Source organism: Enterobacter sp. ENT03, from assembly GCF_019218745.1.
Lineage (GTDB): Bacteria > Pseudomonadota > Gammaproteobacteria > Enterobacterales > Enterobacteriaceae > Enterobacter_D.
Genome location: NZ_JAHUXA010000026.1, coordinates 1 through 42,115 on the forward strand (window position 1 = coordinate 1; position 42,115 = coordinate 42,115).

At 56.7% G+C, this 42,115-nt stretch carries 33 protein-coding genes; 8 read left to right on the plus strand and 25 right to left on the minus strand.

Going from position 1 to position 42,115, the window contains the following annotated elements:
* Nucleotides 1–245: 245 nt before the first annotated feature.
* Genes hemG through pepQ form a run of 4 tightly spaced genes read right to left on the minus strand, consistent with a single transcriptional unit; the run spans nt 246 to nt 4,245 of the window.
* Nucleotides 246–797 carry a menaquinone-dependent protoporphyrinogen IX dehydrogenase gene (gene hemG / locus KW828_RS20245; protein WP_218338050.1) on the minus strand — a complete coding sequence of 184 codons (552 nt, stop codon included), beginning with the start codon at nt 795–797 and terminating at the stop codon, nt 246–248.
* A gap of 11 nt (nt 798–808) precedes the next feature.
* The gene (gene trkH / locus KW828_RS20250) at nt 809–2,260 is read right to left on the minus strand and encodes a Trk system potassium transporter TrkH (protein ID WP_218338051.1); all 1,452 of its coding nucleotides are present in this window, start codon (nt 2,258–2,260) and stop codon (nt 809–811) included.
* Nucleotides 2,261–2,299: 39 nt separating this feature from the next.
* Nucleotides 2,300–2,914, minus strand: coding sequence for an IMPACT family protein (locus KW828_RS20255; protein ID WP_218338052.1), 615 nt, complete (start codon nt 2,912–2,914; stop codon nt 2,300–2,302).
* On the minus strand, nt 2,914–4,245 hold the full coding sequence (gene pepQ / locus KW828_RS20260; RefSeq protein ID WP_218338053.1) for a Xaa-Pro dipeptidase: 1,332 nt from the start codon (nt 4,243–4,245) through the stop codon (nt 2,914–2,916). Before pepQ ends, KW828_RS20255 begins: the two co-directional genes overlap by 1 nt.
* Nucleotides 4,246–4,434: 189 nt before the next feature.
* Here pepQ and fadB point away from each other — a divergent pair, with 189 nt between their 5' ends.
* A complete protein-coding gene (gene fadB, locus KW828_RS20265) occupies nt 4,435–6,624 on the plus strand; it encodes a fatty acid oxidation complex subunit alpha FadB (protein ID WP_218338054.1) in 2,190 nt (729 codons plus the stop codon).
* Between the two features lie 9 nt (nt 6,625–6,633).
* Nucleotides 6,634–7,797 carry an acetyl-CoA C-acyltransferase FadA gene (fadA, locus tag KW828_RS20270; RefSeq protein ID WP_218338055.1) on the plus strand — a complete coding sequence of 388 codons (1,164 nt, stop codon included), beginning with the start codon at nt 6,634–6,636 and terminating at the stop codon, nt 7,795–7,797.
* Nucleotides 7,798–7,962: 165 nt separating this feature from the next.
* Here the strand turns inward: fadA and fre are convergent, their stop codons facing one another.
* Together fre and ubiD are read right to left on the minus strand one after the other, a co-directional pair.
* Nucleotides 7,963–8,664 carry an NAD(P)H-flavin reductase gene (gene fre, locus KW828_RS20275; RefSeq protein ID WP_218338056.1) on the minus strand — a complete coding sequence of 234 codons (702 nt, stop codon included), beginning with the start codon at nt 8,662–8,664 and terminating at the stop codon, nt 7,963–7,965.
* Nucleotides 8,661–10,160 carry a 4-hydroxy-3-polyprenylbenzoate decarboxylase gene (ubiD, locus tag KW828_RS20280; protein WP_218338057.1) on the minus strand — a complete coding sequence of 500 codons (1,500 nt, stop codon included), beginning with the start codon at nt 10,158–10,160 and terminating at the stop codon, nt 8,661–8,663. Before ubiD ends, fre begins: the two co-directional genes overlap by 4 nt.
* 181 nt (nt 10,161–10,341) lie before the next feature.
* Between ubiD and rfaH the strand changes: the two genes are divergently transcribed.
* Nucleotides 10,342–10,839, plus strand: a complete 498-nt coding sequence (gene rfaH, locus KW828_RS20285) for a transcription/translation regulatory transformer protein RfaH (protein ID WP_218338078.1) — start codon at nt 10,342–10,344, stop codon at nt 10,837–10,839.
* On the opposite strand, the gene tatD is transcribed toward rfaH, so the two are convergent.
* The 9 genes from tatD to udp all read right to left on the minus strand — a co-directional run bounded on the left by tatD (nt 10,836) and on the right by udp (nt 18,767).
* Nucleotides 10,836–11,618 carry a 3'-5' ssDNA/RNA exonuclease TatD gene (tatD, locus tag KW828_RS20290; RefSeq protein ID WP_218338058.1) on the minus strand — a complete coding sequence of 261 codons (783 nt, stop codon included), beginning with the start codon at nt 11,616–11,618 and terminating at the stop codon, nt 10,836–10,838. The genes rfaH and tatD overlap by 4 nt on opposite strands.
* 42 nt (nt 11,619–11,660) lie before the next feature.
* The gene (tatC, locus tag KW828_RS20295) at nt 11,661–12,434 is read right to left on the minus strand and encodes a Sec-independent protein translocase subunit TatC (protein ID WP_088222322.1); all 774 of its coding nucleotides are present in this window, start codon (nt 12,432–12,434) and stop codon (nt 11,661–11,663) included.
* Between the two features lie 2 nt (nt 12,435–12,436).
* Nucleotides 12,437–12,979 (minus strand): Sec-independent protein translocase protein TatB, encoded by a 543-nt coding sequence (gene tatB, locus KW828_RS20300; RefSeq protein ID WP_218338059.1) that lies wholly within the window; start codon nt 12,977–12,979, stop codon nt 12,437–12,439.
* A gap of 3 nt (nt 12,980–12,982) precedes the next feature.
* Entirely contained in the window at nt 12,983–13,234 is a 252-nt protein-coding gene (tatA, locus tag KW828_RS20305; protein WP_218338060.1) for a Sec-independent protein translocase subunit TatA, read from the minus strand.
* A gap of 70 nt (nt 13,235–13,304) precedes the next feature.
* On the minus strand, nt 13,305–14,951 hold the full coding sequence (gene ubiB, locus KW828_RS20310; protein WP_218338061.1) for a ubiquinone biosynthesis regulatory protein kinase UbiB: 1,647 nt from the start codon (nt 14,949–14,951) through the stop codon (nt 13,305–13,307).
* Entirely contained in the window at nt 14,948–15,553 is a 606-nt protein-coding gene (locus KW828_RS20315) for an SCP2 domain-containing protein (RefSeq protein WP_218338062.1), read from the minus strand. The genes ubiB and KW828_RS20315 overlap by 4 nt, the downstream gene beginning before the upstream one ends.
* A 13-nt stretch (nt 15,554–15,566) precedes the next feature.
* The gene (gene ubiE, locus KW828_RS20320) at nt 15,567–16,334 is read right to left on the minus strand and encodes a bifunctional demethylmenaquinone methyltransferase/2-methoxy-6-polyprenyl-1,4-benzoquinol methylase UbiE (RefSeq protein ID WP_218338063.1); all 768 of its coding nucleotides are present in this window, start codon (nt 16,332–16,334) and stop codon (nt 15,567–15,569) included.
* Nucleotides 16,335–16,400: 66 nt separating this feature from the next.
* Nucleotides 16,401–17,861, minus strand: coding sequence for a DNA recombination protein RmuC (gene rmuC, locus KW828_RS20325; RefSeq protein WP_218338064.1), 1,461 nt, complete (start codon nt 17,859–17,861; stop codon nt 16,401–16,403).
* Nucleotides 17,862–18,005: 144 nt separating this feature from the next.
* The gene (gene udp / locus KW828_RS20330) at nt 18,006–18,767 is read right to left on the minus strand and encodes a uridine phosphorylase (protein ID WP_072571495.1); all 762 of its coding nucleotides are present in this window, start codon (nt 18,765–18,767) and stop codon (nt 18,006–18,008) included.
* A 268-nt stretch (nt 18,768–19,035) separates the two neighbouring features.
* Here udp and KW828_RS20335 point away from each other — a divergent pair, with 268 nt between their 5' ends.
* Nucleotides 19,036–19,848: a dienelactone hydrolase family protein gene (locus tag KW828_RS20335; protein ID WP_218338065.1), complete on the plus strand. Its 813-nt coding sequence runs from the start codon at nt 19,036–19,038 to the stop codon at nt 19,846–19,848.
* A 36-nt stretch (nt 19,849–19,884) separates the two neighbouring features.
* Here KW828_RS20335 and KW828_RS20340 read toward each other — a convergent pair whose 3' ends face one another.
* Complete coding sequence (locus tag KW828_RS20340; protein WP_218338066.1) at nt 19,885–21,945, minus strand: AsmA family protein; 2,061 nt, start codon at nt 21,943–21,945, stop codon at nt 19,885–19,887.
* A 101-nt stretch (nt 21,946–22,046) separates the two neighbouring features.
* On the minus strand, nt 22,047–22,817 hold the full coding sequence (gene pdeH / locus KW828_RS20345; protein WP_218338067.1) for a cyclic-guanylate-specific phosphodiesterase: 771 nt from the start codon (nt 22,815–22,817) through the stop codon (nt 22,047–22,049).
* Nucleotides 22,818–23,053: 236 nt separating this feature from the next.
* Here pdeH and KW828_RS20350 point away from each other — a divergent pair, with 236 nt between their 5' ends.
* Complete coding sequence (locus KW828_RS20350) at nt 23,054–23,983, plus strand: sugar kinase (protein ID WP_218338068.1); 930 nt, start codon at nt 23,054–23,056, stop codon at nt 23,981–23,983.
* A gap of 68 nt (nt 23,984–24,051) precedes the next feature.
* Here the strand turns inward: KW828_RS20350 and KW828_RS20355 are convergent, their stop codons facing one another.
* The 8 genes from KW828_RS20355 to bcsR form a co-directional block, all read right to left on the minus strand.
* Entirely contained in the window at nt 24,052–25,545 is a 1,494-nt protein-coding gene (locus tag KW828_RS20355; RefSeq protein ID WP_218338069.1) for a pitrilysin family protein, read from the minus strand.
* A gap of 185 nt (nt 25,546–25,730) precedes the next feature.
* Entirely contained in the window at nt 25,731–27,017 is a 1,287-nt protein-coding gene (locus KW828_RS20360; protein ID WP_218338070.1) for a dicarboxylate/amino acid:cation symporter, read from the minus strand.
* Between the two features lie 157 nt (nt 27,018–27,174).
* Nucleotides 27,175–28,683 carry an EAL domain-containing protein gene (locus tag KW828_RS20365; RefSeq protein WP_218338071.1) on the minus strand — a complete coding sequence of 503 codons (1,509 nt, stop codon included), beginning with the start codon at nt 28,681–28,683 and terminating at the stop codon, nt 27,175–27,177.
* A 126-nt stretch (nt 28,684–28,809) separates the two neighbouring features.
* Complete coding sequence (gene bcsC, locus KW828_RS20370; protein ID WP_218338072.1) at nt 28,810–32,334, minus strand: cellulose synthase complex outer membrane protein BcsC; 3,525 nt, start codon at nt 32,332–32,334, stop codon at nt 28,810–28,812.
* A 21-nt stretch (nt 32,335–32,355) separates the two neighbouring features.
* A complete protein-coding gene (bcsB, locus tag KW828_RS20375) occupies nt 32,356–34,764 on the minus strand; it encodes a cellulose biosynthesis cyclic di-GMP-binding regulatory protein BcsB (RefSeq protein ID WP_218338073.1) in 2,409 nt (802 codons plus the stop codon).
* 25 nt (nt 34,765–34,789) lie between these two features.
* Nucleotides 34,790–37,393 (minus strand): UDP-forming cellulose synthase catalytic subunit, encoded by a 2,604-nt coding sequence (bcsA, locus tag KW828_RS20380; RefSeq protein ID WP_218338074.1) that lies wholly within the window; start codon nt 37,391–37,393, stop codon nt 34,790–34,792.
* Complete coding sequence (gene bcsQ, locus KW828_RS20385) at nt 37,390–38,157, minus strand: cellulose biosynthesis protein BcsQ (RefSeq protein WP_218338075.1); 768 nt, start codon at nt 38,155–38,157, stop codon at nt 37,390–37,392. Before bcsQ ends, bcsA begins: the two co-directional genes overlap by 4 nt.
* Nucleotides 38,158–38,167: 10 nt before the next feature.
* Nucleotides 38,168–38,356 carry a cellulose biosynthesis protein BcsR gene (gene bcsR / locus KW828_RS20390; protein WP_218338079.1) on the minus strand — a complete coding sequence of 63 codons (189 nt, stop codon included), beginning with the start codon at nt 38,354–38,356 and terminating at the stop codon, nt 38,168–38,170.
* A gap of 173 nt (nt 38,357–38,529) precedes the next feature.
* Here bcsR and bcsE point away from each other — a divergent pair, with 173 nt between their 5' ends.
* From bcsE to bcsG, 3 genes are read left to right on the plus strand one after another with little or no spacing between them, the layout of a single operon-like run.
* On the plus strand, nt 38,530–40,089 hold the full coding sequence (gene bcsE / locus KW828_RS20395; RefSeq protein ID WP_218338076.1) for a cellulose biosynthesis c-di-GMP-binding protein BcsE: 1,560 nt from the start codon (nt 38,530–38,532) through the stop codon (nt 40,087–40,089).
* Nucleotides 40,086–40,283 carry a cellulose biosynthesis protein BcsF gene (gene bcsF / locus KW828_RS20400; RefSeq protein WP_088222348.1) on the plus strand — a complete coding sequence of 66 codons (198 nt, stop codon included), beginning with the start codon at nt 40,086–40,088 and terminating at the stop codon, nt 40,281–40,283. Before bcsE ends, bcsF begins: the two co-directional genes overlap by 4 nt.
* Nucleotides 40,276–41,955: a cellulose biosynthesis protein BcsG gene (gene bcsG / locus KW828_RS20405; protein ID WP_218338077.1), complete on the plus strand. Its 1,680-nt coding sequence runs from the start codon at nt 40,276–40,278 to the stop codon at nt 41,953–41,955. Before bcsF ends, bcsG begins: the two co-directional genes overlap by 8 nt.
* The last annotated feature ends 160 nt before the right edge of the window (nt 41,956–42,115 follow it).

Genomic DNA, 42,115 nt, shown 5'->3' on the forward strand with positions numbered 1-42,115 from the left:
AATTGTTAAAGAGCAGTTGCGACGCGCTTTGGCGCTGTGTCGCGAGGTCCCGTATATTACGTTTTCCCCGTTCAGAGTCAAGCGATTATTTTGCTTTTCTCTGCCGGTCATTCCCGGAGGAAGACCTTCTGACCCGGTGGCCTGTAAGCCGTTGTTCCGTGTCAGTGGAGGCGCATTATAGGGAGTTATTCCGGGCTGACAAGTCTAAAATGCAAAAAACTTTTTAACCGCTTAATTTCCAGGCGTTACGCCTGATTTAACGGCGATTTGTGGGTTAACTGAGCAATTTCACGGGCAAAAGCGGCGACATTATCCCAGTCGGTATACACCACTTCTTTACAGGTATCCGTTTCGCCGCCGGTCATTTTCATAATCAGACGGATCATGACGCGATCAAGCCAGCCATAGCGTGGATAACGGAGTGCGCCAGCAAATACCGCACACTGGTCTGGCTGCCATGGCGAGTTAAGCAGGAACTTGCGCGTATAGCTGTTGGTCTGCGGCGTACGCTTCTCAGGTTTACGCGCCACCAGGTTCACCGAGAAAAATGCCCCCGGTCGGGCGTTCAGCTCCTGCAGGTGCTTTTTCACAAAACGATCCAGCGCCGGATGAAAATGCCCGTAGCGAATTGAGGCACCAATCACGACACGATTATAGGCAGACCAGTCGATCTCCCCGGTACGGTTAAGATTCACCACATCCGCATACACGCCCAGTTCATTGAGCTGGGATGCCAGATAAGAGGCAATTTCACGCGTTTGCCCGTCCCGAGTGGAGAACAATATTAACGTTTTCACAAACAGCTTCCTTATTCACGCCAGAACGTTGGGGTAAAGAGTACCAGCAGCGTAAAGACTTCAAGACGACCAAACAGCATATTGGCGATGAGCACCCATTTCGCGATGGGATTCATGCTGGCAAAGTTATCAGCCACCACACCCAGCCCCGGGCCGAGGTTATTCAGCGTGGCCACCACAGAGGCAAACGCCGAGAAGTCATCCACGCCGGTGGCGATGATCGCCAGCATACTGACGATAAACACCAGCGCATACGCGGAGAAGAATCCCCATACCGCTTCCAGAATACGTTCCGGCAGCGCACGATGACCCAGCTTGATGCTATAAACCGCATTCGGGTGAACCAGACGTTTCAGCTCACGGTTGCCCTGCTTAAACAGCAACAGGATACGGATCACTTTCAGCCCGCCGCCCGTTGAACCGGCGCAACCACCAATAAATGCCGAGCAGAGCAACAGCACCGGCAGGAACAACGGCCAGCGCGCAATGCTGTCGGTGGTAAACCCGGCGGTCGTCGCCATCGACACCACCTGAAAGAATGCCTGGTTAAGCGTGGTGACCGCCGAGTCGTATACATCGTGGAACCACAGCACCAGCGTACAGATGAACACCAGCGTCAACTGCACGCCGATAAACATCCTGAATTCCGGATCGCGCCAGTACACTTTCAGGTTACGACCGCTTAATAAAGAAAAGTGCAGGCCATAGTTACAGCCGGAGATAAGCAGGAAGATGGCGATAATAGTGTTAATGGTCGGACTGTCGAAGTAACCGATGCTGGCGTCGTGCGTTGAGAAACCGCCAATCGCAATGGTCGCAAAACTATGGCTAATGGCGTCGAAAGCGGGCATGCCCGCAAACCATAACGCCAGCGCACAGGCTACCGTCAGCAGAACATAGATAAGCCACAGGGTTTTCGCCGTTTCCGCAATACGCGGGCGCATCTTGTTATCTTTCAGCGGGCCGGGCATTTCCGCGCGATAGAGCTGCATCCCCCCGACCCCGAGGATAGGCAGAATGGCTACCGCCAACACGATGATCCCCATACCGCCGAACCATTGCAGCATCTGTCGATAGAACAGGATGGCATGTGGCAGCGAATCCAGACCCACCAGCGTCGTCGCGCCGGTGGTGGTCAAGCCGGAGAACGATTCAAAAAACGCATCGGTGACCGTCAGGTTCGGGCGTTCCGAGAAGATAAAGGGCAATGCCCCCACGCTACCCAGTACCGTCCAGAACAGCACAACAATCAGAAAGCCTTCCCGCGATTTCAACTCCCCCTTCTGGCGGCGGTTAGGCCACCACAGCAGGGAACCAATGGCCAGCGCCACGAAAAATGTCTGTGTAAATGCGCGCCCCGCACCGTCACGATAAAGGAGCGCGACCAGTCCGGGCAGGATCATGGTCCCGGAAAATAAGATGACCAGCAGTCCAACAATTCGGGTTATGGCACGGAAATGCATCTCTGCCGCGTCCTTAGGTAGTAATAAATGAGGTGGGGATTATTCTTTAATCGCCAGCAATTGCAATGAACCACGGCTAAAATCGGCCAGCTTTGCGGAAAATTCAATCGATCTGCTATGGGGAAGCGCCACGCGCAGATGCACCCGATCCTGGTATCGACTGTCGACAATCTTGCCTTCGAACTGTGAAAGCAACGATTCAATACCCGCCAGCTGGGCATAATCACAGCTCAAAGTATATGCGGTTAACGGCATTTTGCGGATGGTTGTCAGTTGATTCAGCGCCCGCTGCACCCCGCCGCCATAGGCTTTAACCAGCCCGCCCGTCCCTAATAAAACACCGCCATAGTAGCGCACCACTACCGCGGTGATTTCGCCGACGCCGCTGCCCATCAGCTGCGCCAGCATCGGTTTGCCAGCCGTACCCGAGGGCTCACCATCGTCTGAAAAACCCAGTTGCTGAGAATCATCCGGCGCGCCAGCTACCCACGCGACACAATGGTGCCGCGCATCCGGATGCGCCGCCCGCACCGACTCAACAAACGTCTTTGCCGCCTCCACGCCATCGGTATGGGCCAGTAGCGTGATAAAGCGGCTCTTTTTGATCTCTTCAACGACGGTGACCGGCTCTGCCGGTATCGGCCAGCTTTCCATTACGCCAGCTTCAGATCCCGCGTCATGTTTTCCACGCCGTTTTCATGGATCACTACGTTGTCTTCAATGCGGATGCCGCCGAACGGTTTAAGCGCCTCAATTTTCTGCCAGTTGAAGTGCTTACTGAACGCGCCTTCACGCCACGGTGCCAGCAGTGAGTCAATAAAGTAAATGCCCGGCTCAATGGTCACCACCATGCGCGGCTGCATCACGCGCGTACAGCGCAGGTAAGGATATTTCGACGGTGCAGCCAGATGTGTGCCGTTGTCGTCCTGCATAAATCCGGCGACGTCGTGCACCTGCAGACCCAGCGGATGACCAATGCCATGCGGCATAAACGGTCCGGTCAGGTCATTTTCCACCATCGCCTCTTCGCTCATATCGATAACGATCTGATGACGACGCAACAGTTTCGCGATGCGCTGATGGAACTGAACGTGATACTCCACGTAATTGACGCCCGCTTTCATGGTGCCGATCAGCGCCAGCTGTTCTTCATTAACATCTTTAATCAACTGCGCGAAATCCGTATCGCTATTCGCAGCCCAGGTCCGGGTAAGGTCCGCCGCATAACCGTTGTATTCCGCACCGGCATCCAGCAGGAAGCTACGCATTTCAGACGGCGCGCGGTGATCCAGCTTCGTATAGTGCAGCACAGACGCGTGCTCATTCAGCGCCACAATATTGCTGTAGGGCACGTCGGTATCGCGATGCCCGGTAGCGGTCAGATAGGCGAGGTTAATATCGAACTCGCTCATCCCCGACTGGAAAGCTTCGTGAGCGGCGCGATGCCCCATTACTGCCGTCTTCTGCGCTTCACGCATACAGGCCAGTTCATAATCGGTTTTATAGGCACGGTAATAATGCAGGAAGTCGATCACGCCTTTCGGATTGATATGCTCCGCTTTGATCTCAAGCGCGGCGGCACGTTCAGCTACCGGACCGATATAGGCGATGTTACCCCGCGCCGCAGGCAGTTGGCTGGCGATGCCGTCGGCTTTTGGCAGCGCAATAATGTCGATTTCTTCCGTCCAGAAGGACACCGGCAAGGGTTCAACGTTATGCCAGTAATCTACCGGCAAATAGAACCACAGCTTCGGTTTGTTCACGCCGTCCACCAGCAACCAGCAGTTTGGCACCTGCGTAACCGGCACCCACGCCTTGAACTGAGGATTAACCTTGAACGGATACGCATGGTCATCAAGGAAGACATTCATCAGCTCGCCGGAGTGGATGAGCAACGCATCCAGCTTGAAACGGGTGAGAACATCGCGGGTGCGTTCCTGTAACGTAACAATATGATTTTTATAAAGTGCGGCCAATGATTCCATGATCTTCCCTTCGCTAGTTTAAGCCTGAATTGTTCGCATCTTAGCACAGGAGCGAAAGGCTGCGTGATTTCCGCTAAGCGTGATCGGCGCTGCAACTTTTTAAAGAGTTATTTGCAATTTATTAACATAAAAACCACACTCCGTCTCATCTGGTAAGACCAGTAATGATGCTGGATTCAGGAGACTGACATGCTCTACAAAGGCGATACCCTGTACCTCGACTGGCTGGAAGACGGCATTGCCGAACTGGTGTTCAGTGCACCAGGCTCCGTCAACAAGCTCGACACCGCCACCGTCGCCAGCCTCGGCGAGGCGCTTGCCGTGGTGGAAAAACAAACAGATTTAAAAGGGCTGCTGCTGCGTTCTGACAAAGCGGCCTTTATTGTCGGCGCCGACATCACCGAATTCCTTTCGCTGTTCCAGGTGCCGCAAGAACAGCTCAGCCAGTGGCTGCATTTCGCTAACAGCGTATTTAACCGTCTGGAAGATTTGCCGGTGCCGACCATCTCGGCGGTGAACGGTTATGCCCTCGGCGGTGGCTGCGAATGTGTGCTGGCGACCGATTACCGCCTCGCCACGCCGGAACTGCGTATCGGCTTGCCGGAAACTAAACTGGGCATCATGCCAGGCTTTGGCGGTTCAGTCCGAATGCCGCGCCTGCTCGGGGCGGATAGCGCGCTGGAGATCATTGCCGCCGGTAAAGATGTGGATGCCGCGCAAGCGCTGAAGATTGGCCTGGTAGATGGCATCGTGAAGCCGGAAAAACTCCGCGACGGTGCGGTGGCGATCCTGCGTCAGGCCATCAATGGCGATCTTGACTGGAAAGCCAAACGCCAGCCGAAGCTCGAACCGCTCAAATTAAGCAAAATTGAAGCCGCCATGAGCTTCTCCATCGCTAAAGCGATGGTGATGCAGACCGCCGGGAAACACTATCCGGCACCGATCACGGCGGTGAAAACCATTGAAGCCGCCGCAAAACATGGGCGTGAAGAGGCGCTGAAGCTGGAAAACCAGAGCTTCGTACCGCTGGCCCATACCCATGAAGCCCGTGCGCTGGTCGGCATCTTCCTTAACGATCAGTACGTCAAAGGCCAGGCCAAAAAGCTGACCAAAGACACTGACGCCCCGAAACAGGCCGCTGTGCTCGGCGCGGGCATCATGGGTGGCGGCATCGCCTACCAGTCCGCCTGGAAAGGCGTGCCGGTGATCATGAAAGATATTAACGACAACTCTCTCACCCTCGGCATGAACGAAGCCGCGAAACTGCTGAATAAACAGCTGGAGCGCGGAAAAATTGATGGCCTGAAGCTGGCCGGGGTGATCGGGACTATCCATCCGACGCTGGATTACGCCGGTTTTGAACGCGTTGATGTGGTTGTCGAAGCAGTCGTCGAAAATCCGAAGGTGAAAAAGGCCGTGCTCGCCGAAACGGAAAGCCGCGTGCGCCCGGATACCGTCCTGGCGTCCAACACCTCCACTATTCCAATCAGCGAACTGGCCAGCGTGCTGGCGCGCCCGGGAAACTTCTGCGGTATGCACTTCTTTAACCCGGTGCACCGGATGCCGCTGGTCGAGATCATTCGCGGCGAAAAAACGGCCGACAGCACGATCGCTAAAGTGGTCGCCTGGGCGAGCAAAATGGGTAAAACCCCGATTGTGGTAAACGACTGCCCGGGCTTTTTCGTTAACCGCGTGCTGTTCCCCTATTTTGCCGGTTTCAGCCAGCTGCTGCGCGATGGCGCGGACTTCCGCAAAATCGACAAAGTGATGGAAAAACAGTTTGGCTGGCCGATGGGTCCAGCGTACCTGCTGGATGTGGTCGGTATTGATACCGCGCACCACGCCCAGGCGGTGATGGCCGCAGGCTTCCCACAGCGTATGCAGAAAGATTACCGCGATGCGATCGACGCGCTGTTTGACGCGGGTCGTTTCGGGCAGAAAAACGGTCAGGGCTTCTGGCGGTACAAAGCTGACAGCAAGGGCAAGCCGAAGAAAGAAGAAGACAGCGCCGTGGATGAACTGCTGGCCGCTGTCACTCAACCGAAGCGTGATTTCTCTGATGACGAAATTATCGCCCGCATGATGATCCCGATGGTTAACGAAGTGGTGCGTTGTCTGGAAGAAGGCATTATCGCCAGTCCTGCCGAAGCCGATATGGCGCTGGTTTACGGCCTTGGCTTCCCGCCATTCCATGGCGGCGCGTTCCGCTGGCTGGACACCCAGGGCAGCGCAAAATATCTCGATATGGCCCAGCAGTATCAGCATCTCGGCCCCCTTTACCAGGTGCCGGAAGGACTGCATGAAAAAGCGCGCCATAACGAACCCTATTATCCCCTGGTTGAGCCTGCTCGCCCGGTGATTGAAACACAGACGGCTTAAGGAGTGACGATGGAACAGGTAGTCATTGTTGATGCGATCCGTACCCCGATGGGCCGTTCAAAAGGGGGCGCATTCCGCCATGTGCGTGCAGAAGATCTTTCTGCCCATCTGATGCGCAGCCTGCTGTCGCGTAATGCGCAGCTCGAAGCCACCGCCCTTGATGATATTTATTGGGGCTGCGTTCAGCAGACGCTGGAGCAAGGTTTTAACATCGCCCGTAACGCCGCGCTGCTGGCGGAGATCCCGCATTCGGTACCGGCGAACACCGTCAACCGTCTGTGCGGTTCGTCCATGCAGGCGCTGCACGATGCCGCGCGTATGATCATGACCGGCGATGCGCAGGCCTGTCTGATTGGCGGTGTCGAACACATGGGCCATGTGCCGATGAATCACGGCGTCGATTTTCACCCCGGCCTCAGCCGTAACGTGGCGAAAGCGGCGGGCATGATGGGCTTAACCGCCGAAATGCTGGCCCGCATGCATGGCATCAGCCGTGAAATGCAGGATCAGTTTGCCGCCCGCTCTCACGCCCGCGCCTGGGCAGCAACACAGTCCGGCGCGTTTAAAAATGAAATCATCCCCACCGGCGGCCACGACGCAGACGGCGTGCTGAAACAGTTTAATTACGACGACGTGATCCGCCCGGAAACCACGGTGGAGACCCTTTCCACCCTCAGACCGGCGTTTGATCCGGCGAACGGTACGGTCACGGCGGGCACCTCTTCCGCCCTGTCCGACGGTGCCGCCGCCATGCTGCTGATGAGCGAAAGCCGCGCCCGCGAGCTGGGTCTGAAACCCCGCGCCCGTATTCGTTCGATGGCGGTGGTTGGCTGCGATCCGTCGATTATGGGTTACGGCCCGGTTCCGGCGTCAAAACTGGCGCTGAAAAAAGCCGGCCTGACTGCCAGCGATATCGATCTGTTTGAGATGAACGAAGCCTTTGCCGCGCAGATCCTGCCGTGTATTAAAGATCTGGGGCTGATGGAGCAGATCGACGAGAAGATCAACCTTAACGGCGGCGCGATCGCTCTCGGTCACCCGCTGGGCTGCTCCGGGGCGCGAATCAGCACCACGCTGCTGAATCTGATGGAACGCAAAGACGCGCAGTTTGGCCTGGCCACCATGTGTATCGGTTTAGGTCAGGGCATCGCAACGGTATTTGAGCGGGTCTGAGTAGAGTATAAAAGGTTTAGTTGCCGTTCTTCCCGCCTGTCAGGGGCGGGTTTTTTATTGGTGATTTCCCCCTCACCCTAACCCTCTCCCGGAGGGAGAGGGAACAGTTTGCGGACCTGTCCTTCTCCCTCTCCCTGGGGAGAGGGCCGGGGTGAGGGGATAACATCAAATGAACGCGAACGCATCACCAAACAGGCGATCTTCACGCGCACCACGTTCGTTACAGAACAGGTCGCGGGCGATTTTCGCCATCTCAAAACGACCGGCGATATAAATATCATGCCCGGCCAGCGTACCGTGATCTTGTAATACCGCCGTTAACACCGTGCCGCTGCGGCCGCGCCAGTTCTCTTCCGGCTGCTCAACCACTGCTTCAATACGCAGGTTCGGGTGATTTACCGACAGCGCTTCCAGCTCAGCCAGATCGTACAGATGCTTCTCCTCGCGACCGCCCCAGTAAAGGGTAATGTCGCGATTCGCATTGCGCGCCAGCGAGGTCAGCAGAATCGAACGCACATAGGAGAACCCGGTGCCACCCGCGATCAAAATCAGCGGACGCTCTTCATCGTCACGCAGCCATGCATCGCCATGTGGCATATCGACTAGGATCTCATTCTCTTTGAGAATGCGGTCCATCACCGCCATGGCATAGAGATTGAGCTCAGAAGCGCCGATGTGCAGTTCAATAAACTCACGCTCATCGGGCGTGGAGGCCATCGAAAAAGGGCGTTTATCGCGCTCATCCATCACGACCATCAGATACTGTCCCGCGCGGAAGGAAAAGTCGGCTTCCGGCACTAAACGGACGCGATATACCGTATCGGTGATAGCATCTACCGAGGTCACTTTACAGCTTAAGGTTGTCATGCGCTCCCTCTGTCGGGTCTGTTCTCGTCATTAAAGATGGCCAGTTCATCCCAGATGGCGTCGACACGCGCCGTCACCGCAGGATCCTTAACTATCGGTCGTCCCCATTCACGCTGGGTTTCGCCGGGCCATTTGTTGGTGGCATCCAGGCCCATTTTTGAACCAAGACCGGAAACCGGCGAGGCAAAGTCCAGATAATCTATCGGCGTATTCTCTACCAGCACCGTATCCCGTGCCGGGTCCATACGGGTGGTGATCGCCCAAATCACATCATTCCAGTCGCGGGCGTTAACGTCGTCATCGCATACGATCACAAATTTGGTGTACATAAACTGGCGTAAAAACGACCACACGCCCATCATTACGCGCTTGGCGTGCCCGGCGTACTGCTTCTTGATGGTCACCACCGCCAGGCGATACGAACAGCCTTCCGGCGGCAGATAAAAATCGACAATCTCCGGAAACTGCTTTTGCAGGATCGGCACGAATACTTCGTTCAGCGCCACGCCGAGTACCGCCGGTTCATCAGGCGGACGGCCAGTGTAGGTCGAGTGATAAATCGCATCGTCACGCTGGGTAATGTGCGTTACCGTGAAGACCGGGAAATTATCCACTTCGTTATAATAGCCCGTATGGTCGCCATATGGCCCTTCGGGAGCCATTTCGCCCGCCTCAATATAGCCTTCGAGGACGATTTCCGCGCTGGCGGGGACTTCCAGATCGCTGGAAATACACTTCACCACTTCGGTCTTGGTGCCGCGCAGCAATCCTGCAAATGCATACTCAGAAAGCGTGTCCGGCACCGGCGTCACCGCGCCGAGAATGGTTGCCGGATCGGCACCTAACGCCACTGCCACCGGGAAACGCTCACCGGGACGGGCATTGCACCACTCCTGATAATCCAGCGCGCCGCCGCGATGCGACAGCCAGCGCATAATCAATTTATTCTTACCAATTAACTGCTGGCGATATATGCCCAGATTCTGCCGCTCTTTGTGCGGGCCGCGAGTGACCGTCAGCCCCCAGGTGATCAGCGGCGCGGCATCATCCGGCCAGCACTGCATGATAGGGATTTTCGTCAGATCTACCGCATCGCCCTGCACGATTTTTTGCTGGCACGGCGCACCACGCAGACGTTTTGTCGGCATGTTGAGCACCTGTTTAAACTGCGGCAGCTTATCAAACAGATCGCGGAACCCTTTCGGCGGCTCCGGCTCTTTTAAAAAGGCCAGCAGCTTACCCACTTCGCGCAGCGCTGCGACATCTTCCTGCCCCATGCCTAACGCCACGCGGCGCGGTGTGCCAAATAAATTGCACAGTACCGGCATGGTGTAACCTTTGGGATTTTCGAATAACAGCGCCGGGCCACCGGCACGCAGGGTGCGGTCGGCTATCTCGGTAATTTCCAGATGGGGATCAACCGGAAACGTGATGCGTTTGAGTTCGCCCTGCTGTTCGAGCAGCGCCATAAAGTCGCGTAGGTCGTGGTATTTCATGCAGTTAATCATGGCCTCTCAGTAAGCCGGTTATTATACGGCGAACGCCCGCGTGATGCTGTAATTTTGTTAAATAAGCGTAAAACCCACTGCAAACGCGTCGCCACCACCGGATATAATGAACTTAGCGATCCTGTGTCGATTTTGGTATTCTTGCGCCCGAACACAAGGGAAGATAATGATGCAAGCCTGGTATTTATTGTATTGCAAACGGGGACAGCTTCAGCGCGCTCAGGAACATCTTGAACGCCAGGCCGTCAACTGCCTGACGCCGATGATCGAGCTGGAAAAGATGGTGCGCGGGAAACGTACCCGCGTCAACGAACCGCTTTTCCCTAACTACCTGTTCGTCCAGTTTGACCCGGAAATCATTCATACCACCACCATCAGCGCCACCCGCGGCGTCAGCCACTTTGTGCGTTTTGGTGCCAGCCCGGCAACGGTTCCGGCTACGGTCATTGAACAGCTCTCGACCTGCCAGCCGGAAGGCATCACCGATCCCGATACGCCTTACGCAGGTGATAACGTGGTGATCACCGAAGGCGCGTTTACCGGCCTGCAGGCGATCTTTACCGAGCCGGATGGTGAAGCACGTTCAATGCTGCTGCTCAATTTTCTCAACAAGCAAGTGCTGCAAAGCGTCAAGAATACCGAGTTCCGCAAAGCCGATCCCGCTTAAAACGCCACGCCAAAAACTCGTTTCACATTCGCGTCCGTGGCGTTGCTTACCACCTCTGCAGTTTCACCGCGCAACGACGCGATGCGTTCAACAATATGGCCCAGATACGCAGGTTCATTGCGCCGCGAGGCGGGTTTTGGTTTGAGATCGCGCGGCAGCAGATAAGGCGCGTCCGTTTCCACCATCAGCCGGTCCGCCGGAATACGCGGCACCGCGGCGCACAGCTCCGCCCCACGGCGCTCATCGCACACCCAGCCGGTAATACCCAGATATAATCCCGCCGCCAGACACTCCTCCGCCTCGTCCTGCGATCCGGTAAAACAGTGCAGCACCGCGCCCGGCAGTCGATCCAGCCACGGCGTCAGCAGCGTCAAAAAACGCTCATGCGCATCGCGACAGTGTAAAAACACCGGCATCGACAGTTCAGCGGCCATCGCCAGCTGTGCAGTGAAGGCCGCTTCCTGATCCGCCACCGGGGAGAAATTGCGATTGAAATCCAGCCCGCATTCGCCTATCGCCACCACTTCCGGCTGACGGGCCAGCGCAAAAATCGCCTCTGCGGTATGCGCATCCCACTGGCTGCTGTCGTGGGGATGGACGCCCGCCGTGGACCAGCAATGTACATAGCGCTGTGCCAGTTGCTGCGCCTGCTGACTTTCATGCAGATTCGTGCCGGTCAGCAGCATGCCGCTGACGCCAGCGGTAAATGCCCGCGTCACCACCTCGTCACTGTCTTTGGCAAACTGCGGGCTGGTCAGATTGACCCCAATATCAAACATGCCATCCTCCATATGACAACCGCCCTTACGGGCGGTCATCGGTTACTCTTTTGTGCTTTCGGTGTCGTCTTCGTCGCTCTCGTCGCTGCGGAAACGCCGCTTGCCGACGTAGAACCGTGAGAAGAACAGGCCGATCTCAAACAGGCAGTACATCGGGATCGCCAGCAGCGTCTGCGAGAACACATCCGGCGGCGTCAACAGCATCCCGACCACAAACGCTCCGACTAACACGTAAGGGCGTTTCTTGCGCAGCTCTTCCGGCGTGGTGACACCCATCCAGCAGATCAGCACGATGGCGACCGGCACTTCAAAGGAGACGCCAAACGCCATAAACAGCGCCATCACAAAGTCGAGATAGCTGGCAATATCCGTCGATACCTGCACGCCCACTGGCGCGGTATGCGTCAGGAAGCCAAACGCCAGCGGGAAGACCACGAAATAGGCGAAGGCCATACCGATGTAGAACAGCAGCGAGCTGGACACCAGCAGCGGGATCACCAGACGGCGCTCATGCCGGTACAGCGCAGGGGCGACAAATGCCCATACCTGATAGAGGATGACCGGCGCTGAAAGGATCAGCGACACCATAAAGGTCAGTTTGATTGGCGTGAAAAACGGCGATGCCACATCGGTGGCGATCATGGTTGCGCCTTCCGGCATCTGCTTGATCAGCGGGGCCGACACCAGTTGATAAATATCATTGGCAAAATAGACCAGCGCCAGAAAAATCAGCAGTACGGCAATGATGCTGTTCAGCAGGCGCTTGCGCAGCTCAATCAGGTGCGCGATCAGCGGTTGGGTATCTTCTACAGCCATGTTTAAGATTTACCACTTGTCGAAGGAGTTGAATCGGACGTTGGGGCCGCTGGCGGAACGGTGCTTTTCACCACTGCTGGCTCGTGTGGCTGCGGGGTGTTGATTTCCGGCTCTGTCGACGGCTTTTGTTCCGGCGCGCTGGCCTGATGTTCCGCGGTAGCGGGGGTGATGCCTTCGTGCTGCGCTTCGTTATCTTTTACCAGCGGATTATGGATGGTGTGCGCAACATCGCTCTCTTTTTCCGGGTCGTTGGCCGAATAGGTGCGCTTCATCGATTCCGCCGCTTCGCGCAGCTCTTCCATGGAGGCTTTCAGTTCCGGCGTCAGATTATCCAGACTCGCTTTTTCAACTTTCTTCAGGCTGTCCTGAAACTCCTGGAGCTTTAGCTCCTGGGCCAGTTCATTTTGCACGGTCGAGGCGAGTGAGCGCAGCGCGCGTACCCAGCCTGCGACCGTTTTAACCGCCACCGGCAGACGTTGCGGCCCCAGAACAATGAGGCCGATAACAAAAACCAGAACTAATTCACCAAAACCAATATCGAACACGAATTACACCTGCTCTTTATCGTGACGCTTTGCGTCTTCTTTCTTCACTTCATCCTGCTTTTCAGCAATGGATTTAGCCGTAAAATCCGCGTCTTCCGTCGGTTTTTCGTGCTTATCATCATCACCCATGGCTTTTTTGAAGCCCTTAATCGATGCGCCTAAATCCGAGCCAATCGAACCGAGTTTTTTGGTGCCAAACAGCAGCACAACGATGACGGCGATGATGAGCAACTGCCAGATACTGATACCACCCATACATTATCCCCAGTAATAGATGATGAATTAACCGGGCCCCAGTATACGTTAAGGGGCCCGCAGTGAGCGATCAAATTGCGCGTGTTTTACGCCAGCCGATCAGCCAGATAACCAGTCCACCCGCCATCAGCCAGGCCGGAGCCGACTGCCATTCCGGGCGGTTAATCAGCAATAATGTACCACTGAGTATCAACGTTGCCCCAATGCCGAACAAATAACGCGATTGTCCCTGACGCATATGGTTCACGTGCAGGTCACGAGAAATTTGCTCAACGCTGTGCTGCAACTGCTTGCTCTGGCGCAGATTGTTGTAAATCAGCTCCGGCAGTTCGGGCATTTTTTCCACCCAGAACGGCGCTTTTTCTTTCAGCGAGCGGATCAGCGCCGGAATGCCGACCTGATCTTTGATCCAGGATTCAAGGAAAGGTTTCGCGGTTTTCCATAGATCGAGTTGCGGATAGAGCTGGCGACCCACGCCTTCTACATACAGCAGCGTCTTTTGCAGCAGTACCAGCTGTGGCTGCACTTCCATATTGAAGCGGCGCGCGGTGTTGAACAGGTTTAACAGCACGTGGCCAAAGGAGATCTCCGCCAGCGGCTTCTCGAAAATGGGCTCGCAAACGGTACGGATGGCGAACTCGAACTCTTCCACGTTGGTGTCCGGCGGTACCCAGCCAGAATCCACATGCAGCTCTGCTACTTTGCGGTAATCGCGGTTGAAGAAAGCGATAAAGTTCTCAGCCAGATAACGCTTATCTTCTTTGTTCAGCGAACCCACGATGCCGCAGTCGATGCCGATATACTGCGGATCCTCCGGGTGCTCATAGCTGACAAAAATGTTGCCTGGGTGCATATCTGCATGGAAGAAGCTGTCGCGGAATACCTGCGTGAAGAACACCTGTACGCCCCGCTCGGCCAGCAATTTCATATTGGTGCCGTTTTTCTCCAGCGCCGCAATGTCGTTGATAGGAATACCGTAGATGCGCTCCATCACCAGCATATCCTGGCTGCAATAGTCAGAGTAAATCTCCGGCACATACAGCATCGGGCTGTCTTCAAAGTTGCGGCGTAGCTGGATGGCGTTCGCCGCTTCGCGCAGCAGATTTAGCTCGTCGATCAGCGTTTTTTCATACTCATGCACCACTTCTAACGGCCGCAGACGGCGGCCATCCGGCAGCAGACGCGGTACCCAGCGGGCAAGGCGGTAAATAAGGCGCATATCGGCTTTGATCACCGGCAGAATGTCCGGGCGGATCACTTTGATGACCACCTCTTTGCCGTTCTCTTTTAGCCGGGCGGTATGTACCTGCGCAATCGACGCCGACGCCAGCGGGGTAATGTCGAAATCATCAAACCAGGTTTCAACAGGCAGATCGCCCATGGCTTTTTCGATCTGTCGCTTAGCCAGCGCGCCGTCGAAAGGGGCAACGCGGTCCTGCAACATGGCGAGCTGATCGGCAATAACCGGCGGGAAAAGATCGCGGCGGGTAGACAGCATCTGTCCGAACTTGATCCACACCGGGCCTAATTCCTGTAATGCGAGGCGCAGACGATGGCCTAATTCTTTGTCTTTGTGGCGGTTTGGCATCCAGAACAGCGTGCGACGCCAGAGGCGAAGCGGCATAGTGAGGCGCATTCTGGGGATCAGCTCATCAAGGCCGTAACTCAAAAAAGTTTGGATGATGAAGTAAAGGCGCCGAATTTCACCTGGCGTCATTTGCCCTCCAGTTTTTCCAGTCGGTGAGTTAACGCGTCAACCGAACGCGCAATAGCTGCGGTTTCTTCTGCGAACCAGGCCACTTCCAGCCCGCCGGGAGCCATACGCCACTCCTGGGTCAGGGTTTCAGCGACATACTGTTGCTGACGCTGAACGTTCTTGCGCACAAACGCCGTTCCGCTGCGCAGCACCTGGCTGATACCTTCAGCAGCAATATCACCGGTCCAGGGCGCTAACAGTTCTGCCGCATCAAACTCCGCCAGATCCATTAATGCCCCAAAGTTTTGCACGACCTGGAGATCGCCCTGCACTTCCAGCTCGCCGCTGCGGATAAGCGTGGTGAGCTGCTTACGGTCGCGCAACGTGGGCAGGACTCGCAGTTGGGTAATGACCGTACAGTCCGCTTCGCCCTCCCATTCGCCCAGCACATCGAGCTGACGCTCGCTGAATGCCAGCACCAACGGGGTGGAAAGCTCTTTGACGACAATACGCAGTACCTTGCCCTGCAAGCGCTGACGTGCAGCTTTCAGGGCCTGGGGGCGGTATAAAAACGTATTGAGGACGCGCTCTATCCCGGCGGTCATTAACGGCTTAAAGGGCATACGCAGACTCCTGTCAGAACTTGTAACCACGATGCAGGGCAACAATGCCGGCGGTCAAATTGTAGTAATCGACGTTTTCAAAGCCAGCATCCTGCATCATCGCCTTCAATGTCTCCTGATTAGGATGCATACGAATGGATTCCGCCAGGTAACGATAGCTGCCGGCGTCGCTGGCGACCAGTTCGCCAATGCGCGGCAGAATATGGAACGAGTAAGCGTCATACGCTTTACTCAGCGGCTCGATAACCGGTTTGGAGAATTCCAGCACCAGTAGACGACCGCCCGGCTTGAGCACACGGAACATCGAACGCAGCGCTTTCTCTTTGTCGGTCACATTACGCAGACCGAAGGAGATAGTAATGCAGTCAAAGGTGTTATCCGGGAACGGCAGCGCTTCGGCATTGGCCTGCACGTATTCAACGTTACCGATCACGCCGATATTACGCAGTTTCTCGCGGCCTACTTTCAGCATCGAGTCGTTAATATCCGCCAGCACTACTTGCCCGGTTTCCCCGACCAGACGCGAGAATTTCGCCGTCAGATCGCCGGTACCGCCAGCCAGATCGAGAACTTTTTGCCCACGGCGCACGCCGCTGCAATCGATCGTGAAACGCTTCCATAAACGGTGGATGCCAAAGGACATCAGATCGTTCATGACATCGTATTTTGCCGCCACGGAATGAAAGACGTGCGCCACCATGTCAGCTTTCTGCGTTTTGGCGACGGTCTGATAACCAAAGTGCGTCGTGTCCTGTGAAGTTTCTTGTGGATCTTCCGCCATCTCAGTGCCTGCTTATCAAGAAATTGTTCGTGAAGTGTAACAGATTGGGCGCAATTGCCCTATGTTTCAACCGCCTTGCGATACGTGCTCCGGGCGGTCATTGACCGCTGTGCGCGTCGCTAATTCATTGTCTTGCTGAGGGTCTTCTGCGCTCTGCTCACCGGCCCGCAGACGAAATTCCTCGTCCTGGGCGGTAGCCTGTTCAGCTAAATCCGGATTAATCTCGCGTTTCACCTCTACCCCGAGGCCGCGAAACGCCTCGGCCTGTGCCAGCAGATTGCCACGCCCGGAAGTCAGTTTTTTCATCGCCTGCCGGTAGTTATCCTGCGCTTTATCCAGCCCCTGACCGATGGAGGACATATCATCCACAAACAGGCGCATTTTGTCGTACAGGCGACTGGCGCGGTCGGCGATCTGCTGAGCGTTGCGGCTTTGGTGTTCATAACGCCAGAGATTGGCAATAGTGCGCAGCGCCACCAGCAGCGTGGTGGGGCTGACCAGCATAATGTTGTTTTTCAGCGCCTCGTTGATCAGCTCCGGCTGCCGATCCAGCGCCAGTAAAAAGGCCGGTTCGACGGGGATAAACATCAGCACGTAGTCGAGCGAACGCAGTCCCGGCAACTGCTGGTAATCCTTGCGGCCCAGCAGACGGATGTGATTGCGTACAGAAGCGAGATGTTCCTGTAACGCGCTTTCGCGGGTGTACTCGTCGTCGGCGTTAAAATAGCGCTCGTAGGCCACCAGCGTCATTTTGGCGTCAATGACAACGTCCTTGCCCTGCGGCAGCCGCACGATGACATCAGGTTGCATTCGCGCTCGCGCGTCAGTTTCGATGCTGACCTGGGTTTCATACTCGTAGCCATGTCGTAAGCCCGACGCTTCCAGCACGCGGGTCAGCACCACTTCGCCCCAGTTGCCCTGGGTTTTGTTGTCGCCTTTCAGGGCGCGGGTCAGGTTCACCGCTTCCTGCGCCATTTGCGCATTCAGTTGCTGGAGATTGCGGATCTCGTGCGCCAGCGTATGCCGCTCGCGCGCCTCCTGCCCAAAGCTGTCCTGCACCTGGCGGCGAAAGCCATCCAGCTGCTCGCGCAGCGGCGTCAGTAAACTGCCGAGACTCTGGCGGTTCTGCTCATCCACCCGGCGGTTGCTCTGTTCAAAAATACGGTTGGCGAGGTTTTCAAACTGCTCGCTCAGGCGCTGTTCGCTGTTGATCATCTGGCGGATTTTGTCTTCCGCATGCAGTTGGGTGGATTCGAGGCGGGTAGTCACTTCACGCAGATCGGCCTCCAGCGAGGTGTTAATCTCCCGCAGGCTGCGCAGTTCGTTATTCAGCAGTTCGCACTCGTCGCGCCAGTGCTGGTGTTGCGTGAGCTGTTGCCTGGCCGCGCTCAGTTCAATATCCAGTTCACGGCGATCTTCCAGCAGATCGGCCCGCAACTGGTCGGCGCGGGATTTCATGGCTAACCACCCAAGCAGTACGCCACCCAGCAGCGCCGCCGCCACGCTTAACAGTATTGAAATATCCACATCTTCCCCTGCAAAAATCACTGACCGGTGCAAAGTATGATTGTGCTGTACAGATGTCCAGCTGGAAAGGGATTTCCTGCGAGGCGCTACGCAAAAAGTAAAGGCCGGGAAGCCCGGCCTTAGAAATGACGGTAAAAACGAGGACTACAGCAGGCGACGCGCCGCTTCCACCACGATTTTCACCGCGTGGCTTTCAGTCTGTTTCATGGTTTCCGCGTTCGGGATCTCCTGCTGGGTACGGTTGACGATCACGCCTGCCACCATACCGGCACGCAGACCCTGGCTTGAGCACATGGTCAGCAGCGTTGCAGATTCCATTTCGTAGTTCATCACGCCCATGGACTGCCACTCTTCCATAGAGCCTTTGTAGCGTTTTACTACACGGCCAGAGAAGGTGTCATAGCGTTCCTGACCCGGATAGAAGGTGTCAGAAGAGGCGGTCACGCCGATGTGCGTAGTGGCACCCACGGATTTCGCCGCCTCGACCAGCGCGGTGGTGCAGGCAAAATCAGCGACGGCCGGGTATTCCATCGGGGCAAAGTGCAGGCTGGCACCGTCAAGGCGCACAGACGCGGTCGTTACCAGCACGTCACCCACATTAATATGCGGCTGGATCGCACCGGTCGTGCCGACGCGCAGGAAAGTACGGATGCCGAGCTGGGCCAGTTCTTCCACCGCGATTGAGGTAGAGGGGCCGCCGATACCGGTGGAGCATACGATGACCGGCTTGCCGTCCAGCTCAGCGCGCCAGGAGGTGAATTCGCGGTGTGATGCCAGCTTAACCGGCTTATCCATCAGCGCGGCGATCTTTTCCACTCGCTCCGGGTCGCCTGGGACAATGGCAAGCGTGGCCCCTTGTAAATCATTTTTGGTGAGGCCGAGGTGAAAAACATCAGACTGTGACATAGGTGACTCCTCTGTAGATCGGATTATCAGAAGTAGCAAAAAGGTACTTTACAGAAGCTGCACGTTAAATTTCGTGACAACCATCACTGCCAATAAATTTGTTTGCAGTGGTTTTCCATAAAATAGTGATAAACATCACATTAACATGTCCAGCGCTCAGGCATCTCTCAAAAGATAGCCGCTTTCGTGAATGCTGTATTTTGGTCGGCTGACTATAGTTACTTATTGCGCTTCTTTTTTGCATCATTACAAGGGTACGGAGATCGCCATGACCACAGACAAACAACCCGGCTTTGCCCCTGCTGCTTCGCCCCATGCATCCACATCCATTACTACCCCTGACGACAATATCGTCGCCGGTCTGACGTCCATCCCCTCACAGGGAGACAACATGCCTGCTTACCACGCTCGCCCGGCAGAGGCGGCGGGGGCGCTGCCAGTGGTGATCGTGATCCAGGAAATTTTTGGCGTGCACGAGCATATTCGCGATCTCTGCCGTCGCCTGGCGCAGGAAGGTTATCTTGCCGTGGCGCCAGAACTCTATTTTCGCCAGGGCGATCCGAATGAATATGACGATATTCCGACGCTGCTCAGCGAGCTGGTTTCGAAGGTGCCGGATGCGCAGGTGCTGGCGGATCTGGATCACGTGGCAAACTGGGCCGCGCGCAACGGCGGCGATCCGCATCGTCTGATGGCGACCGGTTTTTGCTGGGGTGGCCGCATTGCCTGGCTGTACGCCGCGCATAATCCGCAGTTGAAAGCGGCGGTGGCGTGGTACGGCAAGCTGGTGGGGGATAAAACGATCAATTCGCCAACACATCCGGTGGATATTGCCACTGAACTCACCGCCCCGGTGCTCGGCCTGTACGGCGCACAGGATACCAGCATTCCACAGGACACCATCGACACCATGCGTCAGGCGCTGCGGGCCGCTAACGCTACCGCGGAAATTGTGGTCTATCCCGATGCCGGACATGCCTTTAACGCCGATTACCGTCCGAGCTATCACGCCGAATCCGCGCAGGATGGCTGGCAGCGTATGCTGACCTGGTTCGAACGCTACGGCGCTAAAAAAAGCTGAATCAATCCCTTTCCCTCGCGGGAAAGGGATACCGTCTTAGCGTTTCATCTGCGACAGAATATTGCTGCACTGGTTTTCCTCGCCTTCCGACGGGGAGATCAGCGCCAGCAGCGCGGCAGCTGGCGTCACCAGCGTAGCCAGCGCAGCGGCCACGGCACCACGGGCGATCAGCGGACCTGGCTTAACGCCCGCTTGCGGATCTTTGAACGAACCCCGGACGTATAGCGGCGAGCGTAGCGTGACGATACGCACGCCCTTACTTTCCGGATTGATGGTCAGATCCAGCTGTTCCGCCGCCATGCTGGCGGTGCCGGTCACGTTGATAATGGCGTTTTCCGTATCGAAGGCGAAAATACGCGGTCGCGCCACGCCGTTCACCAGATCCATGTTCGCCGCCGCGCAGTTCACCCGCACTTCATCGTCGCCGAAGATCTGCCCGACAATAAAGTTACCGACGTTCAGCCCAAGAATTTCCATCAGGTTGCGACTGATCACCCCGTCGTTCATCAGCAGTTTGAGATTACCGTTACTGGTGCCGAGCAGCGCGGCGATAGAGTTACCGGTGCCGCGGAATTCCGCGTCGCCATTCATCTCACCGATGGTTTTCTGCATCAGTTCAACATCCGGCATCAGCTGTTTTAGCTTCAGTCGGCGCGCCTGGATTTCTGCGCGGCCCTGCATCGGCTTTTTGTCGCCTTCCAGATGAATATTGGAGTTGATGGTGCCGCCCGCCATGCCGAACTTCAGCGGCTGCAAACGCAGATCGGCATTTTTGAGAATAATATGGGTGGTGAGATCGCTCAGCGGCAGCGAGCTGCCGTGCTCAATGCGACGTCCTTTGAAGCGCACATCGGCGTCCATCACGTCCCACTTGTCGGTTTCGAAACGGTCATACGGCAGCACTTTGCCCGCCGGCTGGTTGCTCTTCTCGCCTTTTTTCTCTTCCGAGCGTTTTGACTGTTCCGCGCCTTTGCCGCTGTCCACCCCGATTAACGGCCCCAGATCCGCCAGACGCAGCTGACGGGATTCCAGATCGCCTTCCAGCTTCGGACGCGGTTTGCCGGTGGTATAGGTCAGCGAGCCGTGAATGTCGCTGTCACCGATGCGGCCATTGAAGTTGCGGTAATCATAAACCGAGCTTTTTTCAGCGTCGATTTTTGCCACCAGACGCCCGTCGGTTTCAAACGGCGGGGTGTCCGGCAGCAGTACGCCGGTCAGATCGTAGAGTTCGCCCAGCGAGTCGCCGGCGAATTTCAGCTTCAGATCGACGCCGCCCATTTTCATCGGATCGCTCACCGTGCCGACAAAGGCCACGCGGGTATTACCGGAGCGGAAATCTGCCTGAACCGGGAACGGTGTGCCTTCGCTTTTCAGCGCCAGCATACCGCCGATCTTACCGCTGCCAGTCAGCGGCTGGCCGTTGTAGCGCCCTTTGGCTTTCAGGCCGAATACGTAGTCACCGACGTTCGCGTTTTTATCTTTATCCGAACCGGTCACTTCGTTGAATGGCAGCGGTTTGCCCAGCGGATCGACCATGATCTCAATGTCCGCACGGCTCACTTTATCGTCAATATCTATACGTCCGCGGTCGAACAGAATATTGTCCAGCTGGAATGACCAGGACGACGGCTGCGCGTTTTCATCTTTTGGCTTGCTGTCGCTGGCGAGGTTAAAGGTCCAGTTGTTGTTCTTTTCTGAGAGCCGGATCAGCCGCGCGTCTGGCTGCTGGAATTTGATCCACGGCAGGTACACGGTTTTGGTGAGCAGCGCCAGCGGTGCGAGCGTCGCTTCGACGCGCGGCAGATGCACCATGGTCACCGCAGGAATATCGGGGGGATTGCCGAGCACCACGTCTTCAGCGTGCACGTGCGGCCAGGGGATCCAGCTGCGCCAGCCGGTTTCCTGTTTCTGGCGTTCCCATACCACGCCCAGGTCGCCGCGAATGGCAAAGGGACGGTTCAGCTCCGTCGACACTTTTTCGTTGATTGTCGGTTTGAGCCGGTTCCAGTCGAACGTCGCAATGATAATGATCGCAATGGCGATCAAGACCACAAGGGTTCCAATGACGGCGGTGATGATTTTGCCGGTTTTAGTCATGCCTGTATCCTTCCTGTCTTCTCCTGCCTGTCATAAAGATAGCTGAGACTGACAAAAAGGGCAGAATGACTGCGTAATCAGGCAGATATTACCGCCAGGATTTACAGCGACAGGATCACACGGTCAAGATTTTCCAGCGGAACCGGACGGGAGAGGAAGTAACCCTGTGCGGCTGCGGCAGGCGAAGCCTGTACGTCGCGCCACTCTTCCAGCGTTTCAACGCCTTCCACAATCACACCCTGACAATAGTGGTTCATCAGGTGCAGCAGTTGGGTGAACAGATTGCGGCCTTCCGGGGTCTGACGCAGCATGATAAACAGATCGCGGGCGACTTTAATGTAGTCGTAACGCACTTCGCTCAGCGCCGAGAAGTTCGCCATGCCGGTGCCAAAATCATCCAGCCACAGCGGGCCAATCTCACAAATGGCGGCAAAAGAGACATCATCCGGCAGGCGGATGTGCTCCACCAGCTCGAAGCGCAGCCACGGCAGGGTATTAATCAGCTCGATCAGCGGTTGATACTGGCGCATGGCCAGCAGCGTCGGCCCATCGACGTTCACTGACGCCAGGATGCCGTGCTGCATAAAAAAATCATGCTGCCGGGCCAGCAGTCTGACCTGCTCTTCAACCACGTCAACACGCTGACGCACCGCCACTTCCGCGAAGTAGCGATCCGGCGCAATGCGCTGGCCGGGATCGGACGGGTGCGTGACGATAGTCAGGACCTCAATCGCCATCAGATGGCCGTCAGTTTTGTAGATGGGCTGATAGGTATAAGCACGTTCGCACTGCAACCAGTACCGTCGCTCCTGCAAGCTTTCAACGCTTGCCTCCGGAATGTTTAGCTGCTGGATAACCTGCTTTAACTTCATTATCAGTCTGCCCTGTTGAAATGAGTGAGTGGCCTGTCGGAACTCGTCATTGAGTTATCGGCGGGCAGCCACAGAACTTTATGTTCACTTAAAAGGCAATGTGGAAAAACTGAATGCAGAATCTGCACGGAATACGCGCCAGCTCAAAAAAATTATGGAACGTTGTTTTAATATGATTGACCACGAAACACCCACAACGCAAACTACTGTCCATCATCCCGATTCAGGTTACGACTATGTCCAGGAAAATTGCCGTCATTGGCGAATGCATGATTGAACTGTCACAAAAAGGCTCCGAGGTTAACCGTGGCTTTGGTGGCGATACCTTAAACACCTCCGTGTATATCGCTCGCCAGGTCGAACCTGAGGCTCTGACGGTGCACTACGTCACCGCGCTCGGCACGGATAATTTCAGCCAGCAGATGCTGGACGCCTGGCAGAGTGAGAACGTGGATACGGGCCTGACGCAGCGCATGGAAAACCGCCTGCCGGGGCTGTACTACATCGAAACTGACAGCACCGGCGAGCGCACCTTCTATTACTGGCGTAACGAAGCGGCGGCAAAATTCTGGCTGGAAAGCGAACAGTCTGCCGCCATCTGTGAAGAGCTGGCGACGTTCGATTACCTGTATCTGAGCGGCATCAGCCTTGCGATTTTAAGCCCTGCCAGCCGTGACAAACTGCTGTCGTTGCTGCGTGAATGCCGCGCCAATGGCGGCAAGGTGATTTTCGACAACAACTACCGTCCGCGCCTGTGGGCCAGCAAAGAAGAGACGCAGCAGGTATATCAGCAGATGCTGGAATGCACCGACATCGCGTTCCTGACGCTGGATGATGAAGACGCCCTGTGGGGCCAGCAGCCGGTGGAAGACGTGATCGCCCGTACCCATGCGGCGGGTGTGACAGAAGTGGTGGTCAAACGTGGCGCAGAATCATGCCTGGTGTCGGTTGCCGGTGAAGCGGTGATTGACGTACCGGCGGTGAAACTGCCGAAAGAGAAGGTGATCGATACCACCGCGGCGGGCGATTCCTTCAGCGCAGGCTATCTGGCGGTGCGTCTGACCGGTGGCGATGCAGAAGCGGCGGCAAAACGCGGGCATCTGACGGCCAGTACGGTGATCCAGTATCGCGGGGCGATTATTCCCCGCGAGGCGATGCCGCAGTAAAAATAACATCCCCTCACTCCGGCCCTCTCCCACTGGGAAAGGGTTAGGGTGAGGGAAAACGCCTGGTTCTAGCGCTGGGCCGGGGGAATATCTGACACGTCCTGATGCACATCATCATTCACCGGGACGGGCGCATGCGTGGCGGGCAACATAATGTTTTCCCAGGTGGCCTGCAGATCCTTCATGTTGACCTCCTGCTCACCCTTCGGCTGTAGCAATACCAGCGCCATTTCCTGTGACAGCTGCTGGCGCAGATCCTGATTCAGCATCTCCAGCGTCAGGCTGTTCAGGAAATCCTGACGCAGCTTCTGATACTGCTCCGGCGCAATATCCACCACCTGATTTTGCAGCGAACGCATCCGCTGGCCGATCAGCACGTCGGTATCGGTGCGGGCGTAAGTGGCAAACAGTTTTTGTAGCTCCAGATTCTTTTGCGCGACCAGCGCATTGAACTCTTCTGCCGACAGACCGTTATCCCGCACTTTCGCCAGCTCACGCGCGATGGTGCCGAGGTTACTGTTCAGCTTGTCATTCGGGGATTCAACGTTGATGGCGCACTGGGCGCGCTGGAAAAGCACCCGGCAGTCAAAACCGAGGCCAATCTCTTTGGCGTTGTTTTTACTCAGCGTCTGCTGCACATGCCAGAACAGCGCTTCGCGGGCTAAATCGGCGCGCCAGTAGCGTAACAGAGCAGAGGATTCGCGGATGGGCTGCCAGGCGGTGTCCCACATAATAGAGAGCCGATCCTGGCGTACCGCGTCACTCATAATACTTACAGATTCTCGCGGCAGTGGCGATAACGTCGGTACCGGTGCTGGCGTGCTGCGTTTACCCTTCAGCTCACCGAAGGTTTTGCCGATCTGTTCCGAAACGGTGCGGCTGTCGATATTGCCCACCACGATCAGCGTCATGGCATCCGGGGTGTACCATTTCTGATAGAACGACTTCACCTGTTCGGCATCCACTGGCTGTTTTAGCACATCAGCAGGATCGTGGCCCAGCAGGGACGAGCCTTTCAGACGGTAGCGCCACCAGCTGTCTTTGGTATCCAGCGGCCAGGTCGCCACCATATCCTGATTCGCCAGCGCATGGTTGACGGTTTCCGGGGTGATGGTCAGCTTGCCTGCGGTATCAGCCAGATACGCCAGCGACTCTTTCAGCAGGTCGTTACGGTTATTGGGCAGACTCAGATTAAACAGCGTGTATTCGTAGGAGACCACGGCGGGCGGGAGCGGGCGTTTCGGATCGATGCCCTGCTGCCACAGCGAACGCGCCTGGGCAGGCTCAAGGCCGCCGCTGTGCGTCAGCGCAATACGGGGAATAACATGGCTAAACCCGCTCTGCTGGGTACTTTCGGTGAGCGAGCCGGTATTAATTAACAGGCGAATTTCGACACGATCGCTGGGGCGCTGTGGGGTGGACAACACCTGCCACTGAAAACCATTCGCCAGCGTTCCCTGTTGCCAGGCCGGGTCGGGCTGGAGCGCATCCGCCTGCACATGACCGGCGGCAACCATCATCAGCAAGCCGCCAGTGAAGAGTCGAATTTTTGTGCCCTGCATGTGAACCCCTGATCAACATTCCTGGTTAAATGACCGCCCCATTGCCGGGCAGTCTAAGAGATGACGACAAACACTTCGTGTTAGACAGCGTAAAAAGCGAAACGTCACGTCGGGAAGTGAAATTTTGGGTAATTATGCGCAGGTGCCCGCCGCACCACAAGGGACGACGGGTCTAAGTGGCGAAATTATGAGGAGATTTCTTGAGTTTTGCCATCTGGCGCACGCTTATTGAGCACGTTCGTCAGTTGTTTTTCATCGAGTTGTTTAACCCATTTTGCCACTACCACAGTGGCAACACCGTTACCCACCAGGTTGGTCAGCGCACGGGCTTCCGACATAAAGCGGTCGATGCCGAGGATCAGCGCCAGACCGGCTACCGGTAAATGTCCGACTGCCGAAATGGTCGCCGCCAGCACGATAAATCCGCTGCCCGTGACCCCTGCCGCGCCCTTCGACGACAGCAGCAGCACCACCAACAGGGTGATCTGATGGAAAATATCCATATGGCTGTTGGTTGCCTGGGCGATAAACACCGCCGCCATCGTCAGATAAATAGAGGTACCGTCGAGGTTAAAGGAATAGCCCGTCGGGATAACCAGCCCCACCACCGACTTTTTGCAGCCCAGCTTTTCCATCTTATCAAGCATGCGCGGCAGCACGGATTCTGACGACGACGTGCCGAGCACGATCAGCAGTTCTTCGCGGATATAACGGATAAATTTGAAAATGTTAAAGCCGGCAGCGCGGGCGATGGATCCCAGCACCACGACCACAAACAGAATACAGGTGATGTAGAAGCAGGCGATGAGCTGCCCCAGTTGCACCAGCGAACCGACACCATATTTACCGATGGTAAAGGCCATCGCGCCGAATGCGCCAATGGGTGCCAGACGCATGATCATATTGATGATGCCGAAAATGACCTGCGAGAAGCTTTCGATAACGTTAAAAATCAGCTGGCCTTTGTGTCCCAGGCGATGCAGCGCAAAACCAAACAGCACGGCAAACAGCAGGACCTGGAGGATATTGCCGCTGGCGAACGCGCCGATGACGCTACCGGGGATGACATCAAGCAGGAAAGGAATAATGCCCTGCTGTTGCGCCTGTTCGGCATAAACCGCCACCGCTTTAGCATCAAGCGACGCCGGATCGACGTTCATGCCCGCGCCAGGCTGTACCACGTTAACGATAATCAGGCCGATAATCAGCGCGATGGTGCTGACCACTTCGAAATAGAGCAGCGCCACCGCACCGGTACGCCCTACCGCCTTCATGCTTTCCATGCCAGCGATACCCGTCACCACCGTACAGAAGATGACGGGGGCGATGATCATTTTGATGAGTTTTACGAAAGCATCGCCAAAGGGTTTCATTTGTGCGCCAATGTCCGGCCAGAAATGGCCGAGCAAAATACCGATGGCAATAGCGGTCAGGACCTGAAAATAGAGGCTTTTAAACAGTGAGGTTTTCATAGGGTGTCCTTGAAGTAAAAACCACAGGCCTTGTAGGGTTTAGGTTTGCCTGCGGCTTTAAAATAACACCCGATAAACATGACAGAAATAAATTTACTTCAAATTTGAAACAACATTGTTAAGAACTTTGAACTGACTCGCACAAGCGTAAAACAGACTATTCCTTGTCGTCTTCCGGCGAGGCGGCAAAATAACGGGCTTCAAACGCCTCCGGCGACATGGCAGGGGCGAATAAAAATCCCTGCGCCATACTGACACCCGCCGCGGCAAGCCACTCGCGCTGGGCGTCGGTTTCCACGCCTTCGGCAATGATGCCAAGGTCAAGGCTGCGCGCCATATGGATAATCGCTGATACCATGCTGCTATCGTCCGGCAGGCCGTCGACAAAGGTTTTATCCACCTTCAGCAGATCCACCGGCAGCGATTTCATATGGTGTAGCTGGCGCAGGCCTGCATACCCCATACCAAAATCATCCAGCGCGATACGCACCCCGGCGTTACGCAGCGGGCGCAGAATGTCCACCGCCGTCTGGGGATCGTCAATGCGACGACTTTCGGTCACTTCAAGGATCAGCGTACCCGGCGCAATACGATAGCGGTTCAGCAGCGCCAGCAGATCCGGCACCATCGCATGATGCATCAGTTGCAGCGCTGAAAGGTTCACCGACAGCGGCAGCGTAATGCCGCGCGCCTGCCAGGTGGCCAGCTGACGACAGGCCGCCTCCAGCACCCGGTAACCCACGGTCACCATCAGACCGGCATTTTCGATGCGTTCAATCAGCCCTTCCGGCAACGTCCAGCTGCCGTCCGGCTGGCGTACGCGCAGCAGCGCTTCGGCACCCTGCAGGCCACCGGTGGCCAGCTCAACCTGCGGTTGCAGCCAGATGGTGTACTGATGATTATCCAGCGCGGCGAGTATCGCCTTATGGGCCGATCCGGCTCCCGGACGGTTCGCCTCGTCGTGTTGCGGCAGTGCCAGTTGTTGATGACGGTTATAGCTGCGTACCAGCATGCCAATTTCATCATCATGGTGATGGCGCGGTAGCGCGAGCTGATGCCCCGGCTGTTCATGCTGCGGTAGATCGTTCAGTTCACGCGCAATGCGGCGCAGCGGGTGCACAATCAGGCGGTTGATACACCAGGTGATCGCCACGGTGATCATCAGCGTAAGCAGTAAGTAAGCCGTCACTAACGTCGACAGCGTACTCATCACGAATTTATACATGCGGTACGAATCCGCCTGTAATACCAGATACGCCAGCGGCTGCGGGTTAGCCGGACGTTGCAAAGAGTAGATGGGCAGTGAGATCTGCACCGGCAGTTCAAACAGCCGGGTAATAGTTACCGGCACCGGACGTTCAGGAATAAAGCGCATGCGCAGCGCCTGGAACTGGTTGGGCAGCACGACATCGGCACGGCTGACCACGCCCGCCGGCTGAATACCTTTCAGGATGGTTTCTGCGTCAACAATATCGCCTTTCAGGATGGCGGAGGAGAGTGGCTCGCGCACCGAGCGGGCAATGCTTTCCAGTTGCGTGGCTGTGTTATAGCGGTTTTGCTGCACAAAATGAAAGAGCAAAATAACGCAAAAAATGAATACAAAAAGCATAGAGACGGCTGACACCATCGCCATTTGTTTAATGGTTAATGAACGGCTGACGCGCAAATTGTTTCTCCGGAATACTCTTAACACGAAAAGTAACCAGCTGTTACCTTACCGCCGCCAGAGTATACCCTATCGCGGCGTCATTAAGAGACTGTCCGGGGGATATAAGATAATTTTACATTCCCGTTACCAGTCAGCGTAAGGCATCAGCGGCTGTGGCGGCATATCCATATCGCCCTGCCAGCCCGTATCGGAGTAGCGAACAAAAATCATCCCGTGACTGGGGGTATAATCTTTCGCCTGCTGAATATCAATACCTGCGCCTATTGACCATTTCGATGAGATACGCCGTTCAACCAGCGCATGGGCGGTGTAACCGAAGCCCCGACTGCTGCCGCCCGCTGCGCTTTGTTCGCTGGCAACCGTACGATAAACATCCGGGATAATGTTTAGCACCGGGTACGTGATTTGCTTTTGGGTACGGGAATGTGACCAGGACCCAGAACCGCCCAACTCCCACGACCAGTTTTCCGTACGCTTACGCCAGGTTACCGGCACCGCAAAAGAGACATACTCCTGCGGGCTGTAATAGCCGCCCTGACCAAGTGAATAGCCACTCAGATCTTTGTCGTAGTGCCAGATCATATTGTTCAGGCCGACGGTCATACGCTCGTCGTTTTTATTGATAAGCTTGTAGTAATAGCCCGTCATCCAGCGCACACGCCAGTTATCTGCCACGTTTTTGCCGGTGAGCGTGTCTGCATTCAGACTCGCCCAGACACCGTGCGCTTCGCCGCGATCGTAACTCATGCTCACACCGCCGCCGCTGGCCCGCACGCCACCCCAGGTTTTCCCCGTACCGCCACGATTATTATCACTATCGTCCGGATCGTACTGATAACCTTTGGCGTCCTTCTGGCCGCCAAACGCCAGCAACGAGCTGGAAATCGCGCGGCGATGCAGATTTAGCGTATAACCTACAGGCCCCAGGTCGTTGCTGTAACTGAGTCCACCCACCACATCAACGACCTCAAACCCCATCGGCGTAGTGCCAATATCCATATTCCAGGTATCGTTACGCCAGCCGACAGCCACGCTGGTGCCATTATCACGCTGATTGTTATCGATACTGTCACAGCCCAACTGCCCACAGGTTCCCCAGTTTGGGTCGTAATTTCCGTTCTTATTCCGGCTGAACGTCCCGGCATCCATATTCACCCTATCGGTGCGGAAGAACATCCGCCCGTCGGCCAGCGGGGCATCGGCCTGCAACATGGTGGTATGCATTTTGAGATCGGAGTAACCCCCCGTCCCATCCGAGCGGCCGTAATCATGGCTCAGAGTGACGTTCACGTCCTGCTGGCGATACAACTCTGCTGCATCGCTGCGCACACCGCGCCTGAGCCAGTCATCTTTCTCATCGCTGCGCGTAAGCTGCGTAAAGGCGTCGTTATCCTGCGGTCGCACCGGCGTGATACCGGCCGCCACCATCGCGTCTTTATAGCCTTCCAGCGCCTGCTGCGGTTCACCCGCGGCCTGCGAAAGCCGCGCGGCATCGCGCAGTACCAGCGCACTGTCCTGCGACGGCGGCTGCGATTTGGCCTGCGGTACCAGCCGGGCGAAGGTCTGCTGCGCCTGGACGGTATCGCCCAGCTGCGCCTGCACCAGCGCCCTGCGCCGCTCGGTATTCATCGATAATGGCTGCGCGGCGTCAGGGGTGATTTTCGCCAGCTGCGCCCGTGCTTCCATCGGGTTGCGCTGCGCCAGCGCCACTTCCGCCAGGCTCAGACGGGCATCCAGATTATTCGGTTCTTTTGCCAGCACGGCGTTATACAGGGCGCTGGCGGCAGGGTAGTCGCCGCGCTGCTGCGCCCAGTCGGCAAGGGTTAAATCAAGGGACGCGGACGCGGGCTGCGCCTTCAGCAACGCCATTGCCGCGGGTTCATTGCCGCTGTCGCGCAGCTGATTCGCGCGGGCCAGCAGTTGATTGCGTTGCAGGCGCTCTGCCAGCGCCTGAATAGAGGGCGTCCACTGACTTTTTGGCAGCGTATTGAGATGCGCCAGCGCCGCCAGGCCCTGATCGTCATTGCCGGACAAGTACAGGCCATACGCATAAACCTGTTCGACGTCGTTCGGCTTTTGCGCGGCCAGATCGCGCATCTGCGCGTCGCCCTGGGCGCGTTGCCCGGCGTTACGCAAATCGCTCGCCAGCCGGTAAGTGATCCACACGCTGCCCGCATCCAGCGCCAGACGCTGGCGCTGTACGTCAGCGGCCTGCGCCCACTCGCCACGATTTTCCAGCGCTTCCGCCTGCTGCGCCAGACGGTCGCCCGTCATGCTGCGTTCAATGTCATCAATGCTGCGCCGCTGGCGGGTATTGAGCGTCTGAATAAATGCCTGCGCTCGCTCAGGTGACTGCGCCCGATAAAGGTTCGCCAGCCCGCGCACCGCATTGCTGTTCTCGCTGTCCATGCGCAGCGCCTGCCGATAATAGCGTTCGGCGTTGTCGCTTTCTTTACGTGCCAGCGCCGCATCACCCAGCCCCAGCACCGCGTAGCTGTCGGTGTTATCCACCTGCTGCGCCTGCTGATAGAAGCGAGTCGCCGCGGCGGGATTGTTGGCTTTCAGCGCCGCGTCGCCCTGCTGGATCAGCAACCAGTAGCGGTTGGTCTGCAACAGACTGTCCCATTTACTGCGGTTGCTGCTTTGCGGAGCCAGCGCAATGGCTTTTTGCAAGTGTTCCACCGCGCGGGCGCGATCGCCTTTCTGGGAATAAGCCTGACCGAGCGCGCCAATGGCTTCGCCGTCACGCTCGTCGGCGCTGACTGCCTGTTGCAGCGCGCTAATGGCATTGCTGCCCTGCCCGGCGTCCACCGCCGCCAGCCCCTGTGAACGGGCACGAAACGCCGGATCCGCCAGCTTCTGTTGCTGTTCGGCCAGTTGCTGGCGCGCCATCTCGACGTTATCACCCTCGCTGAACTGCGCGAGGAAGCGTTGCAGCGCCTGCACGCTGGCGTCACTGACGGGCAGATCTTTGATTTGCTGGTACCAGATGGCTGCCGCAGCATCGCGGTTGGTGCCAGATTTCGCCATCTGCTGAAGGACCGCATAGCCTTCATCCGGGCGGTCGCTGGCAAACAGCAATTGCGCGAGGGCATTTTGCAGCTCGCCATCGCCTGGACGGCGGGCATTCAGGGCTTTGAGCTGATTGATAGCTTCATTGCGGCGGGCCGGGATTTTTGCCACCTGCACCCAGTATTCCCGCGCGATCTCGCCGGGAGGCGGATTGCCGTTAAACAGTTTGTCGTACGCGGCAATCGCCTCCTGCGTATGGCCGGTGGTGCCCTGCAAACGCGCTTCCTGCAATGCCTGACGCCCCTCCGGGGTGGAGAGCGTCATGACGCCGCGGGAGTCGCGCAACGCGCTGGAGTCCGGCGCCAGTTGCTGAAGTCTGTCGAGCTGCTTTTGCGCCCCCGCGGTATCGCCCTGGCGCAGCAAATAGCGAAAGCGCGCGGCAATAACGTCCGGGTTCGCCGGATCGATAAGCTCCAGCCGGTGCAGCGACTGGCGCACCAGATCGTCCCGTTTTGTCGCTTCGCCCAGCCGCACCTGATTCAGCAGTTGCTGCTCCGCGCCCGACGCGGCATGCAGGTTCGGCATCACCGAGAAGCCGAGCGATAAAGCAATAAAACGTAGCGTTAACCTGCGCATGACGGACCCCGGTATCGCAATTTATTCATGGTCGCCGTCAAGACGACGACGGCTAATGATGCGCAGCAGACGCCACAGCACCCAGGCCAGCAGGACAACGCTCACCGCTGCCAGCACCGCCAGCAGGATCGGATGGTTAGAGAGTGCATACCAGATGCGCTCAAACCACGGCAGATGACCGACATAATAAATATCACCAACCCGCAGGCCATTGACGCCCGATTCGCGGATCACCGTGACCGAGCCATACATCGCAGCGCGCTTGCCGGTGTCGTTCATCGCCTCGTTGAGCAGGCTGTAACCACGCGGGCTGTCGGCCAGCAGCGCAATCACACTGCGCTGCTCGTTATAGGGCGACTGGAAGCCGATAATCGCCGCCATCGGACCGCTGGAGCTGACCGCGGTCTGCGTATCGGCCTGACGATCGTTGACGTCCGGCATAATGGCCGGGAACGTTGTCTGCCGCTGCGGCGTTTTCACCCAGCTTTGCGTCGCCTGTACCAGCAGATCGATGCGCTCATCGTTTTTCAGTTTTTCCGGCAAGGTGCCAATAATCAGGATGTCTGCATCTTTATTGGCCAGCTGGCTGCCATCGTTGGTCAGGGTGACATTTACCGCCGGCAAGCCGGTTTGCGCGCCGATGCCGCCCATCGAATCCAGCAGCGTGGTGAGCTGGCCTGGAGTCGGCTGCGCGGGCAGCACCACCAGCGTCTCAGAGAGATCCGCCATCCGGCTGAACGGGAAGCCCGCATTGGCAAAGGCGCGCAGATCCGGCATGGCCATAAAGTGATAATACTTCGAGAAATCAATCGTCGAGTCGTCGCCGATCACCACGCGGTTTTGCACCGGCTGGAAGGTAATACAGTTGTCGATAGTGCCGCCCGGCATCGGGTTCATGTACTGGAAATCGAAGCGCAGCTGGTTGAGCGCACCGAGTTTCAGCGCCGGGATTGTCACTTCGGTTTTACCGTCCAGCAGACCCTGCAATACCGGCAGGCGCAACAGCAGACGGTTTGAGTCCTGGCTGCTGGTCAGGCTGAAGGATTGCAGGAACTGATTATTCAGGCTGATGTCCATGCGCGAGCTGTCTTTGGTCGGCGGCGCGGTATAGCGGTAATTGAGGTTCATATCAATGCCGCTGCTGCGCAGCAGATAGAGATCTGGCGGCAGACTCATCGCGACATTAATGGACGCAGGCTGTAAGCCGGTGGACTGCAACTGCTCCTCATAGGTTTTCAGCTCGCCAAAGGAGATCGCCCGGTCGGTGCGCACCCAGTTTGGCGCATCGTAAGGTTTACGCGCCAGCAACGGTTTCACGTCATCCACCACCACGCGATCGCCGCGGAACAGCAGATTGCCCTGAGCAATGCCCTTCGCCGCCTGCAGGATGTCTTTGTCATCGCGTCCGAACACCACCAGCACTTTCATAAACGGGTTAGTCGGGTGGTCCATCATCATCACGGTCGGTGCCGTGACGGGCGGCACATCACGCAGGAACGCCGGGCGTTTGTCGTTAGTGGCAAAGACAATGGCATTCCTGTCCGGCAGCGCATCATACGACACCGGGAACTGCTGACCGCGCCAGCCGGTCCGCGAGCCAAACCACGACGCCACAATGCTTGCCGCCTGTTGCTGCGCCAGCGCTGGCGCACCGGCGAAGACCATCGGCAGGTTCAGCGGACGGTTATCGCGCGGATCGAAGAAGGGTAACGGGAAATTCGACAGATCGTTTTTCAGCGTCAGTTTTTGATAGGTGAGCGCCAGCGAGCTGTTGCGTCCGATGTCCATCCACAGGGTGCTGCTGGCCGGGTTTTCACAGACGTCGCGGTAATGCCCGACGAATTCCAGCCGCACACGGTTGAAATCGGTGATGTAAAGCGGATCGATGGCGACTTGCGCCTGCGTTTTTTTACCCAATTGCTCTTTGGTGACGGGCAGAACGCCCATCAGTTCGTCGTTCAGATAGACCTTAAGCTGCGACTGCACGGGCAGCAGTGAAGGCGACGGCGTATATTCCAGATTCAGCAGCGCTTTTGACACGACCTCATCGCTGCGCATACCGAATTCAACCCCACTATCCGGATTCACACCGCGCAAGATCATGCTGCCCGGCGGCGGGGCGATCTGGGCGAACGTCAGGGTGACGTCGCGGGTAGGCGCATTATCCGCCACGATCGGCGCATTCGCGCCATTCACGCCGGGCATCACCTGCCCCACTGGCGTGGTCTGCGCTTCAACCGGCGTCTCCGGGATCATCGATTCCGGCTGCGTCGGCGCAGGCGTGGCGGCCCCTTCTGTTGCTGGCGTCACCGTCGGCACCACGGGCGCTGCCGTTGCTGCCGGACTGGCGGGCGCCGCCGAGGTCATCGCATACGGGAATGCACTTAATCCCACTACCACTGCGCACATCCAGGAAAGTTTTCTTTTCATCGCATTATCATCATTGTTGAGCCTGTCACGAACCCGGTTGCGGTATTACCACGTCCCGCTCGGGGCGGCGCGGAACGAACGACACAATCCAGGAAACCAGTGAAGTGAGGGACCGGAAAATCATTTTTACGGACGAAGGTGCAAATTCTGCAAGGTGGCGATAGCCACGGAAACCTAACTTGAGAATATCCATCAAACTTTCCATCGGTTTATCTTCCGGGAAGCTGTCCTGCCAGAGTGCCCAGGTATCGGCGCGGGCAAAAGTACACTGAACAAAATCAATATGTTGACGGGTGGTTAGCGGCATCAGTTGCAGGCCGATTTCGTTGCCTGAAACGCGCACTACCTGCGCCGGGAAGGCATATTCCTGCTGACCGCGTTTGAGCAGCAGGTTCACCTTCTGCCCTTCCAGCACCTGCGCCTGGCCGTTAATTTTGATCCCCAGCCCGCCATCCGAGAAGTCATGTACGGTGCAGGAGAAAAGATGGCCGTCTTCGCGGGCAATGGCCGCTGGCATGGAGATTTCAACCCGGTGGGCGCGGCGCAGCTGTTTGCTCTCGACCGACACCGCTACCGCCCCGCCGAGCACCACCAGGTTATAGAACACCCAGACGATACTGACGAAAACAGTAAGAATTTCGTTCTCCGGCCCATAGAAATAGCGCCAGACCCCCACCATCACGCCAAAAATATTCAGCAGTACGAGGAATATGTACGGTCGGGAGATCACCCAGTCGACGTACTCCTCCTCCACCAGTCCCCCCTTGGCGGTCACGTTAAATTTCCCTTTATGTGGCGCGAACAGGGCGACCATGGTGGGCGGCGCGATATACCAGGCCAGCACCGTTTCATAAATTTCACTCCAGAACGAGTGCCGGTATTTGCCCTGAATTTTGGAGTTGGTCAGGCTGGCGTGGATCATGTGCGGCACCACAAACAGCGCAATCATCAGCGCCGGGGCGTAAATGATATAGGCGTGAAGCAGCAGAAACGCCAGCGGCGCAGTCAGGAACACCAGTCGCGGAATACCGGACAAGAAGTGGAACATGGCGTTCACATAACAGAGCCGTTGCGGGAGCTTGAGTCCCTTACCGAACAGCGGGTTATCAAGGCGGAAGATCTGCACCATACCGCGCGCCCAGCGGATACGCTGCCCGATGTGCGCCGACAGGCTTTCCGTCGCCAGCCCCGCCGCCTGGGGAATACGCATATAGGCCGAGCTGTAGCCAAGGCGGTGCAGACGCAGCGAGGTGTGCGCATCTTCCGTCACCGTTTCCACCGCAATGCCGCCAATCTCATCGAGCGGCGCGCGACGGATCACCGCGCAGGAGCCGCAGAAAAAGGTCGCGTCCCACATGTCGTTACCGTCCTGCACCAGCCCGTAAAACAGCGTGCCTTCGTTCGGGGTTTTGCGGAAGCGACCCAGGTTGCGCTCAAAGGGATCCGGCGAGAAGAAGTGGTGCGGCGTCTGCATCATCGCCAGTTCCTTTTCTTTCAGGAACCAGCCCATGGTCATCTGCAAAAACGAGCGCGTGGGTACGTGGTCGCAGTCGAAAATCGACACAAACTCGCCCTTCGCGTATTTCAGGGCATTGTTGATGTTCCCGGCTTTGGCGTGCTCATGGGTGGTACGGGCGATGTATTTCACCCCTACCGTCTCGGCAAACTGGCGGAAGGTTTCGCGCCCGCCGTCATCAAGGATCCAGATGGTCAGTTTATCTTTCGGCCAGTCGATACCCAGCGAGGCATAAATGGTGTTTTTCACCACGTTCAAATCTTCGTTATAAGTCGGTACGAAAATATCAACGGTCGGCCACTGGGACATATCTTTTGGCAGCGGCACCGGCTGGCGGTTTAGCGGCCACACCACCTGGAAATAACCGAGCACCAGCACCACCCAGGCGTAGGTTTCTGCAATAAGCAGGATTAGACCGCAGACCAGACTGACCGGATCGTTCCAGTTAAGGGTGGAGGTGTAGCGCCACCAGATGTAACGACAGGAGACGGTGAGTGACAGCACGATGAGCATCAGCGCCGAGAAGCGTCCCGGAATGCGCCGCACCATCATCGCCACCGCCCACAGCAGGATCAGGAAGATAAACTGCGACATCGGATTAAACGGCTGAGTAATACACAGCAGCGCCAGCAGAGAAGAAAACACCACAATCACGCCGAGAATAATACGCCGCAGCCGCGGATGCAGATGCCCCAGCTCTTTCTGGTGATCCAGATGGCCGGTCCTCGTGCTAAACCGCTGCGGCAGCGCGTCGAGCCAGGCATGGTAACGAGCCATAAAGTGCGAAATACCGGAACGGCGGCGTTTACGCGGGCCGTCATCCGGGCGCGGTGTGGGGGTGATCAGCAGCCACAGGGTTTGCAGCAGGTAGCGAAGCGGATCGAGGGGACGCGGGCGTTCGGAACGAATATGCGGATAGAGCTCACGGTGACGCTCGCGGATCGCCTGCCAGCGCGGGTGTTCAAGGGGCAGAAAAAGCCAGGCGAGGATCGCCCACAGGCAGCCCAGGGCGGCGCTGAACGCCGGCGCGCCGTGGCTGCGATAAAGCTGGTAACGTGCGCCGAGGCGTTCGCTGACCGGGGGGATCAAAAGCCAGGCAGAAAGGCGGCTCATAGCTCGTTCCCGCCTGCCGGAGCGGGTGTATCAGACGTCGGCGTTGCCGCATGCAGCAGACACCAGTTCGCCAGCGTCATGATCTCTTCGGCGGCCAGCGAGTCCATGCGATATTCCCCCAGCGGTTGCTTGGCGGCCAGGCATTCGGCCATCGCCTCATCGCGGTGGATCACCGTTGGCAACAGGCGGCGCTGGGTTTGCAGCCATACCTGATACAAATCATCCTGTAGCTGACTGCCGATGCGCAGATCGTTAATCAGAATATGCGCCCCTGCCGGTAACGCCTGCTGATGTAAACGTACATGACAGTTGCTGTCTGGCTTAACGACAGCGATCGTCTGGTCGCACTGTTCAAGGATCAGGCGGGACAGCGGGTTCTGGCCGTGGGGCAGATCCACCAGGATCCACTGATAATGGCTCTGTGCTTTTAACTTTTGCAGGATCGGCCCGATACCGCTTAGTGCTTCATGCAACAGGTGCTGGTTTTCCGCTTCGCCTGCGGTGAGTTGACCAAACGGCAGCAGATCCAGTTGCGAGGTGTAGCGCTGACCGGCGTCGCGCCAGTCCTGTCCGTCCAGTAACGCCCGCGCCCAGCCCGCGGGCTGGGTAAAATCGACGTTATAGGACAGGCGCAGCAAGTTATCCGGGCAGGCATCCACGATCAGCACAGCTTCCCCAAGCATGTGCAATGACCAGCCCAGTGCCGCGGTGACCGACGTGGTGCCCACGCCGCCGCGTATGCCCTGTAATCCCAGAATGGCCATTCCGGCTTCCTTATGGCAGTTGGGAGAATTCAGCGAGCAATGGCCAGCGTTTAATCGCTGCCGCCAATTGTTCCCGTTGGGAAATATCGGTGTAGTCTATTTCAGGCAATGAAAACACCCGGCTCAATGCCTGGAAATCATTCTGCCAGGTATAGTTCAACGCCGAATCTTGCGAATTAACGGTTTCATTATTATTCATTTTTATCGTATCGCTTTGAATAAAAAACTGGTGGAAAGCGTTTATCCGCTTGCCCGCTGCAAAAAATGCGTTCACATGCTAAATCTGATGCGCTTTAATTTCAATGTTAGGTTTATTTCTTTGCTTTCGCTAGTAAACTGAGGTAACTGACGATCTTGAACAAGAGGGACGCGATGGACCCCATATTTTCTATTGGCATTCAGTCCATGTGGGATGAATTGCGCCATATGCCTGCCGGAGGGGTCTGGTGGATAAATGCTGACCGGCACGATGACGCGGTAACGCTGATTAATCAAACCATTGCCGCACAGCCTGTGGAAAGCAAGGTTGCGGTGATCAGCATGGGTAAGGAACCTAAAAATATCATCAAACTGGACGAGCATCACGGGCCAGAAAAAATCCGTCTCTTTTTTATGCCGGAAAAAGAAAATAGTCTATACTCGCTTGCCCCTGATTTACTTTGTTCAGTCGATCCCCATCATCATTTATTTATCCTGCTGTGTTCCAGCAATGCCTGGAAAAATATATCCAATGATAATTTACGCGTATGGCTTGAGAATATTCATCGATGGGTAAAATACCACAATTGCACGCTGCTGATTGTTAACCCCGGAATCAATAATGATAAGCAGTTTTCCTTTCTGACGGCGGAATATCGCTCATTATATGGCCTTGCCAGTCTGCGGAGTCAGCAGGATATTCACCTGTATGACATCGCGTTCTGGTGTAACGAAAAAGGCGTCAGCGCGCGCCAGCAGCTTATTCTTGAACCACGGGGCGACGGCTGGCAATTGGCCCGTCAGGAAGAAGCCACCGTGCAGCCGCGCAGCGACGAAAAACGTATTTTAAGTAATGTTGCCGTACTGGAAGGCGCGCCGCCGCTTTCTGAATACTGGTCGCTGTTTGATAATAATGAAGCGCTGTTTGAAGAAGCCCGCACCACCCAGGCCGCAACGGTCATTTTTTCGCTTACGCAAAATAATCAGATTGAAAACCTCGCGCGGCAGATCCACTCCCTGCGTCGTCAGCGCGGGAGTGCGCTGAAAATCATCGTGCGTGAAAATATCGCCAGCCTGCGCGCCACCGATGAGCGGCTTTTATTAGGCTGCGGCGCAAACATGGTGATCCCATGGAATGCGCCCCTGTCGCGCTGCCTGACGCTGATTGAAAGCGTGCAGGGCCAGCAGTTTAACCGTTACGTGCCAGAAGAAATCACCACACTGCTGACCATGACGCAGCCGCTGAAACTGCGCGGCTTCCAGACGTGGGACATTTTCTGCGATGCCGTCGGTAATATGATGCAGAACACCCTGCTGCCGCCGGATGGTAAAGGGGTGCTGGTGGCGCTGCGCCCGGTGCCGGGGATCCGCTTAGAACAAGCGCTCACCTTGTGCCGCCCGAATCGCGTCGGGGACATCATGACCATAGGCGATAACCGGCTGGTGCTCTTTTTATCCTTCTGCCGGGTCAACGATCTCGATACCGCGCTAAACCATATTTTCCCGCTGCCCATCGCTGATATTTTCTCCAACCGCATGGTGTGGTTTGAGGATAGCCAGATTGCCGCCGAGCTGGTGAACATGCGCACATTGCAGCCCGAAAAGTGGTCTAAACCGCTGCCGGTTATCGACGGCCCGAATCCGATCCTCAATGCGGAGCACGATGGCCGCAGCTGGCGACGTATTCCGCAACCTTACCGCCTGCTTGATGACGCGCCGGAGCACACCTCATGATGACCCTCAGCGATATTATTCAGTTAGTGGTGCTGTGCGCGCTGATTTTCTTTCCCCTGGGTTACGCCGCGCGGCATTCGTCGCGCCGCATCAGAACCGTACTCCGCCTGATGTTTGTTAAACCGCGATATGTTAAACCCGCCGGAACGTTACGCCGGGCATCCACCGTCAAAGCAGACCGAAAACATGACTAATCAACACTCTATGACTTCTGCACCGTCGCCGCTGTGGCAATACTGGCGCGGGCTTTCCGGCTGGAACTTCTACTTTTTAGTGAAGTTCGGCCTGTTATGGGCGGGCTACCTTAATTTCCATCCGTTGCTCAACCTGGTGTTTATGGCGTTCCTGTTAATGCCGCTACCAAACTTACGTTTGCATCGCCTGCGTCACTGGATCGCCATTCCGCTCGGCTTCGCCTTGTTCTGGCACGACACCTGGCTGCCGGGTCCGCAAAGTATGATGAGCCAGGGCAGCCAGGTAGCGGGATTTAGCACGGAGTACCTGCTGGATCTGGTAACGCGCTTTATTAACTGGCAGATGCTTGGCGCGATCTTCGTGCTGCTGGTGGCCTGGCTGTTCCTCGCACAGTGGATCCGCGTAACGGTGTTCGTGGTGGCGATCATGATCTGGCTGAACGTGTTAACCCTTACCGGCCCGGTCTTCTCGCTATGGCCCGCCGGTCAGCCGACCACCACTGTTACCACCACCGGCGGTAATGCGGCGGCAACGGTCGCCACGGCGGGCGACAAGCCGATCGTCGGCGATATACCTGCGCAGACGGCACCGCCCACCACGGCGAATCTGGATGCCTGGCTGAACAGTTTTTATCAGGCGGAAGAGAAACGTAAGACGCGCTTCCCGGCCTCGCTGCCGGCAGACGCTCAGCCGTTTGAACTGCTGGTGATCAACATCTGTTCCCTCTCCTGGGCCGATGTGGAAGCGGCCGGGCTGATGTCGCATCCGCTGTGGTCGCACTTCGATATTCAGTTTAAGCACTTTAACTCCGCCACCTCGTACAGCGGCCCGGCGGCCATTCGTTTGCTGCGCGCCAGCTGCGGTCAGCCATCGCATAAAAATCTCTATCAGCAGGCGGGTAACGACTGCTATCTGTTCGATAACCTGGCGAAACTTGGCTTCTCGTCGCAGTTTATGCTCGATCATAACGGCGTGTTTGGCGGCTTCCTGAAAGAAGTCCGCGAAAACGGCGGCATGCAGGCTCCGCTGATGAATCAGGCCGGACTGCCGACCGCACTGCTGTCGTTTGACGGCTCGCCGGTTTATGACGATACCGCCGTGCTTAACCGCTGGATGGAGTCCGAAGAGGGCAAAAATAATCAGCGCACCGCCACCTACTTCAACCTGCTGCCGCTACACGATGGCAACCACTTCCCTGGCGTCAGCAAAACCGCTGACTACAAAGTGCGTGCGCAAAAGCTGTTTGATGAGCTGGATGCGTTTTTCACGCAGCTGGAAAAATCAGGTCGTAAGGTGATGGTGGTGTTGGCCCCGGAACACGGCGGCGCATTGCAGGGGGATAAAATGCAGGTTTCCGGTCTGCGCGACATTCCCAGCCCGTCGATCACTAACGTGCCGGTCGGTATTAAGTTCTTCGGTATGAAAGCTCCGCATCAGGGTGCGCCGGTGATCATCGATCAGCCGAGCAGCTTCCTGGCGGTGTCTGAACTGGTGGTGCGGGCGGTGGACGGCAAACTGTTTGTCGAAGACAGCGTGAACTGGGATCAGCTGACCAGCAATCTGCCGCAGACGGCGCCGGTATCGGAAAACTCGAACGCGATTGTGATCCAGTATCAGGATAAACCGTACGTGCGGTTGAACGGCGGCGACTGGGTACCGTATCCGCAGTGATAAGAATTCCCCTCACCCCGGCCCTCTCCCGTAGGGCTGAGGTATCCCCAGAAAAATGAAAGGCACGATGAAGTGTGATCTACTGGTTGCGCTAACAATACAGAAGAGACCTCATCGTGCCTTTACAGACAGTTTGCCACAAATTTTTCTCCTCGTCCTT

Bases quoted from the DNA above. Each gene is read 5' to 3' on its own strand.
- trkH (WP_218338051.1), bottom strand. From the start codon at position 2,260: ATGCATTTCCGTGCCATAACCCGAATTGTTGGACTGCTGGTCATCTTA.
- KW828_RS20255 (WP_218338052.1), bottom strand. From the start codon at position 2,914: ATGGAAAGCTGGCCGATACCGGCAGAGCCGGTCACCGTCGTTGAAGAG.
- pepQ (WP_218338053.1), bottom strand. From the start codon at position 4,245: ATGGAATCATTGGCCGCACTTTATAAAAATCATATTGTTACGTTACAG.
- fadB (WP_218338054.1), top strand. From the start codon at position 4,435: ATGCTCTACAAAGGCGATACCCTGTACCTCGACTGGCTGGAAGACGGC.
- fadA (WP_218338055.1), top strand. From the start codon at position 6,634: ATGGAACAGGTAGTCATTGTTGATGCGATCCGTACCCCGATGGGCCGT.
- fre (WP_218338056.1), bottom strand. From the start codon at position 8,664: ATGACAACCTTAAGCTGTAAAGTGACCTCGGTAGATGCTATCACCGAT.
- ubiD (WP_218338057.1), bottom strand. From the start codon at position 10,160: ATGAAATACCACGACCTACGCGACTTTATGGCGCTGCTCGAACAGCAG.
- rfaH (WP_218338078.1), top strand. From the start codon at position 10,342: ATGCAAGCCTGGTATTTATTGTATTGCAAACGGGGACAGCTTCAGCGC.
- tatD (WP_218338058.1), bottom strand. From the start codon at position 11,618: ATGTTTGATATTGGGGTCAATCTGACCAGCCCGCAGTTTGCCAAAGAC.
- tatC (WP_088222322.1), bottom strand. From the start codon at position 12,434: ATGGCTGTAGAAGATACCCAACCGCTGATCGCGCACCTGATTGAGCTG.
- tatA (WP_218338060.1), bottom strand. From the start codon at position 13,234: ATGGGTGGTATCAGTATCTGGCAGTTGCTCATCATCGCCGTCATCGTT.
- ubiB (WP_218338061.1), bottom strand. From the start codon at position 14,951: ATGACGCCAGGTGAAATTCGGCGCCTTTACTTCATCATCCAAACTTTT.
- KW828_RS20315 (WP_218338062.1), bottom strand. From the start codon at position 15,553: ATGCCCTTTAAGCCGTTAATGACCGCCGGGATAGAGCGCGTCCTCAAT.
- ubiE (WP_218338063.1), bottom strand. From the start codon at position 16,334: ATGGCGGAAGATCCACAAGAAACTTCACAGGACACGACGCACTTTGGT.
- udp (WP_072571495.1), bottom strand. From the start codon at position 18,767: ATGTCACAGTCTGATGTTTTTCACCTCGGCCTCACCAAAAATGATTTA.
- KW828_RS20335 (WP_218338065.1), top strand. From the start codon at position 19,036: ATGACCACAGACAAACAACCCGGCTTTGCCCCTGCTGCTTCGCCCCAT.
- KW828_RS20340 (WP_218338066.1), bottom strand. From the start codon at position 21,945: ATGACTAAAACCGGCAAAATCATCACCGCCGTCATTGGAACCCTTGTG.
- pdeH (WP_218338067.1), bottom strand. From the start codon at position 22,817: ATGAAGTTAAAGCAGGTTATCCAGCAGCTAAACATTCCGGAGGCAAGC.
- KW828_RS20350 (WP_218338068.1), top strand. From the start codon at position 23,054: ATGTCCAGGAAAATTGCCGTCATTGGCGAATGCATGATTGAACTGTCA.
- KW828_RS20355 (WP_218338069.1), bottom strand. From the start codon at position 25,545: ATGCAGGGCACAAAAATTCGACTCTTCACTGGCGGCTTGCTGATGATG.
- KW828_RS20360 (WP_218338070.1), bottom strand. From the start codon at position 27,017: ATGAAAACCTCACTGTTTAAAAGCCTCTATTTTCAGGTCCTGACCGCT.
- bcsC (WP_218338072.1), bottom strand. From the start codon at position 32,334: ATGCGCAGGTTAACGCTACGTTTTATTGCTTTATCGCTCGGCTTCTCG.
- bcsB (WP_218338073.1), bottom strand. From the start codon at position 34,764: ATGAAAAGAAAACTTTCCTGGATGTGCGCAGTGGTAGTGGGATTAAGT.
- bcsA (WP_218338074.1), bottom strand. From the start codon at position 37,393: ATGAGCCGCCTTTCTGCCTGGCTTTTGATCCCCCCGGTCAGCGAACGC.
- bcsQ (WP_218338075.1), bottom strand. From the start codon at position 38,157: ATGGCCATTCTGGGATTACAGGGCATACGCGGCGGCGTGGGCACCACG.
- bcsR (WP_218338079.1), bottom strand. From the start codon at position 38,356: ATGAATAATAATGAAACCGTTAATTCGCAAGATTCGGCGTTGAACTAT.
- bcsE (WP_218338076.1), top strand. From the start codon at position 38,530: ATGGACCCCATATTTTCTATTGGCATTCAGTCCATGTGGGATGAATTG.
- bcsF (WP_088222348.1), top strand. From the start codon at position 40,086: ATGATGACCCTCAGCGATATTATTCAGTTAGTGGTGCTGTGCGCGCTG.
- bcsG (WP_218338077.1), top strand. From the start codon at position 40,276: ATGACTAATCAACACTCTATGACTTCTGCACCGTCGCCGCTGTGGCAA.